General features: G+C 57.3%; 56 protein-coding genes (2 of these 56 running past the window's edge). 38 read left to right on the forward strand and 18 right to left on the reverse strand.

Translation table 11 applies throughout. The features are described from left to right. From BM320_RS00955 to BM320_RS01000, 10 genes are all read left to right on the forward strand, one after another. Positions 1-202, forward strand: the 3' portion of a protein-coding gene (locus tag BM320_RS00955) for an HAD-IIB family hydrolase (RefSeq protein WP_090195255.1). Its footprint begins 599 nt before the window's first position; only the last 202 of its 801 coding nucleotides appear in the window; its start codon lies off the left edge, out of view; it ends in the stop codon at positions 200-202. Beyond that, positions 195-1,415: a glycosyltransferase family protein gene (locus BM320_RS00960; protein WP_090195258.1), complete on the forward strand. Its 1,221-nt coding sequence runs from the start codon at positions 195-197 to the stop codon at positions 1,413-1,415. Before BM320_RS00955 ends, BM320_RS00960 begins: the two co-directional genes overlap by 8 nt. A 202-nt stretch (positions 1,416-1,617) precedes the next feature. Continuing rightward, positions 1,618-1,833: a DUF6732 family protein gene (locus tag BM320_RS00965; protein ID WP_090195261.1), complete on the forward strand. Its 216-nt coding sequence runs from the start codon at positions 1,618-1,620 to the stop codon at positions 1,831-1,833. Then, positions 1,830-3,029, forward strand: a complete 1,200-nt coding sequence (locus BM320_RS00970) for a sirohydrochlorin chelatase (protein WP_090195264.1) — start codon at positions 1,830-1,832, stop codon at positions 3,027-3,029. Before BM320_RS00965 ends, BM320_RS00970 begins: the two co-directional genes overlap by 4 nt. A gap of 2 nt (positions 3,030-3,031) precedes the next feature. Then, positions 3,032-3,667, forward strand: coding sequence for a precorrin-8X methylmutase (locus tag BM320_RS00975; RefSeq protein ID WP_207496828.1), 636 nt, complete (start codon positions 3,032-3,034; stop codon positions 3,665-3,667). Beyond that, positions 3,660-4,862, forward strand: a complete 1,203-nt coding sequence (gene cbiE / locus BM320_RS00980; protein WP_090195271.1) for a precorrin-6y C5,15-methyltransferase (decarboxylating) subunit CbiE — start codon at positions 3,660-3,662, stop codon at positions 4,860-4,862. Before BM320_RS00975 ends, cbiE begins: the two co-directional genes overlap by 8 nt. Next, entirely contained in the window at positions 4,859-5,560 is a 702-nt protein-coding gene (gene cobI / locus BM320_RS00985; protein WP_090195275.1) for a precorrin-2 C(20)-methyltransferase, read from the forward strand. The genes cbiE and cobI overlap by 4 nt, the downstream gene beginning before the upstream one ends. After that, the gene (gene cobJ / locus BM320_RS00990) at positions 5,551-7,362 is read left to right on the forward strand and encodes a precorrin-3B C(17)-methyltransferase (protein ID WP_090195278.1); all 1,812 of its coding nucleotides are present in this window, start codon (positions 5,551-5,553) and stop codon (positions 7,360-7,362) included. Before cobI ends, cobJ begins: the two co-directional genes overlap by 10 nt. 72 nt (positions 7,363-7,434) lie before the next feature. Further along, positions 7,435-8,202: a precorrin-4 C(11)-methyltransferase gene (cobM, locus tag BM320_RS00995; protein WP_090195279.1), complete on the forward strand. Its 768-nt coding sequence runs from the start codon at positions 7,435-7,437 to the stop codon at positions 8,200-8,202. An 84-nt stretch (positions 8,203-8,286) separates the two neighbouring features. Beyond that, on the forward strand, positions 8,287-8,637 hold the full coding sequence (locus tag BM320_RS01000) for a hypothetical protein (RefSeq protein WP_090195281.1): 351 nt from the start codon (positions 8,287-8,289) through the stop codon (positions 8,635-8,637). Between the two features lie 6 nt (positions 8,638-8,643). Here BM320_RS01000 and BM320_RS01005 read toward each other — a convergent pair whose 3' ends face one another. Further along, positions 8,644-9,816 carry a MalY/PatB family protein gene (locus tag BM320_RS01005; protein WP_090195284.1) on the reverse strand — a complete coding sequence of 391 codons (1,173 nt, stop codon included), beginning with the start codon at positions 9,814-9,816 and terminating at the stop codon, positions 8,644-8,646. Between the two features lie 112 nt (positions 9,817-9,928). On the opposite strand from BM320_RS01005, the gene def (BM320_RS01010) reads away from it, so the two are divergent. From def (BM320_RS01010) to BM320_RS01040, 7 genes are all read left to right on the forward strand, one after another. After that, positions 9,929-10,450: a peptide deformylase gene (def, locus tag BM320_RS01010; protein WP_090195287.1), complete on the forward strand. Its 522-nt coding sequence runs from the start codon at positions 9,929-9,931 to the stop codon at positions 10,448-10,450. Between the two features lie 9 nt (positions 10,451-10,459). Continuing rightward, positions 10,460-10,915 carry a peptide deformylase gene (gene def, locus BM320_RS01015; RefSeq protein ID WP_242650923.1) on the forward strand — a complete coding sequence of 152 codons (456 nt, stop codon included), beginning with the start codon at positions 10,460-10,462 and terminating at the stop codon, positions 10,913-10,915. Then, positions 10,912-11,412, forward strand: coding sequence for a peptide deformylase (def, locus tag BM320_RS01020; RefSeq protein ID WP_090195293.1), 501 nt, complete (start codon positions 10,912-10,914; stop codon positions 11,410-11,412). Before def (BM320_RS01015) ends, def (BM320_RS01020) begins: the two co-directional genes overlap by 4 nt. A gap of 127 nt (positions 11,413-11,539) precedes the next feature. Further along, the gene (locus BM320_RS01025) at positions 11,540-12,292 is read left to right on the forward strand and encodes a HupA family protein (RefSeq protein ID WP_090195295.1); all 753 of its coding nucleotides are present in this window, start codon (positions 11,540-11,542) and stop codon (positions 12,290-12,292) included. A 63-nt stretch (positions 12,293-12,355) separates the two neighbouring features. Next, positions 12,356-13,255: a methionyl-tRNA formyltransferase gene (gene fmt, locus BM320_RS01030; RefSeq protein WP_090195297.1), complete on the forward strand. Its 900-nt coding sequence runs from the start codon at positions 12,356-12,358 to the stop codon at positions 13,253-13,255. A 67-nt stretch (positions 13,256-13,322) separates the two neighbouring features. After that, positions 13,323-14,132, forward strand: coding sequence for an aldo/keto reductase (locus tag BM320_RS01035; protein WP_090195300.1), 810 nt, complete (start codon positions 13,323-13,325; stop codon positions 14,130-14,132). After that, positions 14,129-14,557 carry a VOC family protein gene (locus tag BM320_RS01040; RefSeq protein WP_165614965.1) on the forward strand — a complete coding sequence of 143 codons (429 nt, stop codon included), beginning with the start codon at positions 14,129-14,131 and terminating at the stop codon, positions 14,555-14,557. Before BM320_RS01035 ends, BM320_RS01040 begins: the two co-directional genes overlap by 4 nt. Positions 14,558-14,625: 68 nt before the next feature. Here BM320_RS01040 and BM320_RS01045 read toward each other — a convergent pair whose 3' ends face one another. Continuing rightward, a complete protein-coding gene (locus tag BM320_RS01045) occupies positions 14,626-15,825 on the reverse strand; it encodes a type 2 periplasmic-binding domain-containing protein (protein ID WP_242650924.1) in 1,200 nt (399 codons plus the stop codon). A 356-nt stretch (positions 15,826-16,181) separates the two neighbouring features. Between BM320_RS01045 and BM320_RS01050 the strand changes: the two genes are divergently transcribed. The 10 genes from BM320_RS01050 to BM320_RS01095 all read left to right on the forward strand — a co-directional run bounded on the left by BM320_RS01050 (position 16,182) and on the right by BM320_RS01095 (position 26,400). Next, positions 16,182-17,387 (forward strand): aminopeptidase P family protein, encoded by a 1,206-nt coding sequence (locus tag BM320_RS01050; RefSeq protein WP_090195308.1) that lies wholly within the window; start codon positions 16,182-16,184, stop codon positions 17,385-17,387. Positions 17,388-17,516: 129 nt separating this feature from the next. Beyond that, a complete protein-coding gene (locus BM320_RS01055; RefSeq protein WP_090195311.1) occupies positions 17,517-18,344 on the forward strand; it encodes a Hint domain-containing protein in 828 nt (275 codons plus the stop codon). A 124-nt stretch (positions 18,345-18,468) separates the two neighbouring features. Further along, positions 18,469-19,260, forward strand: a complete 792-nt coding sequence (locus BM320_RS01060; protein WP_242650925.1) for a L,D-transpeptidase — start codon at positions 18,469-18,471, stop codon at positions 19,258-19,260. A 129-nt stretch (positions 19,261-19,389) separates the two neighbouring features. After that, positions 19,390-20,469, forward strand: coding sequence for a coiled-coil domain-containing protein (locus BM320_RS01065; protein WP_090195314.1), 1,080 nt, complete (start codon positions 19,390-19,392; stop codon positions 20,467-20,469). Positions 20,470-20,586: 117 nt separating this feature from the next. Continuing rightward, entirely contained in the window at positions 20,587-21,708 is a 1,122-nt protein-coding gene (locus BM320_RS01070; RefSeq protein WP_090195317.1) for a hypothetical protein, read from the forward strand. Positions 21,709-21,780: 72 nt separating this feature from the next. After that, the gene (locus BM320_RS01075) at positions 21,781-23,721 is read left to right on the forward strand and encodes an ATP-binding protein (protein WP_090195320.1); all 1,941 of its coding nucleotides are present in this window, start codon (positions 21,781-21,783) and stop codon (positions 23,719-23,721) included. A 15-nt stretch (positions 23,722-23,736) separates the two neighbouring features. Further along, positions 23,737-24,081, forward strand: coding sequence for a hypothetical protein (locus BM320_RS01080; protein WP_090195323.1), 345 nt, complete (start codon positions 23,737-23,739; stop codon positions 24,079-24,081). Positions 24,082-24,094: 13 nt separating this feature from the next. Beyond that, complete coding sequence (locus BM320_RS01085; protein WP_090195326.1) at positions 24,095-25,444, forward strand: DUF6638 family protein; 1,350 nt, start codon at positions 24,095-24,097, stop codon at positions 25,442-25,444. Next, positions 25,444-25,719: a hypothetical protein gene (locus BM320_RS01090; protein ID WP_090195329.1), complete on the forward strand. Its 276-nt coding sequence runs from the start codon at positions 25,444-25,446 to the stop codon at positions 25,717-25,719. Before BM320_RS01085 ends, BM320_RS01090 begins: the two co-directional genes overlap by 1 nt. Positions 25,720-25,728: 9 nt before the next feature. Continuing rightward, on the forward strand, positions 25,729-26,400 hold the full coding sequence (locus BM320_RS01095; RefSeq protein WP_090195333.1) for a DUF1523 family protein: 672 nt from the start codon (positions 25,729-25,731) through the stop codon (positions 26,398-26,400). A 15-nt stretch (positions 26,401-26,415) separates the two neighbouring features. Here BM320_RS01095 and BM320_RS01100 read toward each other — a convergent pair whose 3' ends face one another. The 3 genes from BM320_RS01100 to BM320_RS01110 all read right to left on the reverse strand — a co-directional run bounded on the left by BM320_RS01100 (position 26,416) and on the right by BM320_RS01110 (position 30,694). Beyond that, positions 26,416-28,731, reverse strand: coding sequence for an aldehyde dehydrogenase family protein (locus BM320_RS01100; RefSeq protein ID WP_090195336.1), 2,316 nt, complete (start codon positions 28,729-28,731; stop codon positions 26,416-26,418). Between the two features lie 47 nt (positions 28,732-28,778). Next, entirely contained in the window at positions 28,779-29,783 is a 1,005-nt protein-coding gene (gene deoC, locus BM320_RS01105) for a deoxyribose-phosphate aldolase (RefSeq protein ID WP_090200210.1), read from the reverse strand. A gap of 74 nt (positions 29,784-29,857) precedes the next feature. After that, positions 29,858-30,694 (reverse strand): helix-turn-helix transcriptional regulator, encoded by an 837-nt coding sequence (locus BM320_RS01110; RefSeq protein ID WP_090195339.1) that lies wholly within the window; start codon positions 30,692-30,694, stop codon positions 29,858-29,860. 108 nt (positions 30,695-30,802) lie between these two features. Between BM320_RS01110 and rpe the strand changes: the two genes are divergently transcribed. The 4 genes from rpe to BM320_RS01130 all read left to right on the forward strand — a co-directional run bounded on the left by rpe (position 30,803) and on the right by BM320_RS01130 (position 33,878). Beyond that, positions 30,803-31,486, forward strand: a complete 684-nt coding sequence (gene rpe / locus BM320_RS01115) for a ribulose-phosphate 3-epimerase (protein ID WP_090200212.1) — start codon at positions 30,803-30,805, stop codon at positions 31,484-31,486. Positions 31,487-31,688: 202 nt separating this feature from the next. Continuing rightward, on the forward strand, positions 31,689-32,369 hold the full coding sequence (locus BM320_RS01120; RefSeq protein ID WP_090195341.1) for a response regulator transcription factor: 681 nt from the start codon (positions 31,689-31,691) through the stop codon (positions 32,367-32,369). Further along, on the forward strand, positions 32,354-33,280 hold the full coding sequence (locus BM320_RS01125; protein ID WP_090195343.1) for an ATP-binding protein: 927 nt from the start codon (positions 32,354-32,356) through the stop codon (positions 33,278-33,280). Before BM320_RS01120 ends, BM320_RS01125 begins: the two co-directional genes overlap by 16 nt. A gap of 16 nt (positions 33,281-33,296) precedes the next feature. Beyond that, complete coding sequence (locus tag BM320_RS01130; protein WP_090195346.1) at positions 33,297-33,878, forward strand: hypothetical protein; 582 nt, start codon at positions 33,297-33,299, stop codon at positions 33,876-33,878. Here BM320_RS01130 and BM320_RS01135 read toward each other — a convergent pair. Then, the gene (locus BM320_RS01135; protein ID WP_090195348.1) at positions 33,875-35,095 is read right to left on the reverse strand and encodes a urate hydroxylase PuuD; all 1,221 of its coding nucleotides are present in this window, start codon (positions 35,093-35,095) and stop codon (positions 33,875-33,877) included. The genes BM320_RS01130 and BM320_RS01135 overlap by 4 nt on opposite strands. 90 nt (positions 35,096-35,185) lie before the next feature. On the opposite strand from BM320_RS01135, the gene BM320_RS01140 reads away from it, so the two are divergent. Genes BM320_RS01140 through BM320_RS01155 form a run of 4 tightly spaced genes read left to right on the forward strand, consistent with a single transcriptional unit; the run spans position 35,186 to position 39,393 of the window. Then, entirely contained in the window at positions 35,186-36,106 is a 921-nt protein-coding gene (locus BM320_RS01140) for a LysR family transcriptional regulator (protein WP_090195351.1), read from the forward strand. A gap of 60 nt (positions 36,107-36,166) precedes the next feature. Next, the gene (gene puuE / locus BM320_RS01145) at positions 36,167-37,567 is read left to right on the forward strand and encodes an allantoinase PuuE (protein WP_375342061.1); all 1,401 of its coding nucleotides are present in this window, start codon (positions 36,167-36,169) and stop codon (positions 37,565-37,567) included. Beyond that, positions 37,564-38,037: an ureidoglycolate lyase gene (locus BM320_RS01150; protein WP_090195357.1), complete on the forward strand. Its 474-nt coding sequence runs from the start codon at positions 37,564-37,566 to the stop codon at positions 38,035-38,037. Before puuE ends, BM320_RS01150 begins: the two co-directional genes overlap by 4 nt. A gap of 45 nt (positions 38,038-38,082) precedes the next feature. Then, positions 38,083-39,393, forward strand: a complete 1,311-nt coding sequence (locus BM320_RS01155; RefSeq protein ID WP_090195360.1) for a uracil-xanthine permease family protein — start codon at positions 38,083-38,085, stop codon at positions 39,391-39,393. Between the two features lie 146 nt (positions 39,394-39,539). Here the strand turns inward: BM320_RS01155 and BM320_RS01160 are convergent, their stop codons facing one another. Both BM320_RS01160 and BM320_RS01165 read right to left on the reverse strand, forming a co-directional pair. Beyond that, the gene (locus BM320_RS01160; RefSeq protein ID WP_090200214.1) at positions 39,540-39,749 is read right to left on the reverse strand and encodes a cold-shock protein; all 210 of its coding nucleotides are present in this window, start codon (positions 39,747-39,749) and stop codon (positions 39,540-39,542) included. 244 nt (positions 39,750-39,993) lie between these two features. Next, positions 39,994-40,200 (reverse strand): cold-shock protein, encoded by a 207-nt coding sequence (locus tag BM320_RS01165; RefSeq protein WP_090195363.1) that lies wholly within the window; start codon positions 40,198-40,200, stop codon positions 39,994-39,996. A gap of 274 nt (positions 40,201-40,474) precedes the next feature. Here BM320_RS01165 and BM320_RS01170 point away from each other — a divergent pair, with 274 nt between their 5' ends. Continuing rightward, entirely contained in the window at positions 40,475-40,870 is a 396-nt protein-coding gene (locus tag BM320_RS01170) for a BrnA antitoxin family protein (protein ID WP_242650926.1), read from the forward strand. Between the two features lie 643 nt (positions 40,871-41,513). On the opposite strand, the gene ettA is transcribed toward BM320_RS01170, so the two are convergent. From ettA to BM320_RS01225, 10 genes are all read right to left on the reverse strand, one after another. Then, positions 41,514-43,169 carry an energy-dependent translational throttle protein EttA gene (ettA, locus tag BM320_RS01180; RefSeq protein ID WP_090195371.1) on the reverse strand — a complete coding sequence of 552 codons (1,656 nt, stop codon included), beginning with the start codon at positions 43,167-43,169 and terminating at the stop codon, positions 41,514-41,516. A gap of 69 nt (positions 43,170-43,238) precedes the next feature. Then, on the reverse strand, positions 43,239-44,564 hold the full coding sequence (locus tag BM320_RS01185; RefSeq protein ID WP_090195374.1) for a KAP family P-loop NTPase fold protein: 1,326 nt from the start codon (positions 44,562-44,564) through the stop codon (positions 43,239-43,241). 122 nt (positions 44,565-44,686) lie between these two features. Beyond that, positions 44,687-45,760, reverse strand: a complete 1,074-nt coding sequence (locus BM320_RS01190) for a BMP family ABC transporter substrate-binding protein (protein WP_090195377.1) — start codon at positions 45,758-45,760, stop codon at positions 44,687-44,689. Positions 45,761-45,783: 23 nt separating this feature from the next. Further along, complete coding sequence (locus BM320_RS01195; RefSeq protein WP_090195379.1) at positions 45,784-46,698, reverse strand: ABC transporter permease; 915 nt, start codon at positions 46,696-46,698, stop codon at positions 45,784-45,786. Then, entirely contained in the window at positions 46,698-47,777 is a 1,080-nt protein-coding gene (locus tag BM320_RS01200) for an ABC transporter permease (protein ID WP_090195382.1), read from the reverse strand. Before BM320_RS01200 ends, BM320_RS01195 begins: the two co-directional genes overlap by 1 nt. Next, positions 47,764-49,287 carry an ABC transporter ATP-binding protein gene (locus BM320_RS01205; protein ID WP_090195385.1) on the reverse strand — a complete coding sequence of 508 codons (1,524 nt, stop codon included), beginning with the start codon at positions 49,285-49,287 and terminating at the stop codon, positions 47,764-47,766. The genes BM320_RS01200 and BM320_RS01205 overlap by 14 nt, the downstream gene beginning before the upstream one ends. Beyond that, positions 49,284-50,021: a xanthine dehydrogenase accessory protein XdhC gene (gene xdhC, locus BM320_RS01210; protein WP_090195388.1), complete on the reverse strand. Its 738-nt coding sequence runs from the start codon at positions 50,019-50,021 to the stop codon at positions 49,284-49,286. Before xdhC ends, BM320_RS01205 begins: the two co-directional genes overlap by 4 nt. Next, entirely contained in the window at positions 50,018-52,318 is a 2,301-nt protein-coding gene (gene xdhB / locus BM320_RS01215) for a xanthine dehydrogenase molybdopterin binding subunit (RefSeq protein WP_090195391.1), read from the reverse strand. The genes xdhC and xdhB overlap by 4 nt, the downstream gene beginning before the upstream one ends. Further along, positions 52,315-53,667, reverse strand: a complete 1,353-nt coding sequence (locus tag BM320_RS01220) for a xanthine dehydrogenase small subunit (RefSeq protein ID WP_090195394.1) — start codon at positions 53,665-53,667, stop codon at positions 52,315-52,317. The genes xdhB and BM320_RS01220 overlap by 4 nt, the downstream gene beginning before the upstream one ends. 210 nt (positions 53,668-53,877) lie before the next feature. After that, positions 53,878-54,180 carry an ArsR/SmtB family transcription factor gene (locus BM320_RS01225; RefSeq protein ID WP_090195397.1) on the reverse strand — a complete coding sequence of 101 codons (303 nt, stop codon included), beginning with the start codon at positions 54,178-54,180 and terminating at the stop codon, positions 53,878-53,880. A gap of 198 nt (positions 54,181-54,378) precedes the next feature. Here BM320_RS01225 and BM320_RS01230 point away from each other — a divergent pair, with 198 nt between their 5' ends. Further along, positions 54,379-54,993 (forward strand): class I SAM-dependent methyltransferase, encoded by a 615-nt coding sequence (locus BM320_RS01230; RefSeq protein ID WP_090195400.1) that lies wholly within the window; start codon positions 54,379-54,381, stop codon positions 54,991-54,993. 41 nt (positions 54,994-55,034) lie between these two features. Then, positions 55,035-57,671: the 5' portion of a DNA polymerase III subunit alpha gene (dnaE, locus tag BM320_RS01235; RefSeq protein ID WP_090195404.1), read on the forward strand. It continues 864 nt past the right edge of the window; 2,637 of the gene's 3,501 nt are visible here — the first part of the coding sequence; the start codon lies at positions 55,035-55,037; its stop codon lies beyond the right edge, outside the window.

Below are 57,671 nucleotides of genomic sequence, written 5' to 3' on the forward strand. Positions count from 1 at the left end.
TGATGCGGAAATGCTGACCGCCGCTGATTTTGGTGTGATTGTCGCCAACCCGTCGCGCGCACCACTGCCCCCGCTATCCGGTGAGCGAGGCAACCAAATCATTCGCACGCAGCACCCCGGCCCCGAAGGCTGGAACATGGCGGTGCTTGCGATCCTCAAACAGCTAGACCTAGACCAAGAAAGAGATCCCACGCATGGTTGATTTTCATCAAAACGGCAATATCGCGACACTGCACAACCTGCGCACGCGGTCCCACGCCGATATGACCTATGCGCTTGAAACCTTTGCGCAAACCCGCAAGATGTCGCTGATCTTGCCCTGCCTCTATTCCGAACTTGCGACCGATGCGATGCCCAACATTCTGGCAGAGCTGTCCAAGGTCACATATCTGCACCGCATTATCATCGGGCTTGATCGCGCGACCGAAGACGAATTTCGCCATGCCAAGCAGTTCTTTGAAGGGTTGAACCAGAACCACGTGGTGATCTGGAACGACAGCCCGCGGATGAAAGCGCTTGAAACACGTCTGGCCGATCTGGGCCTCGCGCCAAGCGAGCAGGGCAAAGGCAAAAACGTCTGGTCCTCGCTTGGGTATCTGATTGGCTGTCAGGATAGCGCGGTGATGGCGATCCATGATTGCGATATTCTGACCTATACCAACGATATGCTGGCGCGGCTGGTTTACCCGGTGGCCAATCCAACGTTCCCCTATCAGGTCGCCAAAGGATATTATGCCCGCATCGGCAATGATAAACTGAACGGGCGGGTGACGCGCCTGCTGGTCAGCCCGCTTTTGATCGCACTCAAGCGGGTGATCGGGGATCGCGATTATATCGACTACTTGCGCAGTTTCCGCTATCCGCTGTCCGGCGAGTTTGCGATGCGAACCAATATCTTACCTGATCTCCGTATCCCGTCGGATTGGGGCTTGGAAATCGGCGTGTTGTCCGAAGCCTGGCGCAACCTTGCGCCCAAGGCCGTCTGTCAGGTCGAAATTGCCGATGCCTATGACCACAAACACCAAGAGCTGAGCCCCGAAGATGCCGCCGCAGGGCTGAACCGCATGTCGGTCGATATCTGCAAGGCGATTTTCCGTAAGCTCGCGGCGGATGGCACGGTGTTTACCGCCAATGTTTTCCGCACGCTCAAAGCGACTTATTACCGCAGCGCGCTTGATCTGCTCGAGGCATATTACAACGACGCGCAGATGAACGGGCTGACGATTGACCGCCATGCGGAAGAGCGGTCCATCGAACTATTTGCCGAAAATATCATGCGCGCGGGGCAGTTTTTCCTCGAAAATCCGCATGAAACGCCGTTTATACCGACATGGAACCGTGTGCATGCGGCCGATCCGGATTTTCTGCGCGACATGCAAGATGCGGTTGCCGCGGATACGGCTGAATTCGCCTGACGCCGCGTGCGGGCGCCCAAGTGCCGCTTATCTGTTTGCCCTGATGTCGCGCGCGCCTTATACGTCGTCCCAGACGAAGCCCCTTCAGGGCCAGAACGGTTGGAGGTGCGGCGGTTGACCCAAAACGGGGACCAAGGCACCACGTCGTCACATCCTGCGATTTGCGGGACCTCTGGTCATGAACCCATAACGGAGAGATCAGATGCGCCTATTCATAACGTCAATCTTAACCATGACCGGCTCCGCTGCGGCGGCGCATCCGGGCCATTGGGCCGAGGCCGCAGGCCATGATCATTGGGCCGCAGGGATTGCGATTGGGCTGGCTGGCTTGGCGGCACTTTGGGGTGCTGCAAAGGGCAAGAAAGAAAAAGAAGCCATCGACGAGACCGAAGAAGGACCCGAAGGCGAACCCGCATGAAAACCGGTGTCATGATCTGCGGCCACGGGTCGCGCAGTCAGTCCGCGGTTGATGAATTTGCGACTTTGGCCGAAAAACTGCCTGCATATCTGCCAGATGACTGGCTGACCGATTACGGCTATCTCGAATTTGCGAACCCTGTGATCCGCGACGGGCTTGACCGGTTGCGCGAAGCGGGTTGCGAACGCATTCTGGCCGTGCCGGGGATGCTTTTTGCAGCGATGCACGCGAAAAATGACATCCCGACCGTGCTGAACACTTATGCGGCCAAACATGGCATCAATGTCAGCTATGGCCGTGAATTGGGTGTTGATCCCAAAATGATCGCCGCTGCCGCCGGCCGCATTCAGGAAGCCGTCGATCAGGCAAATGCGGATCACGGCGCGCTGCCTTTGACCGAAACTTGTCTGGTTGTGATCGGACGCGGCGCGTCTGATCCCGATGCCAACGGCAACGTGTCCAAAGTCGCGCGCCTGCTCCAAGAAGGCATGGGATTTGGCTGGTGCGAGGTCGGTTATTCCGGCGTCACATTCCCGCTGGTCGAACCTTGCCTGACGCATGTTGCCATGCTGCCCTATAAACGCGTCATTGTGTTCCCCTATTTCTTGTTTTCGGGGATTCTGATCGACCGGATTTACGGGTTCACCGATCAGGTTGCCGCCACAAACCCCGACATCCAATTCGTCAAAGCCGGTTATCTGGGCGATCACCCCAAGGTGTTGGAAACATTTGCCGAACGGATCTTGGAACAAACCGCCGACAGCCCACCGCCCAACTGCGGCATTTGCGGCTATCGGTCTCAGGTGCTTGCGCTTGAAGACGGCGGGCATCACCATATTTCTGCCGCTGACCGCAGCCACCCCGCCTTTGGCGCGGTGCCGCCTGCGACCTGTGTTTTGTGCAAATACCGGACCCAAGTGCTGGGATTCGAGGCCGAAGTCGGCGCGGTCCAAGAAAGCCACCACCACCATGTTGAGGGCCAAGGTGCCAATGCGCCGGGTTCAAATGTGGCCGATTGTCAGATGTGTGATGCGTTTTGTACGGGTATGTGCCGGCTTGAGGCCGCGCATGATCACCACCACCATCATGATCACCACCATGATCATGACCACCACCATCACCATCACGCAGTCTATCCACATGCCGATCACCCGCATGGCCCCGAAAGCGCGCGCAAATCGCAGGCGAAATCCTGACCATGCGTCCTTATGAAAAAGACCCGAACGCAATCTATGCGCAAAGCTTTGCCACCGTGCGCGCAGAGGCGCGTCTGGACCGGTTTGCGCCTGATATGCGCCCGCTGATTACCCGCGTCATTCATGCCTGCGGCATGGTCGAGGTCGCGGATCGTCTGGCTTTTTCGAATGGGGCCTATGCGGCGGGTCACGCGGCCTTGCAGGCTGGCGCGCCGATCCTTTGCGATTGTGAAATGGTGGGTGCGGGGATCATCCGCCGCTATCTGCCTGCGAATAACAAAGTGATCGTAACCCTGAATGATGACAGCGTGCCTGCACGCGCTGCGGATATTGGAAACACACGGTCGGCGGCGGCCGTAGAGCTGTGGAAAGACCATATCGCCGGCGCTGTCGTGGCGATAGGTAATGCGCCTACGGCCTTGTTCCATCTGCTTGAACTGCTGGATGCGGGCTGGCCGAAACCTGCCGTTATCCTCGGGTTTCCGGTGGGGTTTGTTGGCGCTGCCGAAAGCAAGGCGGAACTGGCCGCCAACCCGCGCGGCTGTGAATATGTCGCGTTGCGCGGGCGGCGTGGCGGGTCGGCAATTGCATCTGCGGCGGTGAACGCGCTGGCAGCGGGGTTGCCCGAAGATGGCTGATCCATGGCTGCATATCATCGGCATTGGTGAAGACGGTATGGACGGGCTGGTGCCTGCGACCCGCGCTGTCGTCGAGGCCGCTGAAGTAATTATCGGGGGCGAACGGCACCACACGCTTGCCGGTCATGCAGCGGCTGAACGGCTTGCATGGCCATCACCATTTGATGCGATGATCGACGTGATTAACGGGCTGCGCGGACGTCGCGTTGTGATCTTGGTAACGGGTGATCCGCTTTGGTTTTCCGTTGGCGCACGGATTGGCCGCACGATTGACCCAAAAGAAATTATCTATCACCCGCAGTTGTCAGCCTTTCAACTTGCCGCAGCGCGGATGGGCTGGTCGCTGCCTGATGTTGAAACGCTCACCGTGCATGGCCGTCCGGTCGAACAGATGATCGCCTTTATCCAGCCCGACGCGCGTCTGCTGATCCTGACCACCGGCGCACAAACGCCTGCACAGATCGCGGCGTTTCTGTCTGAACGCGGGTTTGGAAAATCGCGCATGTCGGTTCTGGCCGCGATGGGCGGAAAAGACGAAGCACGCTTTGATGGTGTGGCCGAAGATTGGAACCACACCGTGCCCGCGTTCAACACGCTCGCGGTCGAATGTATCGCCGCCCCTGATGCGGCGCTTTTGCCGCGCGTGCCGGGGTTGGCCGATAGCCTGTTCCAATCTGACGGCACCATGACCAAGCAAGAGGTCCGCGCGGCAACTGTTGCCAAGCTGATGCCGATGCGCGGCGCGCTTTTGTGGGATATCGGCTGCGGCTGTGGATCGGTCGCGATCGAATGGATGCGCGCGGCGCGCTATGCGCGGGCCATTGGGATTGAACCGCGCGCGGACAGGCGTGCAATGGCTGCGGCGAACGCGCTGGCGCTTGGTGCGCCGAAACTGGCACTGGTGGATGGCACCGTGCCGGACGCGCTGGCGGGGCTGGATGCGCCCGATGCGATCTTTATCGGTGGCGGATTAAGCGTTGAAACCTTTGCCGCCGCTTGGGCCGCGCTGCGCCCGTTGGGGCGTTTGGTGGTCAATGCCGTGACGCTGGAAAGCGAGGCTGTGTTGATTGCCCTGCACAAAGAATACGGCGGTGATCTGGTGAAAATCGCAACGCACCGCGCCGAACCGATTGGGCGGCTGACAGGCTGGCGGCCTGCGATGCCAGTCACGCAGTGGAGCCTTATCAAGCGATGACAGGAATTTTGTACGGTGTCGGGCTTGGCCCTGGTGCGGCTGATTTGATGACACTGCGCGCGGCGCGCCTGATCGAAAATGCGTCTGTTGTGGCCTATCCTGCGCTGGCGGGCGGCGATAGTTTTGCCCGCGCAATCGCGGCAGATCTGATCGCGCCGGACGCGCAAGAAATTATCATGGACGTGCCCATGACCGTTGAACGCGCCCCTGCCCAAGCCGCCTATGATCTAGGGGCGGCACAAATTGCGGCGGCACTTGATGCGGGGCGTGATGTTGTGTGCCTGTGCGAAGGGGACCCGTTTTTCTATGGGTCATTTATGTATCTTTATGCGCGCTTGGCCGACCGCTATCAGGTTGAGGTCGTCCCTGGCGTGACGTCGATCACCGCCTGTGCCGCGCGTGCGGGTATGCCGCTTGCGGCCCGCAACGAACGGCTGACCGTGCTGCCCGGTCCGCTGCCCGCCGATGAATTGCGCGCCCGTATCGACGGGGCCGAAAGCGTGGTGATCATGAAGGTCGGGCGGCATCTGCCGAAGATCCGCACCGTGATAGATGCGCTTGGGCTGACCGACCGTGCAGTCTATGTCGAACGCGCGACCTTGCCGCAAGAAATCGTGCTGCCACTGGCACAGGCCCCCGAAAAGGCCCCGTATTTTTCAATGATTTTGCTGACAAAAGGGGCCGATCCATGGCTTTAAAACCCGTCGTTCTGGCGCTTTCGCAATCTGGTGAAGCCACCGCGCACCGCGTCGCCGCAGCCATTGGCGCGCAGGTCCACGGGCGCGCGGATCGCGTCACACAGGCGGATGCGTTTTTTCCGAACGCATTGGATCACGCGCGCGATCTTTTTGCGGCGGGTGTGCCGATTATCGGCGTCTGTGCCTCCGGCATTCTGATCCGTGCTGTGGCCCCGTTGCTGGCTGACAAAACGACGGAGCCTCCTGTTGTGTCCGTATCAGACGACGGCAGCGTTGTGGTGCCATTGCTGGGCGGCCATCGCGGCGCGAACCGGCTGGCGCGCCAGATTGCCGATGCTTTGGGCGGTGCGGCTGCGGTTACCACGGCGGGGGATGTGGCACTTGGCGTGGCTTTGGATGAACCACCCGCAGGTTACCGTTTGCACAACCCGCAAGATGCGAAATCTGTGATGGCCGCGTTGTTGGGCGGTGGCGGGGTGACATTTACCGACGAAGACCTGTTTGATGTGACCCTGCCCGAAGGGGGCGATGTTGAAATCCTTGTGACCGAAGCCGCAAGTACAGGCGGCCCGTCCAAGCTGGTTTACCACCCGCAACGTTTTGCGCTTGGGCTTGGGTGCGCGCGGGGCGCTGACACCGAAGAAATGTGGGAACATGTATTGGGCGCATTGGACGCCGCCGATATCGCAGCGGGAGCTATTGCCTGCGTCGCGTCGATTGACCTTAAGGCGGATGAGCCTGCGATTATCGCAGTTGCGGCACGTTTGGGCGTGCCATTGCGCGTGTTCACTGCAACTGAGCTAGAGGCCGAAGCGGGACGGCTTGCCAATCCGTCCGAGGTCGTCTTTGCCGAGGTCGGCTGCCACGGCGTGTGCGAAGGGGCAGCACTCGCTGCTGCTGGCGACGGGGCGGAATTGTCAGTCGCCAAAAGCAAGACCGCCAACACCACCTGCGCAATTGCCCGCGCCGATGATCCGGTCACCGTGATGCGTGGACGCGCGCGCGGGAAACTGTCGATCGTCGGCATCGGGCCGGGGCAGGCGGCCTGGCGCACGCCCGAAGTGTCGCGCCTTGTGGCCGAGGCCGAAGAGCTGGTTGGCTACGGGCTTTATATCGACCTGCTTGGGCCGCTGGCCATTGGTAAGGAACGATCCGATTTTCCGCTTGGTGGCGAAGAAGACCGTTGTCGCTATGCGCTTGAACAGGCGGGTAAAGGCAAGAATGTCGCGCTGGTCTGTTCTGGCGATGCCGGGATTTATGCAATGGGTGCGCTGGTGTTTGAGCTGCTGGACCGCGGGCCGGACCAGATGGGTGTGTCCGATGCTGCCCGCCGCGTCGAAGTGCAATGTTCCCCTGGTGTCAGCGCTTTGCAGGGGGCCGCTGCACGTGCAGGTGCGCCATTGGGGCATGATTTCTGTGCGATTTCACTGTCGGACCTGCTGACCCCGCGCGAAGATATCATCAAACGGCTGCATGCCGCCGCAGCCGGTGATTTCGTCATTGCGTTTTATAATCCGGTATCACTGCGCCGCCGGACCTTGCTGGCCGAAGCCCGCGATATTTTGCTGCAACATCGGCCGGCGGATACGCCGGTGATGCTCGCGTCATCGCTTGGGCGCCCTGAAGAACATGTGCGCTATCGGCGTTTGGACGAACTGCAAGTTGACGAGGTGGATATGCTGACGGTTGTGCTGATCGGGTCGTCGCATTCGAAACTGGCGCAGATGGGCACAGGGCCGCGGATGTATACTCCGCGTGGCTATGCCCGCAAAATTGACGGCGATCTATCGGATAAGGGCTGACAATTTTTCATCGAAAAATTGGCTACAAACTCTCATCGAGAGTTTGTCACCGCGAGAATGGGAAGTAAGTAAATGACTGTTTATTTTATCGGTGCGGGACCGGGTGATCCGGAATTACTGACGCTCAAAGCGGCGCGGTTGATCGGTGAATGCCCGGTCTGTCTTTATGCAGGGTCGTTAGTACCAGAGGCGGTTGTCGCCTGCGCGCCCGAAGGGGCATTGGTTATGGATACCGCGCCGATGAACCTTGATGAAACCCATGCGCAGATTGTAGCGGCCCACGCCCGCGGTCAAAACGTGGCGCGGGTGCATTCGGGTGATCCTTCGCTATACGGCGCAATTGCGGAACAGATTCGCCGGCTCAAGGCGGATGGGATCGACTACCAGATCATTCCAGGCGTGCCTGCCTATGCCGCCGCTGCTGCCGCACTTGGCACTGAACTGACAGTGCCAGAAATCGCGCAATCCATCGTCCTGACCCGCATGTCGATGAAATCAACGGGTATGCCGCAAGGCGAGACATTGGCGAATTTCGCGCGCACGGGCGCGACCCTTGCGATCCATCTGGGCATTCGGGCCTTGCGCGAAATCGAACGCCAGCTTGAACCGCATTACGGCGCGGATTGTCCGGTCGCCGTGGTCTACCGCGTGGGATGGCCGGATCAGTTGATCATTCGGGGCACGTTGATGGATGTGCGCGAAAAGGTCCGCGCGGCCAAAATTACCCGCACCGCGCTTATTCTGGTCGGGCCTGCGCTATCGGATCAGCACGGTTTTCCCGATTCCGCGCTTTATGACGCGGCCAAACCGCATGTCTTGCGCCCCAAACGCAAGGTTTAGGTGCGCATAATTGCGTTTTGCAGAAAATCGTTACTTGATGTTTACCATTCTTCGCGCATGCTGGAGAGAGAGTGGAGGAATATTATGTACGAGTTTTTGCCAGAGGCCGTGCGCCAGGGTCTTGATGAAGCCCGAAAGGCCGCGTTGAAACGCAAAGATCGCCTTTCTGTGCGTGATGGCGATGATTCTTACCGCATCCGCCGGTTTTGGGAGGGCGGGTTTGCGCTGGATCTTGACGGGTCGGGCCGGTTGCGCGGCCATGTTGATATCTATGACGGCCCGAAACATCTTTACCAATGTCTGGTCGTGTCCTCTGTGGTCGAAGACAATGAACGCGTGTTCGAATTCAAATGGTTGCGCCCCGTCGCCGATGGGCCCGCCGCGGATTATGTGATGCCCGAATTCACGCCCGCAGGGTTGCTCGGGCGCCAGTAACCCTACCTATTGCAGGTCACGAAACGCGTATTGCAGCCGTGTGACGGCCTCTGTGACCTTGTCCGTTTGCGTGGCAAGGTTGAACCGCATGAATGTCTCGCCGCCTGCACCAAATGACGGGCCGGGGGATGGTGCGATTTTGGCGGTTTTCTTGATCCTGTTTTCGATTTCTTCATAGGTCATGCCGGTGCCGGAAAAATCGACCCATGCCAGATAGGTTGATTGCAGCGGCATCGCATAGACGCCGGGGATCTTGCTGATCCCTGAATCGAAAATATCGCGGTTCTTTTTCAGATGTGCCATTTGCGCGTCGACCCATGCGGCACCCTCGGGCGAATAGGCGGCGGTGATCATCGCCACCGAGAGGCCCGCAGGCATGTAATCCAACACATGAAGCCGCGATTTGATCGCCTGCCGCAGTTCAGGATCGGGGATAATCATATTGCCGGTGCGCTGCCCCGCGATATTGAATGTCTTTGAAGCCGCCGTCAGATAGACGCTGATATCTTGCGCCTCAGGGGCGGCAACAGCCATGGGGATGAATTTTTCACCCGCATAAACCAGATCGTGATGCACCTCGTCGCTGACCAGTATTAGGTTGTTTTTACGTGCAAAATCAGCAACTTGCCGAAGCTCTTCGGCGGTCCAGATGCGCCCCGACGGGTTTTGCGGCGAACACCAGATCAGCAGTTTTTCACGCCCCGTCAGCCGCGATTGCGCATCTTCAAGATCAAGCACATAGGTATCGCCCGCGCGTTTGAGCGGGCATTCATTCACAACCCGCCCCGCCTTTTTGATCTTCACCGAAAACTCCAAGTAGACAGGCGAGAATATAACAACGGAATCACCGGGATCAGACCATGCGTCGATGCTGAGCGCGATGGCGTTGCCCAAACCCTGCGCCGTCAAAATCCAGTCGGTATCAATGTCCCAGCCGTGCCGGTTGTGCATCCACCATGCGACCGCATTCAGATAGTCGTCATGCAGCCATGAATAGCCGAAAACACCGTGCTCGGCCGCTTTGAAAAGCGCATCGCGGACACAAGGGGCGGTCGGGTAGTCGGAATCCGCGGTCCACATTGCAAGCCCGTCCGCGGGCGAGACGCCAAACAATTCTTCCATCCGGTCCCATTTGGTTTGTTTCTGGCCGCGGCGATCAATGGGCGTGTCGAAGTTCATGAAGATTGTCCTTTAGGGTTTGTCGCAAACTGGCGCAAATAAACCCCTTGTTGCAAGGGCGATATTGTACCCTTTGCTTGCGATACATCCGCAGACCGATTAGATCACCGCCATGACAATACGAAATATCCTTATTCACCCTGATCCGCGGCTCAAGAAGGTGACAGACCCTGTTGCATCTGTAGATGACAACATCCGCCGACTTGCCGATGACATGCTGGAAACCATGTATGACGCGCCCGGTATCGGGCTTGCCGCGCCGCAGGTTGCGCAAATGCTGCGCATGATCGTGATGGATTGCGCCAAAGAAGATGACGCAACGCCGGAACCGATGGTCTTGATCAATCCGCAGGTCGTTTGGTCATCGGATGCGCGCAGCGTCTACGACGAAGGGTGCCTGTCCATCCCCGATCAATATGCCGAAGTTGAACGCCCCACCGAAGTCGAAGTCGAATGGCTGAACCTTGACGGGAAAACCCAGCGCGAGAAATTTGACGGGTTATGGGCGACATGCGTGCAGCACGAGATCGACCATCTCGATGGCAAGCTGTTTATCGACTATCTCAAGCCGCTCAAACGCCAGATGATTACCCGCAAGATGCAAAAGCTGAAACGCGAAATGGCGCGGGGCTAGGCTGTGGCGGTGCGCGGCCTGCGGTATATCGGTGATCCGGTGCTAACCTCGATCGCTGATCCCGTCACCTGTTTCGACAGGGCGCTTGCGCAATTGGCAGATGACATGCTGGCCACGATGTATGCTGCCCCCGGGCGCGGGTTGGCGGCGCCGCAGGTGGGGGTCAGCCAGCGCATTTTTGTGACCGATGTCACATGGAAAGACGCGGAGCCGTCGCCGCTGGTTTTTGTGAACCCGCAGATCACGGCGCAATCAGACGCCACCGCAACCGGTCCCGAAGGCTGCCTTTCGATTCCCGACCGCAGCTTTGACGTTGCGCGCCCTATCTGGGTCGAAATGACGTGGCAAACCATTGATGGCAAAATACAATCCGCCCGATTTGACGGTATGCAGGCAATTTGCGCCTGCCACGAACTGGACCATCTGAATGGTGTGTTGATCACCGACACCGGAGAAGAGACATGACCCATCGCCCCTATGTGAAATGGCCGCACGCCATACTGCGCACGCCCGCGCAACCCGTGACCGTCATCACAGATGAAACCCGCGCGATCTGGGATGAAATGATCCGCGCAATGGATACAATGCCTGGCGTCGGGCTGGCTGCGCCGCAGTTGGGGATCGGGCTTGCGCTAGCGGTGGTTGATGCATCCGATGCCCGCGGGCAGGCGGTGCGCATGGCCAACCCCGAAATCTTGCATGCAAGTGTTGCCTTGCGTGATCATGAAGAAGGATCGCCCAACCTCCCCGGTGTCTGGGCCAAAATCGAACGCCCGCGCGCCGTGACCGTGCGGTTCTTGAATGAACATGGCGTATCCGAGGACCGCGATTTTGTCGGGCTTTGGGCGACATCCGTGCAGCACCAAATCGACCATCTGGCGGGCAAGATGTTCTTTGACCACCTGACCAAAATGAAACGCGATATGCTGATCAAAAAGGCCCGCAAGATCGCGCGTCACTAGCGCTATTATTTCCATATATGTTTTGTATTTGCAGACCAAGGGTTTACCCTTAATCTACCGGTATACTGCGCTGATCCTTTTAGGTCGGGGCAACTTTTGTACGATCAAAATTTTTCGGGAAAACACTATGCAAATCTTACGTTTATCTATTGCTGCCAGCCTATGCGCCCTTGGCCTTGCGGCGTGTAGCACAGCCCCTGATGCGGCAGCGCCACAAGAGGTCGGAACCGTTTCAATGCGCACCGGGGCCGCCGCGAATTACACCTATACTCACCTTGCATCAGGTGGCTCGCCGGACCGTGTGCTGCGCACTCTGCCCAATGCCGGCTGGTACTACTACCCTGATACTTTGGCTGGCGTGCCTGCCGATTTCAGCGTCTATTTGCAAACGACCGAAGGGTATCTTTTGCGTGGCACGACAAGTGGCGGTGAAGTTATCATCGTCGACAATGGCGCGCAGCTGACCCGCACGGGCACGACAGTTATTCCCGCAACAGGAAGCGCAGCCTATAGCGGTACTTACGGCGCGATTGTGGTGGATGGATCGCGGGATTTGTCCCCAGAAACAGTTTCGGGTACAGCCACGCTTACCGTCAATTTCGCCTATGATTCCGTAACCGGCATGATCACCAACCGTGTATTCGATGGCACGACGGCTGCGGATGATGTGACGCTAAATCTGACCGATCTTGTCGACGGTGCGTTTGTAGGCAGCACCAGCGGCGGCGCGTTGAATTCCGGCGGGCTGGTGGCTGCTGATGGCACTTATACCGGGCTGATCGTTGGCCCAAATGGCGAAGCCATCGTCGGAGCAGTTACAATTTCTCATGCTGGCCCCAATACATTTACCGAACAAGGTGGAATGGTCCTGACCCGATAATGCGGGTTTGCACCGCCATGTGAATTATCGTAGCCCTGTCGTGACTTTTGACGGGGCTTTGCGATGAAAATTATCTTTATGGGAACGCCGGATTTTTCTGTGCCGGTGCTGGATGCTTTGGTCGCGGCTGGTCATGAAATCGCCGCCGTCTATTGCCAGCCGCCCCGCCCTGCAGGGCGCGGCAAAAAGGACCGCCCAAGCCCCGTGCAAATCAGGGCCGAAGCCTTGGGGTTGCCCGTCCGCTATCCCGTTTCGTTGAAAACGGCGGAGGAACAAGCAGCTTTTGCGGCGTTGAAGGCCGATATCGCCGTGGTCGTGGCTTACGGGCTGATCTTACCACAGGTGATTTTGGATGCCCCCGCAAAGGGTTGCTTGAATATTCACGCCTCTCTTTTGCCGCGCTGGCGCGGGGCGGCCCCGATCCACCGCGCAATCATGGCGGGCGACGCGCAGACCGGCGTTTGCATCATGCAGATGGAGGCAGGGCTGGACACGGGGCCGGTTCTGCTGCGCGAAACGATTGATATTGGCACAGGTGAAACCACAGGCGCCTTGCACGACCGCCTGTCGGAATTGGGGGCGGCGGCGATTGTGACCGCGCTTGGTCAGTTGGATCAGTTGACCCCGCAAATCCAGCCGGATGCGGGCGTGACATATGCCGCCAAGATCGACAAAGCCGAAGCGCGCGTCGACTGGACCAAACCCGCCGGTGAAGTTGACCAATTGATCCGTGGTTTATCGCCTTTTCCCGGCGCATGGTGTGATGTTGCAGGCGAACGGGTCAAACTGCTGGCCAGCACTATTGCAACAGGCGAAGCCGCCCCCGGCACCGTTTTGGTCGGGTTTACTATTGCTTGCGGCACAGGGGCCGTGACCATCACCCGCGCCCAGCGTCAGGGCAAAAAGGCGATGTCGGCGGCGGATGTACTGCGCGGGCTTGAACTGGGTGCGCGCTTGAACTGAACCTCATATCGGGGCTTGGATTACCTAACGTAAACGATATAGTTCCGCAAAAGCGGGAGGATATCAGATGAAAACCATACCAAGAATTGGCTACGGCACGTGGAACAGGCCGGGGAATGCGGCCTATGAAGGCACAATGGCCGCGTTGCAGGCGGGCTACCGGCATATTGACGGGGCCGAAGGCTACGAAAACGAAGAACACGTCGGGCGCGCGATCGCAGATTTTGGCCTGCCGCGCGATGAATTATGGGTCACAACCAAAGTCGCACCAGAAAGCTTTGGCCCCGGTCAGATCCGCCCCCATGTCGAGGCTTCGCTTGAAAAGCTGGGCGTGGGTCCGGTGGATTTGTTGCTGCTGCATTACCCGTCGATCAATGATGAATACGACATCACCGATTATATGGCCCAGTTTGCCGCGGTCTATGACGCGGGCCTGTGCCGCAACATCGGCGTATCGAATTTCACCAAACACTATATGGATCGCGCACTGGATTTGTTGGGGGACCGGCCAATTCTGACCAATCAGGTCGAATTGCATGTATTCATGCAAAACGCGCCGATTGTGGATTATTGCCGCGCCAAAGGCGTGACGCTGACCGCGTTTTCGCCGCTGGCGCGCGGGGCGGTGGTGGATGATCCGGTGCTAATGCAGATTGCCGCAAAACACGGCGCGACTGCCAGCCAGATCGCGCTGGCGTGGCTGCTGGCCGAAGGGCATATCGTAATCCCGTCTTCGGGGAACCCCGACCGCATCCGCGAAAATCTGGCTGCCACCGATTTGCAGCTAGGCGCGGATGATCTGGCCGCAATCACCCGGCTGGAACGTAATATGCGTTTGGTAAACGGGCCTTGGTGCCCAGAATGGGATATGACATGAGCAAACCACCGTTTTCACTGGTCGGGATCGATCATGTTGTTTTTATTGTCGATGACATGCCCAAGGCGCTGGCGTTCTATCACGACGTGTTGGGCTGTGTGCCCGGCTATTCCTATCCGGCTATGGGGATGGAACAGGTCTGGGCGGGGGCTGCGCTGATTGTTCTCTGGGATATCACCCATCCGGGTGCGGCCACTGCGGTGCCGCCGGTGCAGGGCGGGCGTAATGTTGATCATGTCTGTATTGCGACTTCACCGTTTGCGCCGGATGATATGCGCGCGCATCTGGCGGCGCATGGCGTGAAGATCGACCGCGAAGCCCAACATGGCGGCGCGCGCGGCGTGGGGCATTCGTTTTATATCTTTGACCCGTTTGGCAACAAGCTCGAGGTGAAAGGCCCCGCCGAATACCCTGACGGTCGCTAAGAGGGCGCAATGAATAGAACGCTGGCATGTGGGGGCGCGTGACGGACCCCACATGCTGCTAGGTTAGATCAGTTGCCTTGAGCAATTGTCGTCTGAACCAGATCATAAAGTTCTTGGGCAGGAAGCCCTAAGGCTGTATTTTCTGTGATCCACGCCTCTACCGCTGGTCCGGCAACGGTTTCGCGAATTGAACCCATGATTTCGTCATTAATTGTCAGCTCCATGATGCCGCGCTCACGTAGTGCCGGCTGCCAAGCGTCCATTGTGTCACCGTTGTAGAATGCAACATAATGGTCCAATGAAGCATCAACTGATGATGTCAAAGCTTCGCGAAACTCAGGGCTGAGAGCATTCAAGGCATCCGTGTTTACAGCGACAGGGCAATTCACCGTGCCTGGGTTTAGGTTCGTAGTCCACCATGTGCCGCCTTCAATTGTCCCAAACGACATATGCGCATGTGGCGCAAAGCTGACCGCGTCAACAAAACCGGTTTCCATTGCACGGCTCACGTCAGTTGCCGGAACGTTTGAAATGATTGCACCGAGTGATGCGATTGCTTCCCCAATACCGCCCGTCGCACGGACATTCATGCCGTTAAAGTCATCCAGTGACGTTGGCGGAAAGCCAGAGCCAACCAAGTTATACTGCGGCAATGGTGAAGGCATTAGCAACGTAGCGTTCCAACGGGCTAGGTCCGTCTGTGTTGCTGGGTGGGAATAAACAGCCATTGACACTTCGATCTCTTGCTCAAGTGAATTAACACCAAGGAATGGCAATTCCAAAACAGTAATCGAAGGGTTCTTTTCAGGATGGTAGCCGGCGCAGAACTGCGCCATCTCGAAATCGCCAGCAGCGATTCCATCTAGGTTTTGGTTACTTGGCGCCAAGTCACCATATGAAAGGTTCAGTGTAAATTCACCGTCAGTCTTTTCGGAGACGAGTTCTGCAAGCTTTTCGACGTGTTCGGTGAACGCGCGGCGGCTACCCCAAAGCGAGACATCCCAGACGATTGGTCCGGTTTCGACGCCGGGGCATGCATCACCGGTACAAGTAACTTGGCTTGCATCTACACGGATCGGACCAAATGCGGATTCGATCACAAAATTGCCATCTGCGAATTCGATCAGCTCGCCTGTGATATTGATCGCGCCATCATTGGATTCGAGCGTGATCTGGTCTGCGCTTGCCACTGTTGGCGCGCCCATTGCGGCAACGGCCACGACGGTTGAAACCATCAGGCGCTGCATGCGGGTTGTTAAGTCGTTCATTAATCTAACCTTTAACATTTTGTCTCTTGTTTGCTGTTGCACCCCAGGGCCGCGCCGTTTGCCGCTGACAATCCACCAAAGATGCCTCGATTGTTGACGGTAAACAGAGAATTGGACAAAAAAAAGACCGTAACAAAGTTTTTAGTTACGTAAGTATGCGAGGCTGTGGTTAGCTGGTTTGTTAGGCTGCTCCGCATGGTTTGGTGTGTTTGGTACGTTCTACATCAAAATATGACATTCGCAAACGGCATTGATTTGCATGCGCTTCGCGCCTAACAGTTTTGTATCAACGATGGCGTCGTTGTGATTTTAGCATTGCTGTCCTGAACGCCGGGACCTTTTCACGAGGGTCTGACATGACTGAACGTCCACAATATTACCGTTTCCACCAAGGCGCCGAAGTGCTGCCGTTTGCGCCTGCCGAATATGAGGAACGGCTTGCAGGGTTGCGCAAGACAATGGCCAATCTTGGCGTCGAGGCTGCTGTCTTCAGTTCGATGCACAATATCGCCTACTATTCTGGCTTTTTGTATTGCGCGTTTGGGCGCACCTACGGCTTGGTTGTGACGGCGCAAGATTGCGTTACAATCAGCGCAGGCATTGATGCCGCCCAGCCTTGGCGCCGCGGCTACGGCGATAACATCACCTATACCGACTGGGAACGCGACAACTATTGGCGCGCGATCGTGTCGGTCACAGGCACCGGCCGCCATGTCGGGTTCGAGGCCGATCACCTGAACATGGTACAACACGGCAAGCTGACCGCATTTATGGCCCCTTCAGCTCTGACAGATATTGCGCCCGCAACCATGCAGCAGCGCATGCACAAATCGCAGGCTGAACTGGATATTATTCGCGCAGGTGCGGCTGTGGCCGATGTGGGTGGCTATGCGATCCGCGATGCGATCAAGGCCGGTACGCGTGAAATTGATGTGGCAATGGCCGGCCGCGATGCGATGGAGCTGGAAATTGCCAAGCAATTCCCCGATGCAGAATATCGCGATACATGGGTTTGGTTCCAGTCAGGGGTCAACACAGACGGCGCACATAATCCGGTGACAAGTCGCGTTTTGCAGCAGGGCGATATCTTGTCGCTGAACACATTTCCAATGATTTCGGGGTATTACACGGCGCTTGAGAGAACATTGTTTGTCGGTGAAGTTGATGATGCAAGCCGCGCCATCTGGGAGGCCAACGTTGCGGCCCATGAATATGGCATGTCGCTTCTGGTTCCAGGTGCGTCCTGCGCGGAGGTTACGCAGAAAATCAATGCGTTCTTTGAAGACCGTGACCTGCTACAATACCGGACCTTTGGGTATGGCCATTCCTTTGGCGTGTTGTCCCATTACTATGGGCGCGAGGCTGGGCTGGAGTTGCGCGAAGACATTGATACGGTGCTTGAACCGGGCATGGTGATCTCGATGGAGCCGATGCTGACAATCCCCGAAGGTACAGCCGGTGCCGGTGGCTACCGCGAACACGATATCCTGATCATTACCGACAAAGGGAACGAAGATATCACCGGTTATCCTTATGGACCCGCGTTTAACGTAGTCGGCTAGAATGCGGTTCGGCTTGGGTGGGCGATGGCAAGGCCACCCGCCCAAGCCTGTACTTTTGTCGCTGTTGTTACATTCAGAGTTGCTCTGCTAAAGGTAGAGTATTCTTTATGTAGTATTTAGGGCAATGTCTTGGCCGATAACGACAGCAGTAACCCGGCAACCGCGGGGGATCAGACGATCACGGGCATTTCCGGTGACCACCAATCTACCAGTGATATTCTGGACCTATCGGAATTCCACACAAACCTGCATGAATTGCGCGCTGACCATGCCGATGCTGGCACCCTGAACCTGTCGGTCGAGGATTATCCGGATAAAGCGGCGCTGCGCGGTTCTATCATACTGACAGGGGACGCGGGCGATGATCTGACCCAAGATCACGAAAATATGGCCTGTTTCGCGGGTGGCAGCAGGATATTAACCACCCGTGGCGAGGTTCCTGTCGAGGAACTGACCGCTGGCGATATGGTGCACACGATGGACAACGGGGTGCAGCCGGTGCTTGGCCTGTTGTCGCGGCGTGTCCCTGCGCGGGCCGAATTTGCACCGGTTGTGATCAGCAAGGGCGCGCTGGGCAATGCGCGCGCATTGCGCGTGTCACCGCTGCACCGGATGCTGATCACCGGTTGGCAATCCGAGGTCATGTTCGGCGAGGGAGAGGTGCTTGTCGCGGCCAAACACCTTGTGAACGGCAGCACGATCTTTCAGATGCCCGCAGCACAGGTCACCTATTTCCAAATCGTATTTGCGCGCCACGAAATCATCTATGCCGAAGGTATTGCCAGCGAAAGCTTTCTTGTGTCCGCGCAATCGCTCGCGCTACAAGATCGTGAAACCTATGCCGCATTGGTGGCGATTTTTCCCGCACTGGCCACCGCACCAGAAAAATTTGGCAAATCCGCGCGCCCGACGCTAAAACCGCATGAGGTCGAGCTCTTGGTGTCGCTCGCATCATAACGCGAAGGCAAGGACATTGCGCGATTGTCACGATTCATAACGCAATCGCGAGAAATCGCTTGCGGCGGTTTTGCCTTGCGCATCGTGATGTTAAGACAGGCCAAGCGAAATATTGGGTAATTGCATGCAACCTTTGACGATTCTTTCCCGTCGCGCATTTGGTGCGATGATGCTGGCTGGCACGGCGGCCGCCTGTACGCCGCAGATTCCCGAAGAGGAGGTGCCGCAAGCGCCCGAAGATTTCCTGCCCGGTTACGGCCCGATCGAAGATGCCGGTTACCGGCTTCCGGGCATTCCATCGGAATATCTGCAGGGCGTGAATCGCCGTGTTTCGGGTATCTATAACGGTGAACAAGACGGCAATACGCTTGACGTCGATCCCTATGCGAAATTCTTGTACCATGTCCGCCGCGACGGAACGACAACGCGCTATCCGGTTGGCGTTGGCCGCGCGGGCAAATCCATTCGGGGTAATGCGACCATCCGGATTAAACGCCAATGGCCGGGCTGGACGCCAACCGCGAATATGCTGCGCACCGAACCCGAAGTTTATGGTGATCTGGCCGCGGGTATCCCCGGCGGTTTGCGCAGCCCCTTGGGTGCGCGTGCGCTTTATCTGTTCCGTGGGTCACGTGATACGTATTACCGCATTCATGGCACAAATGATCTTGAATCCATTGGGAATTCCGGATCTGCGGGCTGTATCCGCATGTTTAATCAGGACATCATCCATTTGTATGACCAGATCGACGTGCCGATGAAAGTGCATATCAGATCGCCCGAAGAATCCATGCGCGTTGATCCTGAAAACTATGAACGCGGGGTGGAATTGCCGCCCAAGATTATCTCGGCCGACGAACTGCTGGGCGAAGAAGCCGAAGCGCTTGATCACCCGCCGGTTTTCGAGGACGCATAAGCGCTTTATTTTACGCGCGGGACTTGGCAGAATTACCGAAAAAAGCACCTGTGCAGACATCTGCACATTTGAAAATCAACGTTGACGTGCATATGTATCTGTTAACGCATAATAAACGAGGGATATTTGATGGCCGATTTCCAAACCCAGATTCAGGAATCACAAGCGCAGGTCGCAGCCGCGCAAAGCAAGATTTCAGAATTGACCAGCCGGATTGAAACCGCACGCACCAAGATGGCCGAGGGGACGGATATTGCCGTTGATATCGAAAACGCGAGCCTTGAAGACGTGCACGCCCACACGGACCTGATGAACGCGAATATCGCGGAACTGATCATGGGGCTGGATGATGTGACATCTGCGTTTTCGAAAGATTTCGAAGAAATGCGGTCAAAAACCGGCATGGAATCCTTTATTGGGATTTTCAGCAAGGCCAAGGCCGACAGCATGCGCCAGGAACGCATGCGCACCGCGTCAATTGACGATAAATTGCAGGACCTGATTAGCAAGTCCGACGTAATCATGAAACTGCTTGAAGGGCAGTTGCAGGTGCTGAACGAACAAAAGGTCAGCGTTGAACGCAACCTTGCCGGCACGCTGGATGAGCGCGAAGCGGTCGTGGGCGAGCTTGAAGCGGTCCGTGCTGATATCCTCGCGATTGATCCGCAGATCATCACGCTTGAAGGCAAGATTTCCGTTGAACAAGACGCGGCCGCGCGCACCAAGCTCGAAACAGAGCTTGCTGGCCTCAATTCAAAATACAATGAAATGGTGCAGGCCGAGCAAGTGAAGCTGGCGAAGTCCCAGACGCTTGAACGCTATATCGAAAAGGGCAAAACCTGGATCGACAGTTTGCAGAACCAAGCGGCGACGCAGATGGTGCTGATCAACAAATTGCAAACAGACACCAAACAGCGCGTTGTGCTTTATGATGCCCTGTCCAAATCGTTGAAAACTGCGCAGCAACAAGATGTGGCGCATAAGATCAACGAAATCGGCGTGAAAACCGACCAAGAAGCCCAAACCGCAATGGCCGCCATTGGCGCCGCCACAACGGGCCGCATGGCCGATATGATGGAAGCCCACGAAGACCACATGGTATTCGCGCGCGAAGTGCTCGAGCAAAAAGCGAAAGCGGATGAACGTTTTATGCGCCGCTTCCAAAGCATCGTCGAAAAGCACGATAGCAATCAATATGGGGCTGAATAAGACAACACCTGTCTTGCCCGGCATCGCCGGGCAGCGCCCGGACCTCCCCAATGGGGAGGGCGCTTCGCACCCACCCCGAGGTCCAAGCGATGCCCCCTAGCATGTGCGGAGTAAACAGTGAACCAAACGAACCTCCAAGCCGACCACATCAAGCTCGAAGATACGCGCGTCACGCGGCGGTATTTTGGCAAGTTCCAGCGGATCACCGGATATCTGACCAAGGTCGCCGCGACCATGGAGGCCGAAGGCAAGTTTTCGCGCCGCGATATCGAAGCCCTGGCGCATTACCTTGTGGGGCTGAATTGGACCTTCACGGCGCTCGCGCATAAATACCATTTCTCGGGGCGGTTTGCTCATGCGGGCAAGCTCACGTTTGACCGCGTCGATAGCGGATTTCCGGTCTATCAAGAGCTGCTGGAAATGGCCAATGACGCGCTGCAGGCGGATCGCCATCTGGCGTCAATGCCCAGCACGGATGATCTAAAAGACCAGATGGTGCGGGTGATACTGGGCGAACAGGAAATTCCGACAAAGCTGCAATATGCGCTATCGCAGCGGCTGTATTACGAAGAACTGGCGCGGGGTGACCAGTTTTGGGCGCGCAATGATCCGCAAGCCGTCTGGGTGAAAAACAAGGGCGACCGCCGCGTATTTCAGGTGCATTGGGCCGTCTATGACAGCCAGATTAACCTGCCGACGATCTATCTGATGGATATTGAGGACACAGGCCGCACGGGCCTGCCCAAGGATGAACGCCGCTGGCCCGAAGCCCAAGCGCATCTGATGGCGCAATCGGTGGCCGGGTTAAAGCTGCTGACCATCGCCAAAGGGTTTGACGAAGACTTCGACGACCTGCACCCGACACGCCTGCGCCGGTTCCATATCGGCCCGATGTATAGCCATGCGTTCACCAGCCAATCCGGTCCGTTGCGCGATGTGCTTAAGGCCGCAAATTCGCCCGTAGGCGAAGATTGGGCACTGGTCTGGACCGAAGAGGAACTGGTGTCTGAACGGGTGGAGCACGTCAAATCCGGCTGGTTCGGATCGGTCGAACGCCAGATTTTCGCCCGTGATGTGTTCGAACAAGGCGGATCAAACCTTGGGGCGACAAATATGGAACGGTCATTGATCATGCCAGAACGCCCCTATCAGGCATTGGCCGAACGCAACCCGCCGGGTTTTCACGATGTGCGCAAATTCGTCGTCAGCGACAACGGCCGCGTATTAAGCTATCGTTAGGCGTGAACAAATTTCGCGAAATTTGTTGTGCGCTTCGGTGAATTTTAAACGAAACGGATTGAAAGACAGAGCATGAGCCAGCCAAGCGATCAGATGGAACTGCGCGAAGACGATATTCGCAAACACTATATCTCTGTGGCCGAAATGCTGATGCATCTGGACCATAGCCCCCGTTTGGCCAAGGCGCGGCTGTCGCTGGAAGCGCCGGAAAAATCACCCGATGTTGCGGCGACCCGTCGGCGGTTCCGGTCAACGACGCCCGGACTTTTGTCGCGCACGACAAACCCGTCGGGGGGGGTACGCCTGTTGGACCGTTTGGCCGAAACCGATGATGACGACCCGCTGACATCACCCGCGCAGGCCGCTGTCGCGCATGCGCTGCGCCGCGCGATGTCGATTGCACTGACTGTGGCCGATGCCTATTCGGACCAAACGCCTTTAACTGAACTGAAACGGATTAACCTCGACGGCCGCTTGCCCGCCGAACGATCCGTGGAATTTACAGAATATCTGGCATCCGAAAGCCTTATCGCGCTGTACACCTTTGCCAATGCGACATCGTTCCTGTTGGCCAGCCACGGCACTGAGGCCAGCGTTGATGTCGGCGCGGTGGACGAGGTGCTGACAGATAACGCGCCTTTGGCGCTGCATGGCGCAATTTGGGAACTGGACCAAAAAATCGGCCAATTCGGCAAGGACGAGCCGACGATGATCGCGACCTTGCTGGCCTATTGCGAACAGTTGATGGAACGGGTTGCGCAACGCGCCAGCACCGCTGCACATTTGGCGTCATTCAACGCGTCCAGTTGGCGGGTTGAGGCGGACGGTTTCACGATCCAAGGCTTCACCCCCGCCCGCAAGGCCAAAGGGTCGACGCTGACCATGACCTTTAAAAAACCGAACGAGGTCGTCGGCAACCACATCGCGAAATATCAGGCGATGAAACTGGCCAAGATGGTCATGGCCTATGATTTTGACCGCAAATTGAACCCGTTTGCGGAACTTGGCGGGTTTATCTTTACCTTTATGGGCGACGGAAAACCGGGAACGGGTAAGACAACACTGATCCAGATGATGGCCGGTTTGGTGAATGACTATTGTCAGGTCGCGGGCTACCCGTTTCGTTATCAAAATCTGTCGACCGATAATATCGACAGCTATCAGGGGAAATCAGGCCAGAACGCCAAGGCCTTTATCAACAACGTGCTTGATCCCAACGTGATCGGCTTTGGCACGATTGACGATATTGACCAGCTTGCGGGCAAACGCGGTGACCGTCAGTCATCCGCGGGGCAATTGGAAATCACCGCCGTTCTGATGGAAAGCTTTGCAGGGGCCAACACGGTTGTGCGGGGGAACTGCACATTCGGGATGTTTTCGAACTATCCCGAAAACGTTGATGATGCGCTGCGCCAACGGGCGGGCGCGCGGTTCCTTGTGGATGGGCCACAGACGCGCGAAGACTACATCGATATTCTCTATTTGCTGATGGGCAAGAACCACGATATTCCGGTGGGCGCGCATGAGGTATTCAGCGCGCAAGAGATCAAGAAAGCGGTTGCCGCATCCTTCGAAGGCCATGCGCGGCCCAAGGAAATTGGCCTGCTGAACGTCTATGACCGTGTGTCATCCGAGATTGGCACGCTTGATACCATCGCGAAAATGGGCACCTACCTTAAGGCAATCCAAGAGGCTGACCCGCGTTTTACAGGCCGCGCGATCAAGAACATCACCGATGCCGTTAAGGTGCGCGCGATGGATTTTGAACTGCCTGACGAATGGATGGAAGACCCAGACCTGTTCATGTTCAAGGATTACGACACCAAAAAAGCGATGATCAGCGACCTGCGCGTGCCGATCACCGTCGATATGGTGATTCAGGAAATCAACCGCTACGCCGATAGCGAATTCCGCTATGCCGACAAATCCGACGAGGTCGCCATCGAAAACATGGTCCGCGACTTTGGCCGTCAGGAAGAAGCCAAGAAACGGTATTTAGGAGGCAAATCGTGAGAAACCGGCATCGCCATGGGTGAACTTATCGCCGACAGCCTATTCCTACCCGCATTGATTATTGCGGCGCTGGGGTTTGTGGTCCCGCGTCTTTTGGCGCAGGTCCTGCCCGAAGGTGTGACGCCTTTGATGCTCAACGCGCTTTTGTCCACGCTGATCTTGTTTCTGATTGTAGCCAGTTTTTTTGTCGGGCTTTACCTTTGGCAAGGCATGCCTTTTGCGCAGATCATGGCACCAGGCTGGGCCGAAAATATCAGTTTTTTCGGGCGGCTCGGGCTGATGTCGGCGATTATTTGGGGGCCGATCATGCTGCTTTCGGTGGCGGCATTGCCGCGTAAATGGGTGAATAAGACATGGTAACTGGGGCGCTGACATGCACCGTTTGATCGAAAAAGGCCTGATGTTTGGCAACCTGATCCGGGTGGATAGCCCTGTATTGGTGGAACGCTATAACCGTGCGCTGATGCATCTGACGGGCAAGCAAACGCAGCAGGATGTGTTTCATATTGATATTTCAGGCTATAGCCCCGAGATCGGCGACGAATTCGACGACACGCTTTATCTGAACCATGCCGGCGTCAACCGGCAGTTCATCTTGCTAAGCACCGAACAGGCGCGCGCGCCCTTGCTGAATGCAAAATTTTCGACCGCGCGCGGGATACTCAAACAGTTTATCACCGAAAACCGCGCCGAACTATTTGCCCTGACCGCCCGCGATGCCGTTGCGGGGGAATTGGTGAATTCTGTCTATCTGGCGGATAGCCCCGCGCGACTGTTTGATATCCGCAAAGTGCGGATCGAGGCGGACACAACAACCGGCACCGTGGCGATGGCGGACAAGCTGGGGCGCTTGATCGACAGGTTCAAGACCGAACAGGACGCATGGTTTGACGATGTTTTGATTGCGCAGATGATCGGCATGGCCAAACAGACAGGCGACGTGATGCGCAATCCTGTGCGGCTGCAGCAGATGGAATTTGACCAAGAAAATTTCTGGACCGATCTTTTTGGCGGCATTTATCTGTTTCGTGGCGTTGAACATCCGGCCGCGATTTCAGCGAAGGACAAGGAGGATCTTGGCAAGCTGCCAATTGAATTCTTGTTTGACCTGACCGACCGTTCCGCCATCGCAAAGTTCTTAAAGCTCAATGATCTGGTTGAACCCATCATTGACGCGCGCGGCGTGGATGCGGCGGCGATTTTGCAGCAAAAGATGGATTTCATCGTCATGGAAGTCGCCGCAACCATGGGCGAAAACCTGACAGGCGCGACCCGCCGCGATCTGCGCCGCCTTGGGCGTCAATATGCAAAACTGCTGCCAGAGGCGTGGCAGGGGCTTGCTGCATTGGTCCGCTGGGCCGAAGAAGACGGACCATGGCCGAAAATTACGTCTGAACACCCCGCCTATTTCTATACGCTACGCGCTAAACCCCATGCGGATGCGGATCTGGTGAACATGTTGCTTGCCGAGCTGACCCCGCTGGATATCCGGCAATTGTTCATCTGCCACAAAGAGGTGTTTTATCGCGCCTACGCCACATGGCCGGATGAAAAACGGGCCTATGTCGCCGATTTTCTTGATCGCGAATACCAAGTCGATAAAGCTGGCACCCGAGAAGCGCTATACGGTCACGAGGCTCCGATGGAGGAGCCGCGCGCCAATGTGCAAGCTGATTTGATTACCCGCGTCGGCCCCTGGGGCGCCGTGGGAAGGAGAGGGTAATGGCATTTATTCGGTTGGTTGTTGTCGGGCTTGTCGTTCTGACGATGCTTTATTGGATGATCGCAATTTATTCGCGCTCTGTCCGCCGCGAACGGCTCGAGAAAGAATTTGACGCGCTAAACCCCGAAAACATTGATCAAGACGCGCGCGATACCTATGTCGAGGCTGGGATGACCGCCTATAATAATTCACTGCGCCCCAAGCTGATCGGGCTGGTCTATGTTGTGCCCGCTGTCGTGATTGCCACGATGGTTTACCTGATGAACGCGAATTAAGGATTACACATGCACCGTATCAAGACCGCCTTTCGCGTCACTGTGTTCCTGATTTTTGGGGCGCTGTTCCACTATGTGCTGCCGCAGCATGACGTTGTGCAAATTACCTCGACCGAGGTGATCCGCACCGATTTCAGTTCATACAACCGTCTGTTTTACGCGCAGGCCGATTCAGGGGCGGTCGAACAGCCCACCCGCGATTTGCGGCTGATCAACACCAATAAGAAAAAGACATTTCTGCTGGGCTTTATCCCGCGTGAAACGACGGGTGTGATGGTCTACCGGAATGAAGACACAGGCTGGATCTGGCCACCATATTTCAAATTTGACAGCTCTGATTTGCAGGCCGAGGCCGCCAATGTCGCCCGCGGCGATGAATGGGCGGTGGTCACGCATTACGGTTGGCGCATCCGCTGGGCGTCTGTCTATCCCAATGCGGTCGCCGTGCGTACTGTGTCCGGCCCTGATGTGACAATCATCCCGTGGTTCAACATTGTATTCTTTGTTCTGCTGATCGTCGGGCTCGCCTTTATCCGCGCGATGTGGCGGCAATTCCGCGAACGTGCGGTCGACCCGCTGCTGGATAGCGCGGGCCACCGTGTTGACGAAGTTCAGGCGAGCGTTGCCGCCCGCAAAGGCCGTATTTCACGCTGGTTGGATACGTGGCGCAGTAAAAAATAATAGATCCTTACGGCGCTATTCGCCGTAGGGAATCCAGATGTTTTTGACCTCGGTCGCGGCTTGCAGGTAATCTTGGGCCGCAGGCGCAATGGACAGCCCGTTGTTCACCCATGTCCGTTTCAGATTGCCGGCACTTGCGCGTTCAACCGCGCCGCTGACATCACTGCTTGAGAACGACCAAACCGCATCCAGATCCATATGCGCGGCCAGTGTCGGTGCCAATTCCGCGTGATCACCCGTGATGATATTCACCACGCCAGCGGGCAGGTCGGATGTTTCCAGAACCTGATAGAAATCCGTTGCCGCTAGCGGGAAGGCCGCGCTCGGGATCAGAACAGTACGATTACCCATCGCAATCGCGGGGGCCATTGCATTGATCAACCCCGACAGCGGGGTATCATCGCAAAGGATGCCGATATTTCCAACGGGTTCTTTCATCGCCAATGCGACCCCGCGGATCGGGACGCCATGCGCCTGACCGTCATATTTATCGGCCCAAGCCGCATAGGTGAACAGGGTCTGAATCGCTGTGTCGACCTCTGCCACGCCGGATTTTCCACCGGTAAGGCTGTTGATCCGCGCCGCAAACTCATCCGCCCGCGCGGACAGGTTTTCGGCGATATAATACAGGATCTGCGCCCGCAAATGGCCCGTGGTTTTGGACCATCCCTTGGCGGCATTACAGGCCTCAACGGCGTTGCGAATGTCCTTGCGGTTGCCGATGCCAACATGGCCCAGCAGCTTACCCTTGGCCCCGAAAATTGGCTGCGCATAGCCGCCATCAGGGCGCGCCTGCTTGCCCCCGATGTAGAACTTGGCGGTGCGGTCCAGCGGATCGGCAGAGGCCCCATCGCCCGCCGCAAAAGGTGTCGCAGGTTTGACCGGTTTGGCTGTCGCTTTGGGTTTGGTGTAGCCTGCCAGACCTTCCCAGCCGCCTTCACGGCCAAAGCCGCTTTCGCGCACACCACCAAATCCGGCGGCCGCGTCCATCATATTGGTGCCGTTGATCCAGACGATGCCCGACACCAGTTTGGGCGCGATATCAAGCGCAAGGTTAATGTTTTCAGACCAGACCGACGCTGCCAGCCCGTAGCGGGTGTTATTGGCAATCTCAACGGCCTCTGACGGGGTCCGGAACGTGGTCGCAGCCAAGACAGGGCCAAAGATTTCTTCTTGCATCAGCGTTGATGCTGACGACAATCCGGTGATCAATGTCGGCGGGTAAAAACAGCCTTCGGGCGCTGCGATCTGATAGGTCTCGCCTTCGGTATTGGCATCCACCATCGCGGTGATCTGTGCAAGCTGCACAGGGTCCACGATCGCGCCAACATCGATACATTTATCAAGCGGGTTGCCGATGCGCAGCCCGTCCATGCGCGATTTTAGCTTGGCATAGAAACGGTCCGCAATGCCCTCTTGCACCAGCAGCCGTGATCCAGCACAGCAAACCTGACCCTGATTGAACCAAATCGCATCAACCAACCCTTCGACGGCACTGTCGATATCGGCGTCTTCAAATACGATATAGGGGGATTTCCCGCCCAATTCCAATGACAGCGCCTTGCCTGATCCCGCAGTCGCTTCGCGGATTTTGCGGCCAACTTCGGTTGATCCGGTAAAGGCGATCTTGTCGACATCGGCGTTGACCAAAGCGGCCCCCGTATCGCCATCGCCGGTCACGATGTTCACAACACCCGGCGGCACACCAGCTTGGGTGCAGATCTCGGCGAACACCATCGCGGTCAGCGATGTGTATTCCGCAGGTTTCAACACAACCGTGTTCCCCATCGCCAGCGCTGGCGCGATTTTCCAAGCGAGCATCAACAGCGGAAAGTTCCACGGGATGATCTGGCCGCACACGCCCAATGCCTCGCTGTCGGGCAATTCATCATCCATCAACTGGGCAAAGCCCGCGTGGTGGTAAAAATGCCGGATCGCCAGTGGCACATCGATATCGCGGCTTTCGCGGATCGGCTTGCCGTTATCAAGCGTCTCCATCACCGCCAAAAGGCGGCTGTTTTTCTGCAAGAGACGCGCAATCGCATAAAGCACGCGCGCACGCTGATGACCTGATTTGGCCCAAGCAGGCTGCGCCTTGCGGGCGGCTTTGACGGCGGCGGCGACTTCATCAGCCGTGCCTTTGGTCACGCCCGCCAGCTTTTCGCCGGTGGCCGGATTGTTCGACGCAAAATCATCGCGCAGCGCGCCCCATTTGCCGTCAATATAGTGGCCCGCGATGCCACCGCGATCCGCAATCCATTGCAGGGCTTCCGATGCGCTTTCGGGGGCAGGGCCATAGTCCATAGTGTCAAAAATATCCTTGATGGTCATTGCCCGAACTTTCTCATCATCTTGCCAAAAATACTCAAAATTCTGCCCTACCCAATCGCGTGACGCCAGCTGGCGGAATAGGCACCCGTGACATGATGTTCGAGTTGCCGTTCAATATCGCCCAAAAGGCTGGACGCGCCAAAACGGAACATGTCAGGCTGTAACCAACGGTCGCCCAGTTCGTCTTTCATCATCGACAGATAGACAAGCGCGTCCTTGGCTTTTGAAATACCGCCTGCGGGTTTGTAGCCGACCTTGATTCCCGTGCGGTCCTGATAGTCGCGGATCGCACGGATCATAGTCAGTGTGACGGGCAGGGTGGCGTTCACGGGTTCTTTGCCGGTTGATGTCTTGATGAAATCCGCCCCCGCCATCATGCAAACCAGTGACGCGCGCGCCACGTTGCGCAATGTTCCCAATTCGCCTGTTGCAAGGATGGCTTTGACATGGGCATCGCCGCAGGCTTCGCGCATTTCTTTCATTTCATCATAAAGTGCCTGCCAGTTGCCGGTCAGCACATGGCGGCGCGAAATCACGATGTCGATCTCGGCGGCGCCTGCTTTGACGCTTTCGCCAATCTCCGCGATCCGCAGGTGAAACGGGGACAGGCCAGCGGGAAAACCGGTGGACACAGCGGCAACGGGAATGCCGGATCCTTGCAACGCATCTACCGCTGTTTCCACCATATCGTGGTAAACGCAAACCGCGCCTGTGGTCAGCCCCGTCATGCCAAGCTGATCCAGAATATCGGCGCGCACAGGTTGGCGCGCCTTGGCGCATAGCCTGCGCACACGGCCTGCGCTGTCATCGCCTGAAAGCGTGGTCAAATCAATCAGGCTGATCGCCTTGCACAGCCATGCGGCTTGATAGTCTTTTTTCACACTACGCCGTCCCGGTAGAGTCGCTGCGCGGCGTTCAATTGCGGATGTGTTTGCTTGCACCGCCATGACCCAATCAAGGTCCAATGGCATGCCGTCATTACGCTTTTCTTGCACCAAGGGAAGTTGGTGCAATGTTTTTGACTGAGTAGATTGCAAGGGGGCCTCCTGCATTGCCATCCGAGACTGACAGTTCATCTCACAAATGGCAAGTTTTGATCAATCGGTCAAAACAATTTCGCGCGACGCTAGGTCAATGGCTGCACAAGCTGACGCTGATAGGACTGACGGTATTGCAAGGGGGTGCGCCCGTGGGCTGCGCGGAACAGTTTGTGGAAATGCGACATGTTCGGAATGCCGATCTCGGCGGCGATCGTGCTGACAGGGTCGCTATCGGTGATCAGGGCGCGCGCGGCATGGGTCATGCGCAATGCGTTCACAAAATCGGACGGCGTCTGGTCGTAATATTTGCGCATTGAACGGCTGACATGCGGGTGTGCCTTGCCGGTAAGGGCCACGAATCCGGCGGCACCTTCGCGGAAAACTGCGGGGTCTTTGGCAGCATTGCAGGCACGGTTAAGCCAGTCAGGCGCTGTGTCAGGGCCACAATCGGCGGTCAGATCGGCGCATAGCGGTAGCAAAAACGCCTCGGCTTGCAGGGCGCTGCGGTCGCTGCGCTCAAGCGCAACTGCGGCGTGGTTCAGCGTGGCCAGCTGCCGCATATCGCGGTGATGCTGGACCAATGGCGCCGCTGCCCAAAACAGATGCCCTTGCAACGCGGGGTGCCGTTCGGCCAGCGCGGCAACCGTGTCCGGATGGATGCAAAGCGACACGACAAGCGCATGTTCGCCGCGACCTTGTAGCGCATGCATCTGGCCAGGCTGCAAAAAGCAAAGATCGCCTTCGCTTAGCGTGGTGATTCCATCGGGGCAATAGTGGCGCACCTGCCCGTTCTGGACCCAGAAGATTTCATAAAAATCGTGTGAATGCAATGATTTGGGGCGTTGCGATGTCACCGTGGCGCGTGTCAGATGAATGCGCGCGGCGTCTTTTAGGATATCTTTGTGCAACAGAATCTGGGCCATAGTTTCGCATAGCACAGGATTTGCTGCATTGCAGCATTTATCTTCGCGGCGTGACAAATGGCGCGGGCCGCGGTATCTGCGGGCAACCCGTCAAAACAAGGTATCCCGATGTCATTTGATCGCTCTTTGAAGATTGCCCCGTCCATCCTGTCGGCTGATTTCGCGAATTTTGGCATGGAATGTGCCGCAATCGAAGCCCAAGGCGCGGATTGGGTGCATGTGGATGTAATGGACGGGCATTTTGTGCCCAATATCACCTTTGGCCCTGCGACATGTGCCGCGATCCGCCCGCATATCAAGGGCGTGATGGATGTGCATCTGATGATTGCGCCGGTTGATCCTTACATTGATGCATTCGCGCAGGCCGGTGCCGATGTGATCACCGCCCATGTCGAGGCAGGCCCGCATATCCACCGGACCTTGCAGGCGATCCGCGGGGCTGGAGCCAAGGCAGGTGTCGCGCTCAACCCCGGCACGCCGGCAAGTGCTGTGGAATACCTGCTTGATATGGTCGATCTGGTTTGCGTGATGACCGTAAACCCAGGCTTTGGCGGGCAAAAATTCATTCATTCCCAAGTCGAAAAGGTCCGCCAATTGCGGGCGATGATCGGTGATCGACCGATCCACATCGAAATCGACGGTGGTGTTGATCCGACCACTGCGCCGCTTGTCGCTGCGGCGGGGGCGGATGTGCTGGTTGCCGGTTCCGCTGTGTTCCGTGGCGGCAGTGTGACAAACCCCGCGCCCTACGGCGAAAACATCCGCGCTATCCGGAACGCCTGCGCGGGCTAGCCCTGCACATTTCCTGCACAAACGGGCGTGATCTTATGCACCCTGCGAATTTAGATCTGCCGCAAAGCAGTGAAAAAGAGGCAGGATATGATCATTCGCGGGATACCCAAAAAACTGGCCAAGGACGCGTGGTGGCTTGACGATGAATAGCCTATCGCAAGTGGCGCAGATTGCGTAGATTCAGGCGCAAGGAGGCCAGACCATGATCTTGATTGCTGACGATGACGCGCAAATTCGCGATGTTGTGCGTATTGCGCTGGGCCAAGCGGGGTTCGCAGTGGCAGAGGCCGCCGATGGCCGCGCCGCGTTGGAAAAAGCGCAAAGCCTAAGCCCCGATCTTATCGTGCTTGATATCGGCATGCCGGAAATGGACGGGCTGTCGGTCTGCCGCGAATTGCGCAAGGTGTCGCAGGTGCCGGTGCTGTTCCTGACCGCCCAAGCAGACGAGATCGACCGCGTTGTCGGGCTTGAATTGGGCGCGGATGATTACGTGTCAAAACCGTTTTCACCGCGTGAATTGGTGGCGCGGGTGCGCGCCATCATCAAGCGCAGCGGCACCAGCGCGCCGGAACAGGTGGTGATGCGGCGCGGGGTTCTCAGCCTTGATCCCGATCGCCATCTTTGCCACGTCAATGACGCGCCTGTGACCCTGACCGCGCGTGAAATGGAACTGGCGCTGCACCTGATGCGCCGCCCCGACAACGTGCTGTCGCGCCCGCAACTGGTGGATCAGATCTATGGCACAAATGTGCATGTGTCGGATCGGACGATGGACAGCCATTTGCGCAATTTACGGGCCAAATTGACCGCAGCGGGCTGTGCGGATGCGATTGAAACGGTACACGGCGTTGGTATCCGGATGGGCGCATGCCGCGGCGGGTGATCTCCAAATGGCGGCCGCCACTTGGCCTTGTGCTGGGCGGGACATTGGCGGCGGTGTTCTTTCTGCCGTTGATCGGGATCGGCTATTTTCGGGTCGCGGGCGGTGTGCTTGGATGGGCCGAAACGGCATGGATGATCGGCTGGATGGCCTTTGTCGCGACGGCTGTATTGGGCTTCCTTCTGTGGCGGCTTGTGCTGCGGCCCCTGCGTACGTTGACCCAATACGCGCAGGCCGAAGGCGCAGCCGAGGTGCCTGTGCATTTTGGCACGCCCGAGTTTTCCAAACTGGGCCAATCGGTTATCGCCATGACCGAGACCCTGCAAGGGCGCGAGGCGGTGCTGCGATCTTATGCCGATCATGTCACCCACGAACTGAAATCCCCTTTAAGCGCCATTCGCGGCGCGGCAGAGCTGCTGGCATCGGACCAGCTGTCAGCCGCTGACCGCGCGAAACTTGTGGGGAATGTGTCGCTTGCCGCTGCGCGTATTCAGGACCTGCTGGACGACCAGCAGGAATTTGTGCGCGCCCATGATCAGACAGGTGCGGGCGTGTCACAACTGTCTGAACTGGTTGCAAAATGGCCCTGCGTGCTGGTCGCGCAGGATGGGCAAGTACCGCTAAGCGCAAATGTCGGCGAAGTCGTCATGACCCATCTGATTGGCAACGCATTGCAACACGGGGCGACCCGCGTGACGGTGGCGCTATCGGGCGATTGTTTGCTTGTATCTGATGACGGGCCAGGCATTTCAGAAGGAAACCGTTCCCGCATATTTGATCCGTTTTTCACCACCAACCGCGACAAGGGCGGGACCGGCATGGGGCTCGCGATTGTGCGGCGGATATTACATGCGCATGGCGCGGACATCAGGCTGCGCGATGGGGCAGGCGCGGTGTTTGAGATCAGTTTCTAAAAGCAGGGGTGACGTGATGAAACGCCAGTATATCGACAGGCTTGCCTTGGCACTGATCGCGCTCGGATTGGGCTATGCTGCGACGATCTTTGTCGTGGAACTCTCGCGCGGGACGCACATGGGCAACTGGGTCTGGGAACGTCACCAGAACCTGTTTTCGTGGTATTCGCGGCCCTTGTTTATCTTGCCCGCCGCCTATTACGCCTATCGACGCAAACTTGGTTATATCATTGGTTTCATGTTGCTGATGGCGACCAGCCTGTTCTGGTTTGCGGCCCCTGAACAAATACCCGAGGCCGTGAGCAGCTATCTTGCTTGGGAAAAGAAGATGTTTTTCACCAATGAAAACCGCGTGCCCATGTTTGCGCTGATCGCGGCGGTACTGCTGTTCTTGGTTGTCTTCTTTTTTGCATTCTGGCAACGCAACCCTTGGTACGGTGTGTTGGTCATAAACCTTGGGACGCTTGCAAAAATTGTGGTGAGCCTGACAATGGGCGGTGCGGCGGGCACGGCGGCGATTGTGCCGTCAGTGACAAGCCTTTGCATGATCAATGCGATCGCGGGTTTCATTTGGATTCGGGTGCGAAAACGCGCTTAGCTGCCCGCGCGATACCATGCAATCAGCGCCTCACGGTCTTGGGGTTCAAGGCCGGTAATATTGGCCGGCGGCATGGCGTGACTGACGCCGGCTTGCAAATATATCTGGCGCGCGTGTTTGGTAATATCGGCGGTGGTTTCCAAAAATACGCCTTTGGGAGCAACCCGAATATTGTCCCAAAACGGTTCACGCGCGTGGCACATCGAACAGCGGCCCATGATGATATCATGGACCGCGTCATAGCCTGCCGCATCGGCAAAGCGTTGCTCGTAAACAGTCAGTTCGCGCGTTTCTGCCTCTTCATAGGTTTCATAGCCGCGCTGCGTGGATAGCCATGCAATGATGATGAACAAAATCACCGTGACCGCCCAAGTCCAGCTTGGCTTGCCTTTGCGCGCGTGCATGGAATTGAAATAATGCCGGATCGTGACCCCCATCAGGAACACAAGCGCTGCGATGATCCACGCGTATTTTGTGCCAAAGGCCAGCGGATAGTGGTTTGACAGCATCAGGAAAACCACGGGCAATGTCAGATAGTTGTTATGTGTTGACCGGAGCTTTGCGATTTTGCCGTATTTGGGATCGGGGGTGCGTCCGGCCTTGAGATCGGCAACAACGATCCGCTGGTTGGGCATGATGATAAAGAACACATTGGCGGTCATGATCGTCGCGGTGAATGCACCAAGATGCAGCAACGCGGCCCGTCCGGTGAATATCTGGTTATACCCCCACGACATGCCCACAAGCAGCACAAACAGCAGCACCATCAGCGTGGTTGGCGTGTTCCCCAGCGGCGATTTGCATAGGTAATCATAGATAACCCAGCCCACAGCCAGCGACGCGGCAGAGATAAACACAGCCTGCCATACCGCCAAATCCGCCTTGGCCGGATCAATCAGGTAAAGTTCGGCCCCGACCCAATAGACCACCGCCAACATCGCGGCGCCGGACAGCCATGTCGCATAGCTTTCCCATTTGAACCATGTCAGGTGTTCGGGCATTTCCTTTGGCGCGACCAGATATTTCTGGATGTGGTAGAACCCGCCGCCATGGACCTGCCATTCTTCACCATCCGCTGGGCCAGCGATGTCGCGGTTGAGTGACAGGTCCAACGCGATAAAATAAAAGCTGGACCCGATCCATGCGATCGCCGTGATCACATGCAACCAGCGCACGGCAAAACCCAGCCAGTCCCAAAGAATTGCGATATCATACATGCGTTTTCCCCTTTTTGGCCAAGTCTAGCCAAGACGCTAGTTTTCTTGTATTCCCTGATACTGCCAAGCTCTATCAAAAATTGCAGAATAATGTCTTATCTCGAGAATATCCGAACTTTTGTACGTGTCTATGAACTTGGGTCGATGTCGGCTGCGGGGCGTGATTTGCGGATATCGCCCGCGGTGACCTCGGCGCGGATTTCGCAGCTCGAGGATCATCTGTCAGTGCGCTTGTTCCAGCGTACCACCCGAAGCCTGACCCCGACCGCACAGGGCAAGGCGTTTTATGGCGGGGCTTGCTCTGTCTTGGATGCTGTCGCCTATGCCGAGGCGCAGGTGTCAGAGCTGACGGAAAACCCCAAGGGTCTGTTGCATGTGGCCGCGCCGCTGGGCGTGGGGCGGCGCTTGATCGCGCCGCATGTCCCTGCGTTCACAGCGAAATATCCGTTGATTGACGTGCGCTTGCGGATGACCGACCGCACGGTTGATATGACAGCCGAAGGGCTGGATCTTGCGTTTCATCTGGGCCAAGCGGCGGATAGCAACCTGCGCCAACGCAAAATTGCGGATGTTGCGCGGGTAATGGTGGCCGCACCCGCCTATATTGCCGCGCGCGGGCATCCTTTGGACGGCGCAACGCTGGTGCTGGACAAACATGATTGCCTGAACCTGCGTTTTCCCGGCGCCCCTGAATTTCAATGGCAGTTGCAAACGGCGAACGGTCCGGAACGGTTTCGCATCAGCGGACGGCTGGAAAGCGACGACGGCGATGTGCTGACCGATTGGGCCTTGGCGGGGCAGGGGGTTGCGATGAAGCCGCTGTTTGAAGTGGCAGAACATCTTGCCACGGGCGCATTAATTGCGGTGGCACAAGATACACCGCCCGTGCCCGTGCAGATGTCGTGCCACTATACCCATCGCAGGCACCAAGACCCGAAAACCCGTCTTTTTATGGAATTCATGACCGACCGGATAGCCGATGCTATTCGAACGGCGGAAAGACTTTCATAAATAATTTGATAAATTTCTGAATTCTATCAGATAGGCTTAGAAACGAAGTAGGAGACACCGGTGCAACGATATCCGCGTGACATGATCGGCTATGGGGCGACCCCACCGGCGGCAAATTGGCCGAGCGGTGCGCGCATTGCCGTGCAAATTGTGCTGAACTACGAAGAAGGCGGCGAAAACAACGTGCTGCACGGTGATGCTGCGTCAGAGGCGTTTTTGTCAGAAATCGTTGGTGCCGCGCAATGGCCTGGCCAGCGTCACTGGAACATGGAAAGCATCTATGAATACGGCAGCCGCGCAGGATTCTGGCGCTTGCACCGGATGATGGCGGACCTGCCGGTAACCGTTTACGGCGTGGCCACAGCACTCGCGCGCAGCCCTGAACAGGTCGCTGCGATGAAAGATGCGGGCTGGGAAATCGCCAGCCACGGTTTGAAATGGATCGAATATAAAGACGCCCCCGAAGACGTAGAACGCGCCGATATGGCCGAGGCCATCCGCCTGCATACCGAGGTCGTCGGCACCCCGCCACGCGGCTGGTACACGGGACGCTGTTCTGAAAACACGGTGCGACTGGCTGCGGAAACCGGGCAGTTTGCCTATGTGGCAGATACCTATGCCGATGATCTGCCTTATTGGTCCGAATTTGGCAAAACTGACCAGTTGATCGTGCCCTATACGCTAGATGCGAATGACATGCGCTTTGCAACGCCCCAAGGTTTCAACACGGGCACGCAGTTTTTTGACTACCTTAAGGCCAGCTTTGACGCGCTTTACCGCGAAGGCGGGCGGATGCTGTCGATTGGGTTGCATTGTCGCTTGATCGGGCGGCCCGGCAGGGCCGAGGCGCTGCGCCAATTCATTGAATACGCGCAAAGCCATGAGGATGTCTGGTTCGCAACGCGCGAACAGATCGCTGACCACTGGGCCGCGCAGCACCCGCATCAACGGTTTGCACGCCCTTCGCAGATGGGGCGCGATGAATTTGTGCAGACCTATGGCAGCGTGTTTGAGCATTCGCCTTGGATCGCCGAGCGCGCGTTTGATCTGGAACTTGGGCCAGCACATGACACGGCGGTCGGTCTGCAAAACGCAATGTGCCGCATGTTCCGTTCAGGAAGCCAAGACGAACGGATGGGCGTGCTAACAGCGCATCCGGATTTAGCAGGTAAACTGGCAGCGGCAAAGCGGCTCACCGCGGAAAGCACATCCGAGCAAGCCAGCGCAGGGCTTGATGCATTGACCGACGCCGAGCGTTCAGCATTTGAAACCGGCAATGCAGCCTATACCGCAAAATTCGGCTTTCCGTTTATCATCGCCGTGCGCGATCACGACAAAGCCGCGATCATGGCCGCAATGCAGGAACGGTTGCACAATGATTGGGCAACGGAATTTGCGCAGGCCTGCTATCAGGTCGAACGGATTGCCCTGCATAGGCTGACGGATATGCTGCCTGGATGACCCGCAATATTCGCATATCCCCGCTGACACAGGCCGCATTTGCGCCTTACGGTGATGTGCTGAATTGCGATGGTGACCCAGATAAGATGATTAACGCCGGGCTTTGCGGTCGGTTTCATGACCGCGCGCGGGTTGATGTGACGGACGGGCAGGTTGGGATCAGCCTGTTTCGGTCTGAACTGCGGGCGCTGCCCTATCAGCTTGATCTGATTGAGCGCCACCCCGCAGGATCTCAGGCGTTTATCCCGATGAGCATGGACCCGTTTTTGGTCATCGTTGCAGATGCGGGCCTGCAACCGCAGGCCTTTGTCACCGCCCCAGCAGAGGGGATCAATTTCCACCGCGGGACATGGCACGGGGTTCTAACCCCGCTGTCCGGTCCTGGCCTGTTTGCCGTCATCGACCGGATCGGTGAGGGCGCCAACCTAGAGGAGCATGTTTTCGACACGCCTTACAGCGTAAACTTTTAACGATTGACCGGCGCTAAGATCGGCAATCCATCAGGGACAAAAACTATGACAGATACATCCTATTCAGATCCAAATGTGACGCCGCCATTGGCGCAGGCCGTTCCGCTTGGATTTCAACACGTTCTGGCGATGTTCGCCTCTAACGTAACCCCTTCGATTATCGTGGGTGGCGCGGCCGGGCTGGCCTTTGGGTCGCCCGACCTTGTTTACCTTGTGCAAATGGCGATGCTGTTTGCAGGTGTTGCGACACTGTTCCAGACCGTTGGGCTGGGGCCAATCGGCGCGCGGCTGCCAATTATGCAAGGCACCAGCTTTGCCTTTGTCGGGGTGCTGGCCGGAATCGCGGCGACCATGGGCCTTAGCGTCGCCCTGACCGCCTGTATTATCGGTGGTGCGATCCATTTCTGCCTTGGGGCCTTTATCCAGAAACTACGCTGGTTGTTTCCGCCGCTGATCACCGGCTTGGTGATCCTGTCGATCGGCCTGTACCTGATCCCCGTTGCGATCAAATACGCAGCTGGCGGCGCGGCGACATTCCAGATGGAAGCCGAAAGCTTTGGGTCTCTAAAGCATTGGTCTGTCGCGTTGACAGTGATTGTGGTGTCGCTAGGGCTCAAGTTCTTTACCAAGGGTGCGCTGTCGAATGCGGCGATTCTGGTGGGGCTGCTGGCAGGTTATGCGCTTGCGATTGTACTGGGCATGGTCAGCTTTGGGGCCGTGGGCAATGCGGGTTGGATCACACCGATCAAACCACTGCCTTACGGGTTCGAATTCAACCTTGGTGCGGTGATTGCGGTGACGCTTGTCTGCGTTGTGTCGGCGATTGAAACGGTTGGCGATACTTCAGCGACAACCAAAGCAGGCGCAGGACGCGACGCAACCGATGCCGAGATTTCCGGCGCCACTTATGCGGATGGGCTGGGAACAGCCGTTGCCGGTATTTTTGGCGGCCTGCCAAACACATCCTTTAGCCAGAACGTCGGGATTGTCGGCATGACCGGCGTTATGTCGCGCCATGTTGTGACCATTGGCGGCCTTGTGTTGATTGTCTGCGGGCTTGTGCCCAAGGTCGGCGCGATTATCGCCTCAATGCCGCTGCCTGTCTTGGGTGGTGGTGTGATTGTCATGTTCGGCATGGTTGCGGCAGCGGGTCTGAATGTTCTGGCCGAAGAAAAGATGACACGCCGCACAATGATCATCATCGCCGTATCACTGACCTTTGGCTTGGGGCTGAACCTTGTGCCGACGGCCGTACAATACCTGCCTGATACGTTGCGCGTTCTGGCGACATCGGCGGTTGCGCCTGTTGCGCTCTTGTCGATCCTGTTGAACTTGATCCTTCCCGAAGAAGTCTAGCAAACAGGTCCTTAAAACGAAAAATGGCCTCGCGCGTTGCGCGGGGCCATTTGTTTGCCGGTTCACAATAATACCGGCAGCAACGCAAAATCGTTGTGTGCATGGGCGCCGCAACGCGGGCGGCGCCAATCTTGATCTAATGCGGTTTAGTCAGCGAGGGTCAGGTTCACGGCGCTTTCACGCCCGTCACGACCCGCTTCGATGTCGAAATTCACTTTTTGATCGTCGCGCAGACCGGTCAAACCCGACCGTTCGACCGCTGAAATATGAACAAATACGTCTTTTGCGCCGCCATCGGGTGCAATAAAGCCGTAACCTTTAGTGGTGTTGAACCATTTGACAGTGCCTGAAGCCATGTCTGTGTCTTCCTTCAATATCATCCGCTCGCGGAACTGCAGCGGTTTGGCGCAGTCAAAGTTTGATCGATTGACTGGGCCGAAAGGGGAGACAGTGGTCGATTATTTAACGTCGCGCGCCAATCATGGCAGGTTGCGCGACAAAATCAACATTTTTGGGTAAGTCGGTTTGTGCGCTGCATAAAACTGCGTGCACAGGCTGTGGCACGCGTAAAACCGCGTGCCACAAAATTCTGAAAATCGCTTATGCGAGTGCGAGGTTAACCGCTGATTCGCGACCGTCGCGGCCGGCTTCGATGTCAAAAGTTACTTTTTGATCATCGCGCAGACCTGTCAGGCCTGAACGCTCAACAGCGGAGATGTGGACGAATACGTCCTTAGAGCCGCCATCAGGAGCGATAAAGCCGAAGCCTTTAGTTGTGTTGAACCATTTCACGGTGCCAGTAGCCATCGTGTTTTCCTTTATTTATCAATGCCATCCGCAGAATTGCGACAGCTTGGCTTAGTCAGTGCAATATCGAAAGACTGTAGCCGGATAGGAAAACAGTGGTCGAGTTGGATAACGTCTGCCAATCCCATGTGGAGCTTTGCGCCCAATAAATCAAGTAAAATCGACGTGTCGGCATCGCGTCGGCAATTTGTCGGCCATGCGTCGGACCCCAACGCACGGTTGATTTGGGGTATTTCCATTCGCTTTTGTCATGCTGTCAGGCAAGGAGATACCGATGCGCCGCATGACCAAAGCCGAACGGATCGCTCGTCAGAAAATGATGCGCTATCTGTATGAGGAAAACATCGACCAGACCGATCTGTCGCTGGAGTTGCGCGATAAGGTGCCGCTGGCGTGGCACACGCTGGAACATGATCTGGACGTGGAAGAACCCAAAGTGAAGATCACCCTGCGGCTGGACGCAAGCGTCGCGAAATTCTACCGCGCGATGGGAACGGGGTATCAGGCGCGGATCAGCCGGATATTGGGGCTCTGGGCCAATATGAAAATCGGCGAGGCCCTACGGATGGAAGAAGCGATCTATGCCCAGATGAAAATCCTGACCACCCAAGACCGCGAAGACGAAGCGCGCGGCGCGCGGATCAAGGGTTTTGGCGCGGATGTGGAGTAGGACAAAGCTTGCCCGACTGATAGGTCGGGCAGCCCCCGACCCTCCCCACGGGAGGGGGCTTCACCCCCACCCAGGGTCAGGGGCTGCCCTTGGGTGTTTGGTGGTGCAAAGTGATTGTAGGGAATGTCAACTGTGAAACCTTATTGACCATCACCATCGCACTCCATAAATTCCGACGTGCATTCTATTGAAGGGCTGGATGATGCAAGACAACCTCCAAGTCATACGAATAGAAAGTGAGTTCTACGACGCTTTGGTTCATCGAAAGCGTCAGACAAAGGTCGCGATGCTAATAGCAACCACCTTTAGGGACAAGGAAATTCCCTCAGAAGAGTATATCAACCTCGCATTGGATCAATTGGTCCTTCGCGAAGACGTTCAATCATTTGGCCTCATTCACAGATGGCGACATAGTGAACTTAAGTGGGCTGCTGTTAACGAAACTTGAGAGCCTGTTTTGTCCGCATAGCTGAAATTGAAGTATTTTCACGAACGTCACCTGTCGCAAGCCGAACTGCGTAGGATTCTTCTCCAATAGGCAAAAGGGCGGCCCGAAGACCACCCTTTTCATTTCACGCTGTGCGCCCGTAATTGCTGTGCATTCGCTTTCGCGCACCCGTCGGATTGCGCGGAAATCCGAAGTTTAACGCACGAATTTCTTATGCTTCATCCGTTTTGGTTCCAGCGCATCGGCGCCGAGGCGTGATTTTTTGTCTTCTTCGTAGTCGGAAAACGCGCCTTGGAACCATTCGACGTGGGCGTCGCCCTCGAATGCGAGGATATGTGTGCAGATCCGGTCGAGGAAGAAGCGGTCGTGCGAGATCACCACGGCGCAGCCTGCGAAATCGACGAGCGCGTCTTCGAGAGCGCGCAGCGTTTCGACGTCGAGGTCGTTGGTAGGTTCGTCAAGCAGCAGCACGTTGCCGCCGGATTTGAGCAGCTTCGCCATATGCACGCGGTTGCGTTCACCGCCGGACAGTAGGCCAACCTTTTTCTGCTGGTCGCCGCCTTTGAAATTGAACGCCGAGCAGTAGGCGCGGCTGTTCATGGACGCATCGCCAAGTTCGATAATCTCGGCACCGCCGCTGATTTCTTCCCAGACGGTGACGTCAGCTGCGAGCGCATCGCGTGACTGATCGACGTAGGACAGTTTCACGGTGTCGCCGAATGTGACCGACCCTTCGTCGGGTTGGATTTGTCCGGTCAGCATCCCGAAAAGCGTGGATTTACCCGCGCCGTTGGGGCCGATCACACCGACAATGCCGCCCGGTGGCAGGTCAAACGACAGGTTTTCGACCAGCAGTTTGTCACCCATGGCCTTTTTCAGGTTTTCGACCTCGATCACCTTATTGCCCAAGCGTGGGCCGTTGGGGATGATGATCTGCGCGCGGCCGATTTTTTCTTTTTCAGACTGGTTGGCCATTTCGTTATAGGACGCGATCCGCGCCTTTGATTTGGCTTGGCGGGCTTTGGCGCCTTGGCGCATCCAGTCCAATTCGCGCTGCAACGTGCGTTGTTTGGATTTGTCGTCTTTCGCTTCGCGCTCAAGCCGTTTTGCCTTGGCTTCAAGCCAGCTGGAATAGTTGCCTTCGTGCGGGATGCCCGACCCGCGGTCGAGTTCCAAAATCCAGCCCGTGATCGCATCAAGGAAATACCGGTCGTGGGTGACGATCAGGATTGTGCCTTTGTAATCAATCAGGTGCTGTTGCAGCCACGCGATGGTTTCCGCGTCCAAGTGGTTGGTCGGCTCATCCAGAAGCAGCATGTCTGGCGCATCAAGCAGCAGCTTGCACAGCGCCACGCGGCGTTTTTCACCGCCCGAAAGCGTGGTGACATCGGCATCATCGGGCGGACAGCGCAGCGCCTCCATCGAAATATCGATTTGCGCGTCGAGATCCCACAGGTTTTGCGCGTCGATCTGGTCTTGAAGCTGCGCCATTTCATCGGCGGTTTCTTCGGAATAGTTCATCGCGACTTCGTTATAGCGGTCAAGGATCGCCTTTTTGTCGGCGACGCCCAGCATCACGTTTTCACGCACGGTCAGGTTCGCATCAAGCTCGGGTTCTTGCGGCAGGTAGCCCACGCGCGCGCCTTCGGCCGCCCATGCTTCGCCTGCGAAATCCTTGTCCTGTCCGGCCATGATCCGCATCAGGGTCGATTTACCGGTGCCGTTCACACCGACCACACCGATTTTTACGCCGGGGAGGAAGTTCAGACGGATGTTTTCAAAGACCTTTTTCCCGCCGGGATAGGTTTTGGACACGCCGTCCATGAAATAGACAAATTGATTGCTGGCCATATGGGCGGTTCCTTTTGATCAAGCTTGTCCCCACTTAAAAGGAGTGCGCGATGTAAGCAAGGGGAGGGGTTAATCGGGGAGTTCGAAAGCGTCGAGGGATTCGGCGATGATGTTGGGGAGGTAGTTGGGGTTGGCTTCTATGAATTTAAGAAATACGTCTCCAACTTTGCGATTTACGTCAGCCCAATTTAGGCTCTGGTCTTTGTCCGAGAGAGTGACACGCCAAATCCAGTCAAGAGTTGATCCGTGAGTGCCAGTAGAAAGTGACCCCTGCCAATTAAATAGTTCACACATATTTTTGTGCGTAAGAGCGCCCTTCCTTGCTAGCTTGATCCATTCAGGCTTCAACACTTGAATTATAACGAAGCCCGCAACTATCTCAGTGTAGTAGTTTTCTTTCGAGTAATTTATCGGTGTCACTGCTAGTAGAGTTCCAAGCCGCTCGACATCTCTAAGCGTGACTGGATTATGATCGCCAACCATCATAAGATATCTCTCGTAAAGGCGAACGATGCCCGAACTAAGCCCCAACGCGGTTGCGACGTCTACGAAATGACGTGTTGTATCTACAGCGCCTGTTCTTGGCTGGCGCATCGGCATCGTGATCTGCACAAACTTATGCAGATACCTCTCCGCATCTATCCCTGCCCCGTACCGCGCGCGCACGCTGTTTGCGAGCTCTTGCATGTTGGTGCCCAGCACAAAGTGGACGCCGGGGGTGGCGAAGAAGTGTTTGATGACTTCGAGCATTTGTAGCGCGTAATCGGGGCGGCAGCGGTCGAGTTCGTCGATGACGATGACGAGTTTTTGTATTGGCGCGTTATTTTCGTCTGGTTTGGTCAGAGCTGTTAACGCGTCGCGGAACTCTTCCATTGCGGCGCGGCGTCCGTCTTCACGTTTCCAATAGGCCTTGGCGGCGTCTTCGACGTTGTCGGTTGCCTGTTCGACGATGGCGGTGACAGCAGGCTCCGCAATCGTTGAAACACCAGAAGTTAGCGCCGCTGCGCCTAGTCGTGCAGCCATGGGTAACAGCTTAAATGCAGCTTGGCGTAGCGTTTGTAATAGGGCGTGCGTTGTGTCTTCGTCCTCCAACCTCTCCGCCAGCGCCCCTGTCAGGGCAATCAGCGGATCGTCCAGATAATCGTGTTCAAAGGCGTCGAAGTAGAGCGTGGTCGCCTTGTTTGGGTGGGTTTTCAGGTGCTCACCTACCCAGCATTTCAGAAACACGGATTTGCCGCTGCCCCAGCCGCCATCAAGCGCGATGACGAGCGGGTCGTCGATGCGTTCAACCAAGTTTGACAGTTTGGTCGCCATTGGTTTGCGATCAAGTTTGTCGTGATCGTTCAACCCGTCCTTGTAGAGCGTTATTTTGGGTTCGGGGATTGTGAGTTTCAAATGATCGGCCTTTGGAAAAATGAGTGAAGCTATACCCCAACAGGTTGTGTGCGGATCATTCCCTCGTCAATACGAAAAAAGCCCCGCAAATTGCGGGGCTTTCCGGTGTTATGTTTTGCCGCCTATTGCGGGATGTCGCCGGTCAGGCCTTCGACATAGAAGTTCATGCCTGCCAATGTGCCGTCGTCGGCCACTTCGCCTTCGGCCAGCCAGACAGAGCCGTCTTGTTTGTTCAGCGGACCTGTAAAGGCGTGGTATTCGCCGGATGCGAGACTATCGCGCAGGGCTTCGGCAGATGCTTTCACGTCAGCGGGCACCGCGTCAGAGATTTCACCGATCCCAACCATGCCAGCGCCGATACCGTCCCAAGTGTTGGTGCTGACCCATGTGCCGTCAATAACGGCTTGGGTGCGGGCGATATAGTAGGGGCCCCAGTTGTCGATGATGGATGACACGCGTGGGAACGGGCCGAATTCAGCCATGTCTGACGCCTGACCGAATGTCACAACATTGCCGGCTGCCTGTGCGGCGGCTTGTGGTGCTGTTGAATCGGTGTGCTGCAGGATCACGTCCGCGCCTTGTTCGATCAGAACGTTGGCGGCTTCGGCTTCTTTTGCGGGGTCAAACCATGTGTAGGCCCAGACGATTTTGAATTCGACATCAGGGTTCACGGCGCGTGCGTGAATATAGGCCGCGTTGATCCCGCGGATCACTTCGGGGATCGGGAAGGATCCGATATAGCCGATCACGTTGCTTTCGGTCATGTGGCCCGCGATGTGGCCTTGAACGGCGCGACCTTCGTAGAAGCGCGCAGAATAGACGGATACATTGTCGGCTTGCTTGTAGCCTGTTGCGTGTTCGAACATCACGTCAGGGAATTTCTCCGCCACGTTGATGGTCGGGTCCATATAGCCGAACGATGTTGTAAAGATCAGGTCGGCACCGCCAAGCGCCATCTGCTGCATCACGCGTTCTGCGTCCGCACCTTCGGGGACGCTTTCGACAAACACGGTTTCAACGGCGTCGCCAAAGTGTTCCTGAACGGCCAAACGGCCTTGGTCGTGCTCGTATGTCCAGCCGCCATCACCGACGGGGCCAACATAGATAAAGCCGACCTTGGTCGGGTCGTCCGCAAATGCTGTGGTGGAAAGGCTTGCGGCAATTGTTGCCCCTGCCAGAATTGATTTTAGTGTCATGGATTTCCCCTTGGTGGTGTGCCTCAACGTGAGGCGTGAAATGATTGGCCCAGTGAACCTGGCGCGCGCCCAGCCCGCATAATAACCAGAACGGCGATGGTTGCCAGATAGGGCGACATGGAAAGATATTCGACAGGGATCGCCATCCCCGCTGCTTGCAAGTTTAGCTGTAAAACAGTCACCCCGCCAAATAAATAAGCACCCAGCAAAAGCCGCATCGGTTTCCAGCTGGCAAAGACCACAATCGCGAGCGCAATCCAGCCCGCGCCTGCGGTCATGCCTTCGGTCCATTGTGGCACGCGCACCAGTGACAGATACGCCCCGCCAAGCCCCGCACAGGCCCCGCCGAACATGATCGCCAGCATCCGCACGCGGATCACATGATAGCCCAGCGCGTGCGCCGCTTCGTGGTTTTCACCGACCGCGCGCAGGATCAGCCCAGCGCGGCTGAATTTCAGGAATGCCCAAACGGCGACCACAATCGCAAGGCCCACATAGACCATCGGGTCATGCTGGAACACGATCGGCCCGATCACCGGAATGTCGCCCAAGACAGGGATATGCCAGTCGGGGAATTCCGGTGCTTTGATTCCGATATAGCTTTGCCCCATCAGCGCCGACAGCCCCAGCCCGAACAGCGTGAGCGCAAGGCCCGTGGCGACTTGGTTCGATAGTAAGAATTGCGTCAGGAACCCGAACAGCATTGACAAAACCGCGCCGCCAATGGCCGCCCCGATAAAGCCAAGAAGGGGCGATCCGGTATTCACCGCCACGATAAACCCGCAGACAGCGCCGGTGATCATCATGCCTTCGACACCAAGGTTAAGAACCCCTGCGCGTTCAACGACAAGTTCACCCACAGCGGCCAAGATGATTGGGGTGGCTGCCACCATAAGCGAGGCAAGAAGCAGGATAGGATTGATTGCTGAAAGATCCATTAGACAGTTGCCCCTTTGCCGAACCGCAGGCGGTAATTTGTGAGCACATCCACCATCAGCAAGAAGAACAGGAGCATCCCTTGCATCAATTGGATCGCGGCACCGGGTAGCCCAAGGTTAGACTGCGCGATTTCGCCGCCGATGTATGTCAGCGCCATGAGGCCGGCAGCCAGCAGAATACCAATAGGGTGGAGCCGCCCGAGGAAGGCCACGATAATTGCGGTGAAGCCGTAGCCCACGTTGAAATCAATGCTGATTTGGCCAGCGGGGCCTGCGACTTCGAACAGGCCCGCAGCGCCCGCAAGCCCGCCGGAAATCCCCATGCAGACCAGCACCAGAAGTTTCGGGTTCACGCCTGCAAAGCGGGCCGCGCGGGGGCTTTGCCCTGCAAGGCGCACGTTAAACCCGAATTGGTGCCGTGACAGGATCACATAGGCAAAGATCACCGCGATAAAGGCCGCTACCACGCCCCAGTGCATGCCTGCATTTTCGGAAATCCAGCTGCTCGCGCTGTCGTATTTGGCAAGGTTGCGTGATCCGGGAAAGCCCATGCCTTCGGGATTGCGCAAAGTGCCTAGCGCCATGGAGGCCAGCAATTGTTCAGCCACATAGACCAGCATCAAAGACACTAGAATTTCATTCGTGCCGAACTTGACCTTGAGGATACCGGGGATCATTGCCCAGACCACACCGCCCAAGATGCCTGCGATGACCATCAGCGGAAAGATCAGGAATGATTCTGTGGGGTAGAAAGCAAGGCCGACAGCCGCGCCACAGATTGCGCCGACGATATATTGGCCTTCGGCGCCGATGTTCCAGATGCCAGCGCGGAACCCGAATGACAGCCCGATGGCGATCAGTGCCAGCGGCGCGCCTTTGATCAGCAGTTGCGGGCGGTAGAACCATGCGAATTCGGAAAACAGCGGATCAAAGAAAATCGTGCGGATGGTTTCCACAGGGGCCTTGCCCAAGGCCGCAAACAGCAAGCCGCCGCAGATCATCGTCAGGACCACCGCCAGCAATGGCGCGGCCAATGTCCACGCCTTTGACGGTTGGGGGCGTTTTTCAAGCATCAACATGGGCGACCTCCATATCATGCGCGCCGCCAAGCATGAGGCCGATTTCCTCGACCGTCAGCCCTTGGGCGGGGCGCGGGGCCGAAAGCCGCCCTTCGTTCAACGCTGCAAAGCGGTCTGAAATTTCCATCAACTCGTCCAGATCTTGTGAAATACAAATAACGGCGGTGCCTTTGGCCGCCAGATCAAGCAGTGCTTGCCGGATTGCGGCGGCGGCAGAGGCATCAACGCCCCATGTCGGCTGGTTCACGACCAGAACATCGGGGTCTTGCATGATTTCACGGCCGATCACGAATTTCTGCAGGTTCCCGCCCGATAGCGACCGTGCGGCGTTATTCGGCCCCGGCGTGCGCACGTCGAATGCGGTGATCACATCCTCGGCAAATGTGCGCGCTTTGCGCCAATTGAGGAAGCCGTTGTTGGACAGTTCTTTGCGGGTGGTGGCCGTCAGCACCGCGTTTTCAACCAGCGACATATCAGGCGCGGCGGCGTGGCCCATGCGTTCTTCGGGGGCGGTCAGCAGGCCGATTTTACGGCGCGGGTTTGGCCCCAGATGGCCGATGTTTTCGCCCAGATAGGTGATCATACCCGCAGCGGTGCGCATTTCGCCCGACAGGGCCGCGACCAATTCGTCTTGGCCGTTGCCCGCAACCCCGCCGATGCCCAGAACCTCGCCCTTTTGGACATCGATTGTGATGTCGCGCAGGGCGGTGCCAAATTGATGCGGGGCCTTGGCGGACAGGTTTTTGAGTGACAGCACAGTGTCGCCGGCAGGGCGTGCGGCACGTTCTGGCACATGTAGTGCCGTGCCGACCATGAGTTCGGCCATATCGCGCGCGCTGGTGGTGCGCGGGTCGCAGTCACCGACCACTTGCCCCAGCCGCAGCACGGTGGCGTTTTCACAAAGCGCGCGGATTTCTTCGAGCTTGTGGGAAATATACAGGATCGCCGTGCCCTCGGCGCTCAGCTTGCGCAGCGTCTTGAATAGGATGTCGACCTCTTGCGGGGTCAGCACTGATGTCGGTTCGTCCATGATCAGCAGTTTGGGGTCTTGCAGCAGGCAGCGGATAATCTCGACCCGCTGGCGTTCACCTGCCGAAAGTTCGCCCACGATCCGCGACGGATCCAAGGGAAGCCCGTATTGATCCGATACCGCACGCACCTGTGCCGCGATTTCGCGTTGGGGTGGCGGGTTTTCCATGCCCAGTGCGATGTTTTCGGCAACATTCATCGCGTCAAACAGCGAAAAATGCTGGAACACCATCGCCACGCCCGATGCGCGCGCCGCGCGCGGTTCGGCGGGTGTAAAGGGCGCGCCGTTCAGCATCATCGTGCCGCTATCGGGTTTGACCAGCCCGTAGATGGTTTTGACCAATGTCGATTTACCTGCGCCGTTTTCGCCAAGCAGCGCGTGGACCTCGCCCGGCATGATATTGAAAGACACGTCCTTGTTGGCGACAACGCCGGGATAGGCTTTGGTTAATCCGGAGAGGGCAAGCAGGGGCTGGGTCATGCGATACGGTCCTTGGTCCGGTGTTTCTGGTCGCTGATCATCGCGGTTGCCACGCCAAGCGCAAGGGCCGCAGGGTGTTTGCCCAGTGACGGATCACCGATTGGACACGCGATGCGCGATATCTGCGCGCGCGTATGCCCCAAAGCGGCGAGCCGTGATTGAAAGCGCGCCCATTTGGTGGCCGATCCGATGAGCCCCGCGCTGTGAAAATCGCGCGAAAGAATCGCGTGACACAGCGCAAGGTCCATATCGTGGCTATAGGTCAGGATCAGGTGATCGGCGTTTGGCGGTGCGTGTTTGACAGCATCGGCGGGGGTGCTGGCGACAAGCGTTGTGATCTCGGTTGGCGGAAATCGGTCGGCGGCTGTGTCGACCCAAGTGATCGCAAAACCGGGCAGGGGTGCCATGACGTTGACAATTGCGCGCCCGACATGGCCCGCGCCATAAATCCATAGCGGGCGGGTTTGGCACGCGCTGACGGCTTCGGCGATTTCCCAGCGCAATGACACCGACCCGCCGCAGCATTGACCCAGATTGGGACCAAGCGCGATGGTTTGCTGCATCTCTGCCGTGCCGTTTCGCAGCATCGTGCGCGCCTGTGCGATGGCGTCAAATTCAAGCCGCCCGCCGCCAATTGTGCCTTCGGTCCGGTCCGCCCAGACCATCATCTGCGTACCAGCGTCACGCGGTGACGATCCGGCGGTCTTGGTGATGGTGATGCGGATCCCCATCATGCGCGGGTGCGCCCCACAGCGCGCAGGATTTCTTCGGCGGTGGCGGGGGCCTGTAGATCGCCGTAGTTTGGCCCGCAGGCGCTAACCGCATCGGCCAAGGCCAAGAATGCCGAGATGCCCAGCATAAACGGCGGCTCGCCCACGGCTTTGGAGCGATAGATCGTCTGCGCGGGGTTCGGCGCGTCCCAGAGCGCGACGTTGAAAATATCGGGCCGGTCGGAACAGGCAGGGATTTTATAGGTCGATGGCGCGTGGGTGCGCAGCCGGCCCTTGTCGTCCCAGACCAGTTCCTCGGTCGTCAGCCAGCCCGCACCTTGGACATAGCCGCCTTCGACCTGCCCGATATCGATGATCGGGTTCAGCGATGCGCCTGCGTCATGCAAGATATCGGTGCGCAAGATGCGGTTTTCACCGGTGAGCGTGTCGATGACCACCTCGGTCACCGCGACCCCTTGGGCGAAATAGAAAAACGGGGTGCCTGTGCCTTTGACGCGGTCCCATTTCAGGCCCGGCGTTTTATAGAAACCCGTGGCCGAAAGGCTGACGCGGTTGACATAGGCATGCATGGCAGCCTGTGCGAAGCTCAGCGTTTGGTCTGCAACGGTGACTTGGCCATTAGCAAATTGCACCTGATCCGGTGTTGTGTTGTTGAGGTCCGCCAAACAAGCGGCGATACGGCCGCGGATCGTGTCGCAGGCATCGGCGACCGCCATGCCGTTCAGGTCGGACCCGGACGATGCGGCGGTCGCGGATGTATTGGGTACTTTGGCCGTGTCGGTCGCGGTGATTTTCACGGCGCTGACATCAATCCCGAACCGGCTGGCCGCGACCTGCGCCACCTTTTGAAACAGCCCTTGGCCCATTTCGGTGCCGCCGTGGTTCAGATGCACAGAGCCGTCCTGATAGACATGCACCAAAGCGCCGGCCTGGTTGAGGTGCGACAGGGTGAATGAAATGCCGAATTTGACGGGGCTGATCGCGATGCCTTTCTTCAGGATCGGGTTGGCAGCGTTCCATGCGGCGATGGCCTTGCGGCGATTGGCGTAATCAGAGCTATCCAGCAAATGGTCGGTCATTTCATGCAAAATGAAATCGGTGACCGGCATGTGATAAGGGGTCGTTTGTACGTAGGGTGGATCTTGATCCACCTGACCGGACATCGGCGCATAGTAATTGCGTTGCCGCACCAGCAGCGGATCAATTCCCAGATCGGCAGCGATATGATCCATCACCCGTTCAATCCCGAACACGCCCTGCGGCCCGCCAAACCCGCGATAAGCGGTGGCGGATTGGGTGTTGGTTTTCAATCGGTGTGATGTGATCCGCGCGGCGGGCAGGTGATAGGCGTTGTCAGCATGCAGCATCGCGCGGTCGGCCACGGGCAGCGACAGATCAAGCGCCCAGCCGCAGCGGGTCATCTGTGTGAAATCAACGCCTGTTAGCTTGCCGCTGTCATCATAGCCCGCAACATAATCGATCCGGAAATCATGCCGCTTGCCGGTGATCATCATATCATCGTCACGGTCATAGCGCATTTTGCAAGGCCGGTTCAGCGCACGCGCCGCCACCGCACAGGCCACGGCGAGCGCGTTGCCTTGGCTTTCCTTGCCGCCAAAACCGCCGCCCATGCGTCGCACTTCGACCCGCACGCCGTGCATCGGCACGCCGATGGCATCCGCGACCTTATGCTGGATTTCGGTCGGGTGCTGGGTGGAGGAATGCACCAGCATATCGCCGCCTTCTTGCGGTAGGGCAACGGCGGCTTGGCCTTCGAGATAAAAATGTTCTTGCCCGCCCATATTGAGCGTGCCGCGCGTCTGGTGCGGGGCGTTTGCGATGGCGGCATCCACATCGCCCTTGGTCCAGATCACGGGGCCATCTTCAAAGCGGCTGTTGGCGGCAAGCGCCTGTTCAATCGTCAGGATCGGGGTTTCTTCGGAGTATTCCACCTTGCCCAGCCGCGCGGCCTTGCGCGCGTTCAGGTGGCTGTCGGCGACGACCAGAAACAACGGTTGGCCGAGATAATGCACCGTGCCAGTCGCCAAAAGCGGCTCATCATGGATTGATGGTGAGACATCGTTTTCAAACGGCAGATCATCGGCCGTCAGCACCGCCACAACACCGGTTGCCGCACGTACCGCATCAAGGTTCATCGTATAGCTGCCGCGCGCAATTTCCGAAGTACCAAAGGCCAGATGCAGCGCACCCGCAGGCGTCGGAATATCGTCGATATAGCGGGCGGTGCCGGTGACATGTAGTTTCGCGGCATCGTGGGGCAGGGATTTTGCGACGCTCATGGGGTGACCTCCAATACATTGGTGGCCTGTCCATTGCTGTCGGCGAAATAGCGGCGCAGCAGGTTTTGCGCGATCTCAAGCCGGTAAGCGGCAGAGGCGCGCATATCCGACATCGGCGTGTAATCTTGGGCAAATGCAGATGCGGCCGCGTCGATGGTTGCTTGTGTCCACGGCTGACCAATCAGCGCGGTTTCAACGTGCGTGGCGCGGTGCGGTGTGCCCGCCATGCCGCCAAAGGCAATGCGCGCGGCGGTGACGGTGCCACCGCTGACCGTGATATTGAAACAGCCGCAAACGGCGGAAATATCCTGATCAAACCGTTTGGAAATCTTGTAGCAACGCAGGTCGGGCGCGGATTTCGGGATCGTCACGCCTGTGACCAATTCGCCGGCTGCGCGGTCTTGGTTGCCATAGGCGATAAAGAAATCTTCGATGGGCATGTCGCGTGTCGTATCCCCATGGCGCAAGTGCAACGTGGCCCCCATCGCGATCAAAGCGGGCGGGTTGTCCCCGATGGGGGATCCGTTGGCGATATTGCCGCCGATGGTGGCCGCGTTGCGCACCTGCTCAGAACCGTAGCGGCGGATCATATCGGCCCAATGCGGGTGGTGGGTGCGGGCCAGCGCCAAAACTTCGGTCATTGTCACCGCCGCACCAATGTGGATGTCATCGGCAATATCGACTGCGCGCAGTTCCGCACAACGGTTCAAAAAGGCCACATCGGGCAGGTCGCGCAATTGTTTCGTCACCCAAAGCCCCACATCCGTGGCCCCCGCGATCAGGGTCGCATCAGGGTTGGCCGCATACCATGAGGCCAGTTCATCAAGCGATTGCGGCGCGTAGGGGGCGGGCGTGACCGCGGGCAGCGGATCGTTCAACCATGTCGGCACGGGCTGCGCTTCGGCGGCTTTCGCGGCGCGGATGATCGGCGCGTATCCGGTGCAGCGGCACAGGTTGCCCGCCAGCACATCGTCGTGGTCGGTGCGGCCTTGGGCGTGGCCTGCTGCCATGGATGCAATGAATCCTGGTGTGCAGAACCCGCATTGTGAACCGTGGTGAGTGATCATCGCCTCTTGGACGGGGTGCAATTGACCGTCGGGGCCGCTGATGCCTTCAACCGTGCGCACGGTTTTGCCGTGCAGCTGGGGCATGAACAGAATGCAGGCGTTCAGGGCCTTGTCGCCGCCTTCGTCGCGCACGATCACCGAACAGGCGCCGCAGTCGCCTTCATTGCAGCCTTCTTTTGTACCGTTAAGTCCGCGTTCTACACGCAACCAGTCAAGCAGGGTCTGCGTTGGCACCGCATCAATCTGCACGGTTTCCCCGTTCAGAAGAAACGTGACATCCATAGTGTAAACCTGCCGCCTTACCAAAGTTCATTCGGCCCAATACGTCGATGCGGCGTAGACGCGTTGGCGATTGAACCCATCAAAGCGGCGCTGTGGCGTTTTGGCAAGCAAAGTTTTGGCGCAAATTGCCGCTTTTGTGGGGGTGTGCCTAATTATTGTGCGCAAACAGGGGGTTGCGCCAGCGAAATCCCCGCTTGTTTGGTCATCATCTTAGGTCGCATCATCCGCGTCGGCGCGATTTTCCCAAAGGTGCCGTTGCCACGCGAGCCATCCTTGGGCCGCGATCAGGGGTTCATAGGCAAGGTGGCAGGTCCGCACCCGCCCCTTTTTGAGCGAGCGCACAATGCCCGCGTTTTCCAGCACACCAAGGTGGCGCATAAAGGTCGGCAGCGCCATGTCATGCGGCGCGTGCAGATCACCCACGCTTGCGGGGCCGCACGCCAGCCGTTCAATCACCGCCCGACGGGTCGGGTCGGCCATCGCGGCAAAAAATGTATTGAGTTGCTGTGTCATCGGAGCGTCATATTTCCGATTTCGCTAAGGGGCGTCAATGGATGCAGTGCAGCGTCGGCGGGTTTTGTCGCTTTGGGGGTGATGCCGGGGCGGTCAGGCGTGAAAATGAGACGCTGGGCCGCATTCTAGGGATGTCGGCCATTTCGAAATGCACTACAAACACGGGCGCAGGTGCATAAGGCCTATCAAGGATAGACAATGAAAAAAGGCTCTAATCAGGTTGCGCGCGCGCTGCGTGTTGATTTTGTAGCAGGGCCGGTTGCGCACCGTTTGCGGTTTGGCGGCGGGCGCGGGCAGGATCTGCCCAAGGCGATGGGCCTGCGGTCCGGCAAAACCCCGACCATCATTGATGCGACCGCCGGATTGGGCCGCGATTCATTTCTTTTGGCATCGCTTGGCGCGCAAGTGACGATGATCGAGCGATCTGCGAAGATGCATGATTTGCTGGCTGACGGCATGGCGCGCGCCGCGCAAGAGGGCGGCGAGTTGCGCGAGATTATCGACCGCATGACATTGCTAGAAGGGGACGCAATGGATTTAATCCCTGAACTGTCAGCCGATGCAATTCTGATCGACCCGATGCACCCCGAACGCAAAAATTCCGCGCTGGTTAAGCTGGAGCTGCGGCAAGTCCGCGAGATCGTGGGCAGCGACGATGACGCAGGCGATCTTGTGCGATTGGCGATAGGCCATGCGCGCAAACGCGTGGTGCTGAAATGGCCCGCAAAGGCCGATCCGATTGCAGGGGTCCAGAAATGCTCGCACCAGATCATCGGCAAATCAACGCGCTATGATGTTTTCATGACCGGCTAGCGGGTCTTCTGTTCTGGCGGTGCATCAGATAGTTTGGGCGCATGACAACTGATCCCCGATTCATTCATCTGCGCGTGCATACGGAATATTCCCTGCTTGAGGGGGCGGTTCCGGTGAAAAAGCTGCCCGCTATGGCGGCGGCGATGGATATGCCTGCGGTGGCGGTGACCGACAGCAATAATATGTTTTGCGCGCTCGAATTTTCTGAAGGCGCTTCAAAGGCGGGGATACAGCCGATTATCGGCTGTCAGGTTGATCTGCAATATACCACGCCCGATCCCGGCAAACGCCCCGAAGACCCCGCGCCGATTGTGCTGCTTGCGAAGTCCGAGGCCGGTTATATGAACCTGATGAAGCTCAATTCTTGCGAATATCTGGATGCGGGTGGGCAGTTGCCGCAGGTCAGTTTGGATGATTTGGCACAGTACCACGAGGGACTGATTTGTCTCTCGGGTGGTCCGGATGGCCCGGTGGGGCGGTTGTTGCGTCAAGGGCAGCGCCCCAAGGCCGAAGCCCTGATTGACCGTTTGGCGGCGATCTATCCGGATCGTTTATATGTGGAATTGCAGCGCCATCCCGTTGATGGCGGATTGCCCGAGGCAGAGCGCCTGTCAGAGCGGGGCCATGTGGAAATGGCCTATGCCAAGGACCTGCCCTTGGTTGCGACCAATGATGTGTATTTCCCGAAATCCGATCTGTTCGAGGCACATGATGCGCTTTTGTGTATTTCGGATGGCGCCTATGTCGACCAGCAGGAACCGCGCCGAAGATTGACGCCGCAGCATTATTTCAAGTCCCCGCAGGAAATGGTGACGCTGTTTGCGGACCTGCCAGAAGCGATTGAGAATACGGTCGAGATCGCCAAGCGCTGCGCGTTCAAGACCTATAAACGGGACCCGATCCTGCCGAAATTCGCGGATGACGAGGTCGCGGAATTGCGGCGTCAGGCCGAGGCGGGGCTAAAGGCGCGTCTTGCCGTTATTCCCCATGCGGCAGAGGTCGCGGAATATGAAAAACGGCTCGAGTTCGAGCTGAGCATTATCGAGGGCATGGGCTTCCCCGGCTACTTTCTGATCGTGGCGGATTTCATCAAATGGTCCAAGGATAACGGGATTCCGGTTGGGCCGGGCCGTGGGTCCGGTGCGGGGTCGCTGGTGGCTTATGCGCTGCTCATTACCGACCTTGATCCGCTGCGTTATTCACTGCTGTTTGAACGGTTCTTGAACCCCGAACGTGTGTCCATGCCCGATTTCGATATCGACTTTTGCATGGACCGCCGCGAAGAAGTCATTCGTTACGTCCAAGAAAAATATGGCCGCGATAAGGTCGGGCAGATCATCACCTTTGGTGCGCTTTTGTCCAAAGCCGCGGTGCGCGATGTGGGCCGCGTTTTGCAGATGTCCTATGGGCAGGTGGACCGCCTGTCGAAAATGATCCCTGTCGAGGGTGTCAAACCCGTGTCCATCGAAAAGGCGCTCGCAGACGAGCCGCGTTTGCGTGAAGAGGCCAAAAACGAAGAAGTTGTCGAACGCTTGCTGCGATATGCCCAACAAGTCGAAGGGTTGCTGCGCAATGCGTCAACCCACGCGGCGGGGGTTGTGATTGGCGACCGGCCGCTGGATGAGTTAGTCCCGCTTTATCAAGATCCGCGATCGGATATGCCCGCGACCCAATTCAATATGAAATGGGTTGAGCAGGCGGGGTTGGTCAAATTCGACTTTTTGGGACTGAAAACCCTGACTGTCATTCAAAACGCGGTTGAGCTGGTGAAAAAAACCGGTCGCCCGTTGAACGTGGCCGCTGACGGGACCGAACTTTACCAGCCGCCTGCCGGATTTGAATATGACATCGGGGCGATCCCGCTGGATGATGAGGCGTCTTATAAGCTGTACGCCAGCGCGAAAACGGTTGCAGTGTTTCAGGTGGAATCCAGCGGCATGATGGATGCGCTGAAACGCATGAAGCCAACCTGTATCGAAGATATCGTGGCCCTTGTTGCGCTGTACCGCCCCGGTCCGATGGAAAACATCCCGACCTATTGCGAGGTCAAAAACGGCCAGCGCGAGATTGAATCGGTGCACCCGTCGATCGACCATCTGTTGGCCGAAACCCAAGGGATCATCGTTTACCAAGAACAGGTTATGCAAATCGCGCAGGTCATGGCGGGCTATAGCCTTGGCGGCGCGGATTTGCTGCGCCGTGCGATGGGTAAAAAGATCGCCGAGGAAATGGCCAAGGAACGCCCTAAATTCGAAAAAGGGGCAATGGCAAACGGGGTTGATAAGAAAAAGGCGTCCGAGGTTTTTGACCTTCTCGAGAAATTCGCAAACTACGGTTTCAACAAATCGCACGCGGCGGCCTATGCGGTTGTTTCCTATCAAACCGCGTGGCTAAAGGCGAACCACCCTGTCGAATTTATGGCCGGCGTGATGAACTGCGATATTCATCTGACCGATAAACTGGGTGTTTACTTTCAAGAGGTTAAGAAAGGTCTGGGGCTGGAATATACCCCGCCTTGCGTGAACCGGTCGCAGGCGACCTTTGATGTGTATGAGGGCAAGCTGGTCTATGCGCTGGGTGCGCTGAAAAACGTGGGCGTTGAGGCCATGAAGCTGATCGTTGAGGGGCGCGCAGATGCTGAATTTGTCAACTTGTTCGATTTCGCGCGCCGCGTTGAT

This window comes from Yoonia tamlensis (assembly GCF_900115105.1).
In the GTDB taxonomy this organism is placed as follows: Bacteria; Pseudomonadota; Alphaproteobacteria; order Rhodobacterales; family Rhodobacteraceae; genus Yoonia; species Yoonia tamlensis.

Bases quoted from the DNA above. Each gene is read 5' to 3' on its own strand.
- BM320_RS01125 (WP_090195343.1), top strand. From the start codon at position 32,354: ATGCCGCGGCGGGTGATCTCCAAATGGCGGCCGCCACTTGGCCTTGTG.
- BM320_RS01110 (WP_090195339.1), bottom strand. From the start codon at position 30,694: ATGGCCCAGATTCTGTTGCACAAAGATATCCTAAAAGACGCCGCGCGC.
- BM320_RS01065 (WP_090195314.1), top strand. From the start codon at position 19,390: ATGGCCGATTTCCAAACCCAGATTCAGGAATCACAAGCGCAGGTCGCA.
- BM320_RS01225 (WP_090195397.1), bottom strand. From the start codon at position 54,180: ATGACACAGCAACTCAATACATTTTTTGCCGCGATGGCCGACCCGACC.
- BM320_RS01005 (WP_090195284.1), bottom strand. From the start codon at position 9,816: ATGAACTTCGACACGCCCATTGATCGCCGCGGCCAGAAACAAACCAAA.
- BM320_RS01040 (WP_165614965.1), top strand. From the start codon at position 14,129: ATGAGCAAACCACCGTTTTCACTGGTCGGGATCGATCATGTTGTTTTT.
- BM320_RS01195 (WP_090195379.1), bottom strand. From the start codon at position 46,698: ATGGATCTTTCAGCAATCAATCCTATCCTGCTTCTTGCCTCGCTTATG.
- BM320_RS01090 (WP_090195329.1), top strand. From the start codon at position 25,444: ATGGCATTTATTCGGTTGGTTGTTGTCGGGCTTGTCGTTCTGACGATG.
- BM320_RS01035 (WP_090195300.1), top strand. From the start codon at position 13,323: ATGAAAACCATACCAAGAATTGGCTACGGCACGTGGAACAGGCCGGGG.
- BM320_RS01060 (WP_242650925.1), top strand. From the start codon at position 18,469: ATGCAACCTTTGACGATTCTTTCCCGTCGCGCATTTGGTGCGATGATG.
- ettA (WP_090195371.1), bottom strand. From the start codon at position 43,169: ATGGCCAGCAATCAATTTGTCTATTTCATGGACGGCGTGTCCAAAACC.
- BM320_RS01170 (WP_242650926.1), top strand. From the start codon at position 40,475: ATGCGCCGCATGACCAAAGCCGAACGGATCGCTCGTCAGAAAATGATG.
- BM320_RS01150 (WP_090195357.1), top strand. From the start codon at position 37,564: ATGACCCGCAATATTCGCATATCCCCGCTGACACAGGCCGCATTTGCG.
- def (WP_090195293.1), top strand. From the start codon at position 10,912: ATGACCCATCGCCCCTATGTGAAATGGCCGCACGCCATACTGCGCACG.
- BM320_RS01135 (WP_090195348.1), bottom strand. From the start codon at position 35,095: ATGTATGATATCGCAATTCTTTGGGACTGGCTGGGTTTTGCCGTGCGC.
- cobI (WP_090195275.1), top strand. From the start codon at position 4,859: ATGACAGGAATTTTGTACGGTGTCGGGCTTGGCCCTGGTGCGGCTGAT.
- BM320_RS01220 (WP_090195394.1), bottom strand. From the start codon at position 53,667: ATGGATGTCACGTTTCTTCTGAACGGGGAAACCGTGCAGATTGATGCG.
- BM320_RS01120 (WP_090195341.1), top strand. From the start codon at position 31,689: ATGATCTTGATTGCTGACGATGACGCGCAAATTCGCGATGTTGTGCGT.
- BM320_RS01190 (WP_090195377.1), bottom strand. From the start codon at position 45,760: ATGACACTAAAATCAATTCTGGCAGGGGCAACAATTGCCGCAAGCCTT.
- fmt (WP_090195297.1), top strand. From the start codon at position 12,356: ATGAAAATTATCTTTATGGGAACGCCGGATTTTTCTGTGCCGGTGCTG.
- BM320_RS01155 (WP_090195360.1), top strand. From the start codon at position 38,083: ATGACAGATACATCCTATTCAGATCCAAATGTGACGCCGCCATTGGCG.
- BM320_RS01230 (WP_090195400.1), top strand. From the start codon at position 54,379: ATGAAAAAAGGCTCTAATCAGGTTGCGCGCGCGCTGCGTGTTGATTTT.
- BM320_RS01205 (WP_090195385.1), bottom strand. From the start codon at position 49,287: ATGACCCAGCCCCTGCTTGCCCTCTCCGGATTAACCAAAGCCTATCCC.
- BM320_RS01000 (WP_090195281.1), top strand. From the start codon at position 8,287: ATGTACGAGTTTTTGCCAGAGGCCGTGCGCCAGGGTCTTGATGAAGCC.
- BM320_RS01045 (WP_242650924.1), bottom strand. From the start codon at position 15,825: ATGAACGACTTAACAACCCGCATGCAGCGCCTGATGGTTTCAACCGTC.
- def (WP_090195287.1), top strand. From the start codon at position 9,929: ATGACAATACGAAATATCCTTATTCACCCTGATCCGCGGCTCAAGAAG.
- BM320_RS00960 (WP_090195258.1), top strand. From the start codon at position 195: ATGGTTGATTTTCATCAAAACGGCAATATCGCGACACTGCACAACCTG.
- BM320_RS01080 (WP_090195323.1), top strand. From the start codon at position 23,737: ATGGGTGAACTTATCGCCGACAGCCTATTCCTACCCGCATTGATTATT.
- cbiE (WP_090195271.1), top strand. From the start codon at position 3,660: ATGGCTGATCCATGGCTGCATATCATCGGCATTGGTGAAGACGGTATG.
- BM320_RS01200 (WP_090195382.1), bottom strand. From the start codon at position 47,777: ATGTTGATGCTTGAAAAACGCCCCCAACCGTCAAAGGCGTGGACATTG.
- BM320_RS01050 (WP_090195308.1), top strand. From the start codon at position 16,182: ATGACTGAACGTCCACAATATTACCGTTTCCACCAAGGCGCCGAAGTG.
- deoC (WP_090200210.1), bottom strand. From the start codon at position 29,783: ATGCAGGAGGCCCCCTTGCAATCTACTCAGTCAAAAACATTGCACCAA.
- BM320_RS01085 (WP_090195326.1), top strand. From the start codon at position 24,095: ATGCACCGTTTGATCGAAAAAGGCCTGATGTTTGGCAACCTGATCCGG.
- BM320_RS01160 (WP_090200214.1), bottom strand. From the start codon at position 39,749: ATGGCTTCAGGCACTGTCAAATGGTTCAACACCACTAAAGGTTACGGC.
- BM320_RS01130 (WP_090195346.1), top strand. From the start codon at position 33,297: ATGAAACGCCAGTATATCGACAGGCTTGCCTTGGCACTGATCGCGCTC.
- BM320_RS00975 (WP_207496828.1), top strand. From the start codon at position 3,032: ATGCGTCCTTATGAAAAAGACCCGAACGCAATCTATGCGCAAAGCTTT.
- BM320_RS00970 (WP_090195264.1), top strand. From the start codon at position 1,830: ATGAAAACCGGTGTCATGATCTGCGGCCACGGGTCGCGCAGTCAGTCC.
- cobJ (WP_090195278.1), top strand. From the start codon at position 5,551: ATGGCTTTAAAACCCGTCGTTCTGGCGCTTTCGCAATCTGGTGAAGCC.
- BM320_RS00965 (WP_090195261.1), top strand. From the start codon at position 1,618: ATGCGCCTATTCATAACGTCAATCTTAACCATGACCGGCTCCGCTGCG.
- xdhC (WP_090195388.1), bottom strand. From the start codon at position 50,021: ATGATGGGGATCCGCATCACCATCACCAAGACCGCCGGATCGTCACCG.
- rpe (WP_090200212.1), top strand. From the start codon at position 30,803: ATGTCATTTGATCGCTCTTTGAAGATTGCCCCGTCCATCCTGTCGGCT.
- BM320_RS01165 (WP_090195363.1), bottom strand. From the start codon at position 40,200: ATGGCTACTGGCACCGTGAAATGGTTCAACACAACTAAAGGCTTCGGC.
- cobM (WP_090195279.1), top strand. From the start codon at position 7,435: ATGACTGTTTATTTTATCGGTGCGGGACCGGGTGATCCGGAATTACTG.
- BM320_RS01075 (WP_090195320.1), top strand. From the start codon at position 21,781: ATGAGCCAGCCAAGCGATCAGATGGAACTGCGCGAAGACGATATTCGC.
- BM320_RS01140 (WP_090195351.1), top strand. From the start codon at position 35,186: ATGTCTTATCTCGAGAATATCCGAACTTTTGTACGTGTCTATGAACTT.
- BM320_RS01095 (WP_090195333.1), top strand. From the start codon at position 25,729: ATGCACCGTATCAAGACCGCCTTTCGCGTCACTGTGTTCCTGATTTTT.
- BM320_RS01025 (WP_090195295.1), top strand. From the start codon at position 11,540: ATGCAAATCTTACGTTTATCTATTGCTGCCAGCCTATGCGCCCTTGGC.
- BM320_RS01100 (WP_090195336.1), bottom strand. From the start codon at position 28,731: ATGACCATCAAGGATATTTTTGACACTATGGACTATGGCCCTGCCCCC.
- xdhB (WP_090195391.1), bottom strand. From the start codon at position 52,318: ATGAGCGTCGCAAAATCCCTGCCCCACGATGCCGCGAAACTACATGTC.